This is a genomic window from Streptomyces sp. NPDC025793, assembly GCF_055558375.1.
Window position 1 is genome coordinate 1 of record NZ_JBVHMR010000043.1, and the last position, 52,015, is coordinate 52,015.

Genomic DNA, 52,015 nt, shown 5'->3' on the forward strand with positions numbered 1-52,015 from the left:
AGCCGGTGGCCGTTCATCTATGCGGGCACCATCCCGATGCCGGAGCAAACCCCCGGATCAGGTCGAACCCGTACACCACTTCCCTGGACGCAACCGGCCCCGGGCCGTATCTGCCGCAAGACGTGTGTCATCACAGCGCCCTCGCGTCGAGTGCTCGATGGGGGAGAACCCGAGGGGTACGGTGCCAACGCCGGGCACTGCGGCACACCCGCTCGGAAGCCACCACCGGCCGCGCCTGCAGGGGCCTGCCGTCGAACGCCTCACAGGCGCTGTCACACATCTGTCGCCAACTACGCCGACTCCCCCGGACCGCGATGCCCTGACCTGCTATTACGCACACGCCCTGGACTGACGTGGACGCCCGAAGACGGTCTATACAACCTGTGCCAGGTGGTACCGAGGTCAGCTCTGACCGCCAGTCAGCTCCGCACTCGCCACACAGCCGGACCCGAACCGGATCAAGCCCATTCAGTACACGCACACCCCTGGCAGACACCGCATGTTCCAGGCCCTTGGCCGAATACATCGCGCAGTGGGCGCCGTCACGGTGCACGAGCCTCGCAACCCTCCTGGGGCGGCGGCCGTCAGGACGCGACGGGGCCTTGCAACGGGACTGCGAGTGCTTTCAGAGCCTGTTCCAGGCCATGCAGATGGGCCAACGCCAGTTCGCCACCGGAAGGATGCGGTGCTGCAACCGCCGCATGACCCTCGCTTGGCGTGGCACCGGGCGTGACGAGTGCCTCCACTGCTGCCTCCACCCGCCAGCACGCTGCCGCAAGCCTCGCGTCGTGGGAAGCATCCGGATCCGCCGCGACCGATGCCAGGCCACGCACCTCCCGGGCACACCGGTCCAGCAGCTCGATCACCTGACGGGCCCGCGCTTTACGCGCCCGCAGCGGAGTGAACGGGTGCACCAGCGGCGCCAGCGACAGCCTCACCCTGCCCAACAGCAGCTCCAGTTCAGCGACATACCGGGCCGGATCCGCAGCCGGAGAGCCGGCCAGGCGGGCCGCAGCCTCAGAAGTGCACGCATGGACACAGTGCAGCGCTCGCTGGATCCACGCGTCAGTGGTGGCGTGCGTGGTCACCGGCAGTACCAACAACACCGAGAGCCCCGCGCCGAGCGCCCCCACCCCCGTCTCCATCACACGCAGAGCAAGCAGCCCCGGATTCAGCACCCCCAACAGGCCGTACAACAGCCCGGCCATCACCGTCACCGCCAGCATCATCCACGTATACGACACCGCCGCCGTGTAGAAAATGCCGAACACGCAGACCGCGACAAGCGCCGCGGTGGGAGCACCAGCCCCGTCCAGCGGCACAGCGATCACCAGGCCAATGGCGATACCGATCACCGTGCCCAGAACCCTGCGAAAGCCCCGCACCAGGGTCTCGCCCCGCGAGGTGGTGTTCACGAAAATCCACCACACCGCACCCACAGCCCAATACCAGCGCTCGTGCGACACCAGCTGCCCCACCAACAGAGCGAAAGCGCCGCCCGCCACCCCTTGGACCGCGTGGCGCGTGGTCACCCGGGCAAAACCTGAACCGCCCGGCCCCAGCACCACAACAGCGGGCGGCGACAGCCGCCGCTCGTAACACCACAGGCCAAAGCGCACCGCCGAGGACGCCAGCAGGGCAAGGGCCACCGCCGCGTAAAGCTCCGGCAACTGGCGCGGCACCGCGTGCAGGAACTGCGCCGCGAAAAACATCATGAACGCGAAAGTCCCCAGAGCGTGGCCCCGCGGCCCCCACCGGCGGGCATACATCCCCGCGCCGAGGACGGCAACAAAGGCCACGTCCCGCACCCACGGGAAATCGTGCAACACCGCCGCGAGAGCCAGCACCGGGAAGCCCGCCACCGGCAGCAGAGCCGTCGTGAACGCCTGCCCCCGCACCGACCCGTCGGCCACCGTGAACAAGGCGAGCAGCGCGGCAAGCCCACCAGCGATCGCCGCCGGCAGCGACTGCGTCGCCAGATCCGACACCGTCACCGCCAGACCGACACCCAGGACACCCCGCGCAGCACTGCGCAACCTCAGCCGCCCCGGATCCGGCGCGACGAACACCCGCTTCAACACGACATCTCCCTGACACCCAAAACGATCAACCCACAGAACTGACACACAGTCAGGAAACTCGGCAAAGAGTCAGCGTCAGTCCACCCGCAGACTGCCGAAGATGCCCACACCCACTGGTCACCCGAGCGAGGCCGGTCCCGGCCGGCGCGAACGGGGCCGAGGGTGCGGCGGTCGGGGACAGCCGGCGCTCGTAGCACCACAGCCCGAAGCACACCACGGCCGCGCTCAGCACGGACAGCAGGACGGCGGCGTACAGCTCGGGCAGCTGCTCCGGGGTGGCGTGCACGAACTGGGCCACGAAGAAGGTCATGAGGGCGAACACGCCGAGGCTGTGGCCGCGCGACCCCCAACGGCTCGCGTACACCCCGGCGCCGACGACGGCCAGGAAGGCGAGGTCGCGCGCGACGGGGAACGCGTGCAGCTCGGCCGTGGCGGCGAGCACCGGCACACCCACGACGGGCAGCAGCGCGGTGGTGACCGCCTGCTCCCGCACGGTCGCGTCGGCCACGGTGAACAGCGCGAGCAGCGCGGCGAGGCCGCCGGTGACCGCGCCGACGAGGGAGTGTCCGGCGGCGAAGCAGACGACGACCGCCAGCCCGATGCCGAGGACGGCCCGCGCGGCGAAGCGCAACCGCGCCCGGCCCGGGTCCGGCGCCACGAACATCCTCTTCGGCACTGCTGCCCTCCCCATGGAACTCCGGCACAGAAAAGGCGCCGCGGGATCCGCAGCGCCATCGACGTCTCCATGAGAGCATCATTCGGCTCACTGGCTCAAGTGATCGCCGAATCGCTGGTCCATTGGCACAGCTCGGACGGCGCGACGGCGTCCATGGAAAAGCCAACGGACCAGGTCGGACGGTCTGCGTCCCGGCGGCATTCCTGAGCCATTGGTACAGTCACCGGTCATGGCCGTGGACGAACTCGACACCCGCATCCTGCGACTGCTTCTGGAGCAGCCGCGCACCAGCGTGCGCGAGTACGCCCGCGTTCTCGGCGTCGCCCGCGGCACGCTCCAGGCCCGGCTGGACCGCATGGAACGCGACGGCGTGATCACCGGCACGGGCCCGTCCCTCTCCCCCGCCGCGCTGGGCCATCCGGTGCTGGCGTTCGTGCACATCGAGGTCACCCAGGGCCATCTGGACGACGTGGGGGACGCGCTGGCCGCCGTACCGGAGATCGTGGAGGCGTTCTCCATCACCGGCGGCGGAGATCTGCTCGCGCGCGTGGTGGGCCGGGACAACGCCCATCTGGAGGACGTCATCCAGAAGCTGATCAGCCTCCCGGGCGTGGTGCGCACCCGCACCGAGGTGGCGCTGCGCGAGCGCGTCCCGTACCGGCTGCTGCCCCTGGTGGAGTCGGTCGGCCGGGCGTCCCGCACCTGAGGCGGGGCCCGCCGATCGGCGCGGCCCGTGGGAGCCCGGCGCGGGACGGTACGACATGACGTGCGTCGGGCACGACCGCCGGCGAGTCCCCGTCGTGCGCACGCGGCCATGACTGCATAGCGTGATCGCATGACCACAGACCAGGCCGGACCGGTGCAGGTCGTCGGTGACCGGCGGTGGAAGGCGCTCGCCGTCTGTCTGACCGCGGCCTTCATGACGCTGCTGGACACCTCGATCGTGAACGTGGCCCTGCCCTCGGTGGAACGCGGGCTGCACGCCGACGAGGCCGACCTGTCCTGGGTGATGTCCGGCTACGCGCTCGCCTACGGCCTCTGCCTCGTCCCGGCGGGCCGGCTCGGGGACATGCGCGGGCGGCGGCAGACCTTCCTGACCGGGCTCGCCCTGTTCACGCTGGCGTCGGCGGCGTGCGGACTGTCGTCCGGTGCCGTCTGGCTGGTGCTGTTCCGGCTGCTCCAGGGAGCGTCGGCGGCGCTGATCGCGCCGCAGACCTCGGCGCTGATCCAGCAGATGTTCCAGGGCCCGGAGCGGGCGCGCGCGTTCGGCATGATGGGCAGCACCATCGGGATCTCCACCGCGGTCGGACCGCTCGCGGGCGGCCTGCTGATCCAGGCGTCCGGCGGCCCCGAGGGCTGGCGCTGGGTCTTCTACGTCAACCTGCCCATCGGCGTGGCCGTCTTCTGCGCGGCCCTGCGACTGCTGCCTCGCTCCCCCGGTTCGGCGGGCAGGCGCGAGTGCTTCGACCTGCCGGGCGTCCTGCTGCTCGGTGCGGGCGTGCTCGCCCTCATGCTGCCCCTCGTGCAGAACCAGCAGTGGCACGGACGGTCGAAGTGGGCACTGCTCCCGGCCGGAGCCGGCCTGCTGGCCGCGTTCTGGGCATGGGAGCGGCACCAGGGGCGGCGCGGCCGGGCGCCGCTGATCAACCTCGGGCTGTTCCGGCTGCGCTCCTTCACGCTCGGCGCACTGCTGAGCCTCGTGTACTTCGGCGGCTTCACGACCCTGTTCTTCGTCTACACGCTGTTCCTCCAGAACAGCATGGGGTACGGCGCTCTCGCGGCGGGACTGTCGTCCATGCCGTTCGCGCTGGGCGCCGCGGCGGGCTCCGCGCTCGGGGGCCGACTGGTGCTGCGGTTCGGGCGCCGGACGGTCATCGGCGGCCTGAGCACGGTGGCGGTGGGGATGGTCGGCGTCGTCACGGCCGTGCAGTTCGTGCCGGGGCGGGCCGTGGCCTGGGGGGCCGCCCTGCCGCTTCTCGTCGCCGGACTCGGCTCGGGCCTGACCATCTCCCCGAACACCACCCTCACCCTCTCCCGCGTCCCGGTGGGGCGGGGCGGGGCCGCGGGCGGGGTCCTCCAGACCGCCCAGCGCATCGGCTCGGCCGCCGGCATCGCGGTCGTGGGCTCGGTGTACTTCGCCCATCTGGCCCGCCGCGGCAGCCCCGCGGCCGCGCTCCAACTGGGCCTGGTCACGTCCATCGGCATCATTCTGCTGGCCCTCGTCCTGGCCTGCGCCGACCAGCGCGAGCGACGCTCTCATCCGGAGGAGGACAAGAGACCGGAGGCCGCCAGGCAGGGGGCGTAGCCGGAGTCGTGCCCCTGGCTGCGGGACGGGGCGGCCCGCGGGACGAGGCGGCGCGCATGGCGCCGCTCCCGCCACCGCCGGCCTCACGACCTGCGCCGCGGCTTCCCCCGCTTCGGCGTCGGCTTGCCCCCCGCCGTGCGGGCCCGGGGCGTGCGGCCCGCGGACTTCGCCTGGGGCTTCTGGCGGGTGCCCGCGCCCTCGGAGCGCCTGGGCTTCTGTTCGGCCGGCGGTTGGGTGCGGCCGCGGGTGCTGTTGACCGTGCGGCCGCGGACGATGCCGATGAAGTCCTCCACCAGGTCGGTGGTGGCCTCCTCCGGCCAGGACAGGGCGACGCCGGACTGTGGGGCGTCGGTGACGGGGCGGTAGGTGAGGTCCTTGCGGTGGTAGAGGCGGGCCAGGGACTGCGGGACGACCAGGAGCCCGACGTTCGCGGCGACCAGCTCGATCGCGTCCGGTGTCGTCGCGGGCCGCTCGAAGGCCGGCTCGCCGGGCGGACCGTCCCAGTCGAAGACGTCGTCCAGGGGGTGGAAGAGCACCTCGTCGGCGAGGTCCGCGAGGGTCACCGCGTCCGCGGCCGTGATCACGTGGTCCTTGGGGACGACGACCACCGTGGTCTCGGTGTAAAGGGGGATCGCGCTGAAGTACGTACGGTCGACGGGGAGCCGAACGAGGCCCGCGTCGGCCTCGGCGGCGCGCAGCACTCCGGGTGCCTCGGCGGCCGACACCTGAACGAGGGTGAGCGGGGTGTCCGGCCGGCGTTCGTTCCAGGTCTTCACCCATTTGGCGGGCGTCACTCCGGGGACGTACGCGAGCCGGAACGACGGTGATTCCTCCGAGCCTGTCACCAGGCCAGGTTACCGGCCGTCGGATGCCGGGCCGTCACCGGCGGCCCGCCCCGCCGCGCACGGCCGTGGTCGGCGGCCGGGCACACGGCCGATACCCTTGACCTCATGAGTTCGCAGCAGAGCACCCAGACGATGAACCCCGCGACCGCGGCGAAGAAGCTGGGTGTGTACCTCCCCGCCACCCCCGCCTCGTTCCAGGAGGGCGTCGTGACGCGCGCCGAGCTGAACGAGCTCCAGGCGAACCCGCCGGAGTGGCTGAGCGAGCTGCGCCGCACCGGCCCCCACCCGCGTCCGGTGGTCGCCGCGAAGCTCGGCGTCTCCATCGCCGGTCTCGCGCGCGGCGGGGTGACCGAGGCGCTGACCACCGAGCAGATCGAGGCGCTCAAGCAGGAACGGCCCGAGTGGCTGGAGAAGGAGCGCGCCACACAGGCCGAGGTCCGCAAGGAAGCCTCGCGGATCAAGCAGAGGAACGCCGAGCGCGCGGAGCAGGCACGCCCCTGACGCACCGAGCGTCCCCGCAACGCCTGGAGCTTGCCCGACGCCCCCATCGCCGAGTCGTACGGCGGTGGGGGCGTCGTCGTGCTGCCGGCGCGCCGTCGACGTGCTCGCCGTCGCGGCGGTGATGCCCGGGACAGCCGCGCGCGGCTCCGGCTCAGGCAGCACCACGAACTGCGGCTGCCCCGCTGGTGAGAGGCCCCGCGCCGGTCCTCCCCAGGGCCCGCGGGCGTTGTCAGTGGTGTGCCCTACAGTTCCCGTCACTTGATCAGTGCGGGTGCGGGAGGCACGTATGGGGTGGGTGTCGGCCGGCGACTACGAAGTCGCCCTCGACGGTGGGAAGGTGGTGTGCCGCAACGCCTCGGGGCGGCTGCTGAAGTCGGTGCCCCCGAAGATCGCGGACGATCCGGCCGTCGTGGGTCTGAAGCAGCTGACGGAGTGGCTGGAGCGGCACGAGCGGCAGTGCCTGGCCGATACCGAGCGGTGGATGGTGCGTTCGCTGCCGGTCCCGCTCGACGTCCTCACGCGCGTGTGGCCGGACCCCGCCTGGCAGGCCGCGCTGCGCGACCTCGTCGTCACCGGCGCCGACGGACAGGTCGCCGGCTTCCTGCGGGACGCCGATCCCGAGCGCGGCCTCGGCCTCGTCGACCTCGACGGCGACACCGTCCGCATCTCCCCCGCCCTCGTCCGCGTCCCGCACCCCGTCCTGCTCGACGACCTGGAGGAGCTGCGGGAGTTCGCCGTCGAACTGGGCGTGGAGCAGCGCGCGCAGCAGCTCTTCCGCGAGGTCTGGCACCGCCCGGCCGCGCTCGACGCGGAGGCGACCCAGGTCGAGGAATACGCCGGCGGTTCGTTCAAGGAGCTGCGCTTCCTGCACGGCAGGGCCGGCCAGCTCGGCTACCGGGTGCGCGGCGGGTACGCGGTGTGCCCGGTCCTGGAGGACGGCCGCAGCACCGAGGCCCGCGTCTGGATCGGCGACTACGACGGCTGGTCGGAGACCGAGACCGGCCCGCTGGCCTGGTCGGATTCCACCGGGAGGGTCCTGAGGCTCGGTCAGGTCGGGCCGGTGGCCTGGTCGGAGGGCATGCGCATGGCGGCAGCGCTCTACGCGGGGCGGGACATCGAGGACGAGGAGCGGGCGGCATGACGTACGGCGGCGACAAGCGGAACGACGGGCACGACGGGGCCGCCGTCTCGGCGCTGCTGGATGCCGGCGCCGTCCTGCCGCCGGGCAGCACCGCGCGCGAGGACGCCGACGCTCTCACGGTCCGCACCTACACGCACGCCGCCCTGGACGGCCGCCCGGTCGTCCGGCTGGTGCCGGGCACGCTCGGCGAGGCCGAGGACCTGGCACTGGAGTTCCTGGGCCTGGCCCGCGAGCCGGAGACTCCCGAGGTCGGGCAGGTGCGCCGGGAGACGCTGGGCTTCCCGGCCTGGGCGCTGGTCCACGACCCGGCCAACGGCCATCACGCGCTCGCCCTGGTGAAGGACGTCGAGCGGCTCGCGCGGCAGGCCAAGTCCAAGCCGGGAGGCGCCAAGGACGGCTTCGAGGCACTCGGTGAGCGCCTGGGCCGGGCCGTGCCGCACTTCCTGCCGACGTTCTACGAACAGGCCGCGCGGGTCTTCCTGGAGCACGAGAACACCACGTACGCGGCCGCGTTCTTCGGCAAGGCCCGCGAGGCCGAGCGGGTGCACGCGCTCGCGGTGGACGAGGAGCGCCAGCGGGCCGTCTTCCTGGAGTTCGCGTTCGCCGGGGCGCTGACCGTGAAGGCGCTCAAGGAGCATGTGCGGGACCTGACCGCCCGGCTCGACCCGGCGGCGGCCTGGACGCAGTTCCGGCAGCTCACGGTGGAGCGCTGCGCGGCCGGGATGCCGCCGTACGCCTCGCTGCCGCAGGACGCGCGCGGGCTGATCAGGGCGGCGGGCCTGGACCGGGTCACCGAGGAGTGCGCGCTGGTCGCCGACCTGATCGCCTCGCCCGCCGCCGTTCGCCCGCCGAAGTCCTTCTGGACCGCCTACCGCCAGGTGCTGCCCGTCCTCGCCGAGCGCCGCCCGGAGGTCCGGCTGCGGCTCCTGGAGATCATGCCGGCCGGTCTCGGCCGGGACGCCGAGGACGACGCGTTCTGGCTGACGCTGCTGGCGGAGACCGGGACCGAGCGGCTGCTGACCGATGGGCCGGCGGCCCGGGAGCACGGCGCCGATCCGGCGGACTGGCTGAGCCGCTGGGCGGCCTTCCGCAAGCACGGCGGATCGTACGCGCGGCGCTGCCCGGCCACGCTGGCACTGGTCGAGCGCATGGCTCCGCTGCTGCGGGCCGCGGGCCGCCCGGTGGACCTGTGCACCGGACGCTGGCACGCGGGCGCCGACCTCGATCTGCTGGACCTGTGCGCGGCCGAGCGGATCCCGCTGACGCTGCCGGGCGCCGACGTACCGGTGTATCTGCCGGTGCCCGAATGGCTGTTGGACACCCGGGAGGGCCGGCGTGACCTGGCGGCGGTCGCGGCGGACCCGCGGCTGCGGCGCCTGCTGCACCGGACCATGGGCCGGGTCGGCAGCCATCAGCGCTCCGGCGAGCTGCTGAAGTCCGTCGCGGGTCATCCGGTGCTCTCCGATGTGCTGCGGGAATGGCTGGAGGAGGCCGCCGACGACGTCACGCGCGCGGTGGGCCTGCCGGGCGCCCGCGCGGCGCTCGACCGGCTGCGTCCGTTCCGGGTGATCGCCGCCGAGGTCGCCCCGGACGCGGTGGCCCGGGTCGCCGGGCACGAGGTCGCGCCGCTGCTCGGCCGGACCCTGCGCGCCGGCGTCCTGGACGAACTGGGCTGGCCCGCCCTCGACGAGGCGCTGGCGCTGCTCGACGACGAGATCGGCGAGGTCGGCAAAGCCGGCCAGGGCGGCCAGGGCGGCCAGGGCGGCCAGGGGCGCAAGAAGAAGCGGAACGACAGCGACGACGAACTGGCCGTCCACGAGGCCTGGCCCGCGCTGATCCTGAGCCGCGGCCGCAAGGCGGTCGTCGTCGGACCGGAGCGCGTACTGCTCGCACACGACCTGCGCGTGCCGCACGAACCGGACCGCCGGCAGCGCCCCCGATTCCGGTTCGTGGACGGCGAACTGCTCGTGATGTGGCGGAGCGAGAACAAGCAGCACGGCTACTGGTCGGCCCGGCCCGCCGAGGTGTTCGAGCTGGGCGGCGAGCCGTTGCCGACCTGGTGGTCCGGCCAGGAGACGGCGATCGCGTCGGTCCCGCTGGCTGGCGGGGGCCGTGCCACCGGAGGCCGCACGCTGCACGCCGGGGACACGGACCTGCCCCCGTGCCGTGCCGTCATCGGCGACGGCACCACCCTGTGGCGCCAGGGCCGGCAGGGCCGCCGGACGGTCTGGCTGGAGTACGACCCGGCCACCGGCACGCACGGCCGCGCCTCCCTGCCCGCGCTGCTGCGCTCGGGCATCCGCGAGGACGCCGAGCTGCTGCCCGAGCTGTGCGAGGTCCTGCCGCTGCAACCCGGCCTGGAACACAGCCCGTTCGGCACCGACGGCACGGTGCTCGGACGCTGGGTGCGCACCGAGGGCGCCGGTGCCGAGGAGCGCCGGACGGCCGGGACGCCGGACGGGCGGACCGTGTCGCTCGCGATGGGCGACGCAGGCGCGGCGGGCGTTCCCCTCGGCGCGCTGCGGCTGCCCTGCGACGCCGAGCCCGTGGTGGCTCATCTGAGCCGCCACCACGCGCGCCCGGGCGGGCAACTCGGGCTCTACGCACGCGAGGACACGTCCTGCGACGGCCTGCTGGGCCGCGTGACGCCGAACGCCGGCGGCGGTGAGTACGCCGCCGGGACCCGCTTCGTACCTCCGCTGCCGTTCTGGCACTCGCTGCGCCCGCGTGACGAACAGGGCTCGGCCGCGCTGCGCGCACTGGGCGACGAGCGGGTCGCCGAGGCACTCGGGAAGACCACCGAGACGCTGACGCTGCGCCAGAAAGCGCTGGCGAAGGCCGGGAACGACGAGACCGCCAGGGCCGCCGTGCCGACCGCCGACCTCATCGTGCTGAAGGCCGTGGAGCACTTCTTCCCGGAGATCACCGACGAGCGGCTGCGCATCGGTGTCGCCGGGCTCGTCAGGTCGGCGTTGCGCATCACCGACTCCGCCCTCTCCTTCGCGAGCCCCCCGAAGGAGCCGCCACGGCAGCCGCGCAGCCGGACCGAGGGCATGTTCGCCGACTACAGCCCCGCGCACGGCGACGACCGCACGCTGTCCGACGCCCTGTCCGGTGTCGTCGGCCTGCACGGCTGGTGGCCCGGGGAGCGGTACACCGTGCTGCGGCAGATCCGCGCGGTCAACCACGTGCTGTCCGGCAGGCCCGCCGACGGCCGGCAACTGCCCGGCCCGGAGCGGCTCGACGCCCTCACCGACGGCTGGACGAGCGAGGAGCACACCGTCCCGGCGATCGGCCTCACGTGGCCGCCCGTCCTGGGCGCCGTGCGGGCGATGCTGTACCGGGCCGCCTCGCCCGTCCTCTCCGACGCGCACCGGGAGGCACTGCTGCTGCTCGGCGAGGCCCTCGGCGAGGGACCGCTCGCGTCGGCCGACGGCACACTGCGGCAGGTCGTACTGGGCGAACCACTGGAGGAGAAGCAGCAACAGCGCGACGGGCAGGTGCTGCGCCGCGCCGGGCGCACGGTGGTGATCCTCGGTACGCACCGGATCGACCGGCAGCACGACCGGATCCAGTGGCTGGCGCTGGACCACGATCCGGCCGGCGCGTTCGGCGCGGTCGCTCACTTCACGCTGGACGCGGAGACGCGGTACACCCCGACGGTCTCCGCCGAGGACCTCGCCGCCGTCATCGGCCTGGTCCGGGCGAAGGGCGCCGCTCCCTGGCAGCCGGGGGCGCCCGAGGCGCTGACCGCGGCGACCGGCGGCGGGCTGGGGCCCCTCCAGGCCACCGTGCTGCTCGCCGGAGTGCCGCAGGAGGCGCCCGCCGGGAGCCTCGCCGCCGTCGGACTGAAGCCGAAGCAGCTGGAGTTCGGAGCCGCCCTGCTGCAAGGCCTCGGCATGGAGCCGCGGTTGACGCTCATGGGGGCGCTGCTGCCGGCCGACCCGGTCGCCCTGTGGACGGCGGGACCGGACCTCGACTGCGCCGGGCGGATGTGGACCGAGCGGTTCGACTCGCTGGTCCGGCTGCCCGAGGACCTCTGCGCCGAGCTGTCCGGAATGGGGGCCGGCGGCGCCGAGGACGTGCTCAACCCTTCCCGCACACCGTGGCTGAGCCGTACGACGGTGATGCGGTGGGACAAGGACGGCCGGCTCACCCCGGCGGACCCGCAGGCGCTGCCCGGCGGACACACCCTGGCGGGGGCGGTCGGCGCACTCGCCGCGCTGGCCTACGTCCTGCCGTACGGCCATCCGCTGCGCGCTCTCCTGCCGGAGGGGCTCGCCGCGGTGCGGCGCCGGATGTCCGACCCGGAGCTGATGCTCGGTCTGGGCGTGGAGTCGACGGAGAAGGGCGGCCCCACCGCGGTGGAGCTGCGCAAGGCCTACGGACTGCCCGCGGCCGGCGGAGCCGACGCACACGGCACGACCCGGATCGGCGAGGCGCTCGCCCTGCGCCCCTGGTACCACGACGTCGAGACGGTCCTGGTCCGCCCGGCCGGGCTCACCGGCCCCGACGACGCCGTGTTCGGGCTGCTGGAGGGCCTGGTGGGGCCGCACCGGGGACACGGCCTGCGCATGCTGCGCACGCTGCTCGGCGAGGAGCTGGGCCGCGCGGTCGCGACCGGTACCGAGGGCCTGACGGGACACGCCCAGGACCCGGCCGTCAGCGTGCCGGACCTGGTCGCCGAGGTCGCCGACGCCCACTGCCTGAGCCAGGACGCGGCCGCGCTCTACCTCCAGCTGCTCGCCCTGCCCGATCCGACGGACCGCAACTGCGCCCGCTGGACCGGCTGGAGGCCCGCACGGCTGAAGAAGGCCCGCACCGAGCTGGCCGGCACGGACCTGGTCGTCACGGCCAAGCGGCCGCGCGCCGGGCGGACGTTGTTCCTGCCGTGCGGCTGGCGCGACCTGAAGTCGCCCGCACTGCCGGTGGAGACCTGGAAGGAGTGCCTGTATCCGGTCCCCGCCCGGCAGCGTGCGATACCGCTGCTTCCGGTGCCAGAGCTGTTCCGGCGCGCCTGGGACCGCGTCCGCGCGGGCGACGCCCCGGCGTACGAGGAACTGACCACCCGGGCGACCCGGCGGGGGCGGCGCCGATGACGTCCCGCCTGCCCTGGTCAGGAGGCTCGCCCCGGCCCCTGCTCCGCGCCCTCTCACCGACCGCTGTCCGCACCGCACCGAAGGACTCCCGCCAGTGACCGCCGCCCTCGCGCCCGACGCGACCCGTCAGATCGTCCCGCCCGAGGACCGGTACGCCACCGAACTGGCCTTCCTCGCCGCCCACGACGCCGGTCCCAGGCCGCCTGCCTGGCGGCTCACGCCCCGGGCCGTCGTCACGTTCGTCATGGGCAGCGCCGGGCAGGCGCTGCGCCTGCCCGACGACGTGACGGCGCCGGAGGGCGTGCCGCGCCGACTGGTGATCTCCGGCAAGTTCGTGGGTGACCGCGCGCTGGTCGAGCGGTGCGTGGTCACGCTCGCCGGTGAACGGGGCCTGCTCCTGGTCGGCGAGCCCGGCACGGCCAAGTCGATGCTGTCGGAGCTGCTGTCGGCCGCCGTGTGCGGCACCAGCGGGCTGGTCGTGCAGGGCACGGCCGGCACCACGGAGGACCAGCTCAAGTACGGCTGGAACTACGCCCTGTTGCTCGCCCAGGGCCCCACCCGGCAGGCGCTCGTCCCGTCGCCGGTGCTGACGGCGATGACGCGGGGCGCGATCGCCCGGGTCGAGGAGGTCACGCGCTGTCTGCCCGAAGTGCAGGACTCCCTGGTGTCGCTGCTGTCGGAGCGGCGCATCGCCGTCCCCGAACTGGCGGGCGGCGAGGACGCGTTGGCACACGCGGCACCCGGGTTCAACCTCATCGCCACCGCCAACCTGCGGGACAAGGGCGTCTCTGAGATGTCGGCCGCGCTCAAGCGACGCTTCAACTTCGAGACGGTGGGCCCGATCCCGGACCTCGACGCCGAGACGGCGCTCGTGCGCGGCCAGGCCCGGGCGGCGGTGGAGCAGGCGGGCGCGGCCTTCCAGGTGGACGACGCCGTCCTGGAGGCCCTGGTCACCGTCTTCCGTGATCTGCGGGAGGGCAGGTCGGCGGAGGGGTGGGAGGTCGAGCGGCCGTCCACGGTGATGAGCACGGCGGAGGCGGTGGCCGTGGCGGGTGCGCTGGGACTGGCCGCGGCGTACTTCCCCGGCGACCGGGACGTGCTCGGGCTGCTGCCCGGCCATCTCCTGGGTGTCGTGCGCAAGGACGACCCGGCGGACGCGGCGCGGCTGCGCGGCTACTGGGACGGAGCGGTCCGGCGCCGGGCCGAACAGGGGTCGGCCACCTGGCGCACGCTGTGGGATCTGCGCACGGTGCTGGAGGGCTGAGGATCGTGACGCACCCGTCAGCCGCCCAGGCGACAGGCCAGAGCAGGACCCAGGTCGAGGGCAACGCCGGGGCTCGCGGCAGCACTCGCGCGCCCGACGCGGCCGTCGCCGCGCTGACCGGGCCGTCGGCGCCGTATCTCATCGGGGTACGGCATCACGCGCCGTCCCTGGCCGCCGCCGTACCCGCGCTGCTGGACGCCGCCGGGCCGGACGTGCTGTTGGTCGAGCTCCCCGCCGAGTTGCAGGAATGGCTGCCGTGGCTCGCCCACGACGAGACCCGGGCGCCGGTCGCGCTGGCCGCGGCACCCGGTGGCGGCGGCGCGGCCGGGGGCCCGGCCTTCTACCCCTTCGCCGACTTCTCACCGGAACTGGCCGCCGTGCGCTGGGCCGCGCGCAACGAGGTGCCGGTGATCGCCTGCGACCTGCCGCTCGCGGACCGGGCGTGGACGGGGGCGCCGTACGCCGCGGCCCGGCCGACGGACGGAAGCGACGGCGACGGCGACGGCGACGGCGACGGCGGTGACCGTGACACTGGTCGCGTACCCGGAGTCGTCGCCGCGCTCCGTGCCCGGCTCACCGGCCGTCCCGGGGACGATCTGTGGGACCGGCTGGTCGAGGCGGCCGCGCCCGGTTCGCCGCCGGAGGCGCTGCGGCGGGCCGCGCTGCTGACGGGGTGGGCGCTGCGGGAGGAGGCGCTGGCCTCGGGCGGGGTGCCGGAACTGGATCTGCGGCGGGAGCGCTGGATGCGCTCGTGTCTCGCGGCGGCCACGGCGAACGGGGAGCGTGCCGCGGTCCTCGTCGGCGCCTTCCACGCCCCGGCGCTCCTCGGACCGGCCGAGGACGACGCCGGCGAGAACGACGCCGGTGAGCCGGCCGCGCCACGGCAGCCTGCCGCCCCGGCCTGGACGACCTCCCTCGTCCCGTACAGCTACGCCCTGCTGGACGAGCGCTCCGGTTACCCCGCCGGAATCCGTGACCCGGAGTGGCAGCACAGGGTGCTGGACGCGGCCGGTGACCCCGCGGCCCTGGAGGAGGCGCTGATCCGGGCCGCCGTAGGGGTGTGTGCCGAGTTGCGGGCGCTGGGTCATCCGTCCGGGCCGGCCGACGCACGGGAGATCACGCGGCTGGCCGGTGACCTGGCCCGGCTGCGGGGGCTGCCCGCGGCGGGCCGGGGCGAACTGGTCGAGGCCGTGCAGACGGTGCTGGCGCAGGGCGAGCCCTACGGGCGGGGGCGGGCCGTCGCCCGGGCGATGGAGCGGGTGCTGGTGGGTACGCGCACCGGGCGCCCGGCCCCACGGGCGCCGCGCAGCGGACTGGCCCCGGCGGTCGAGGCGGACGTGGCCGAGCTGGGCCTGCCGGGCCCGGCGGACGCACCGTCCGCCGGCGTCTGGGACCTGCGCCTGGACCCGCTCCGCTCGGACCTGGACCGCCGCCGTGAACTCCTGCTGCGGCGCCTGACGGTGTGCGGGGTTCCGTACGGCGAGCCCAGGGCGGTGACCGGCACGGGCGGCGCCGACGCGCTCACCTCGCGCTGGGAGGTCCGCTGGACTCCGGCCACGGCGGCCATGCTGGCGGCGGCCGGGGTGCGCGGGGTCACCCTGACGCAGGCGACCGAGGGGGTGCTGCGGGAGCGGCGGCGTACGGAGCGGGACGAGGGCGGCCCGACGGCGGCGCAGACCCTGGCGGGGCTGGAGCAGGCGGCGGAATGCGGCCTGTCCGGGCTCGCCGACGAGCGCCTGGCGGACACCGCCGAGGTGCTGCCGGGCTCCGGCACGCTGCCCGAACTCCTCGCCGGACTGGCCCTCGTGGACCGACTGCGGGCCGGGCACAGCGCCGGACTCGGCCATGACGAGGAGCGTACGGCGCGGGCGGCGGCCGTAGCCGAGCTGCTGACGGCCGCCGCGGTGCGCCAGGTCGACGGGCTCACGGGCTCGGAGGACCCTGCCGACGCGCACGCCCTGGTGGAACTCGCCCACCGCGCCGATGTGCTGGGCGGCATCCGGCTCACCGATGCGCTCGCCCGGCTGGCGGCCGGCGGCTCCCCGCTGATGCGGGGCGCCGCCGGGGCCGTCCGCGTGCTGCTGGGGCAGGAGGAGGCCAGGGCCCTCGGGGACCGGGTCGCGTCCTGGGTGGACGGGGCCGTCGACACCGCGTCGCGTACAGCGCTCACCGCGCGGCTGGCCGGTCTGCTGAGCGCGGCCGGGCCGCTGCTGGAGTCGGCGCCGCCCGCGCTGGAACCGCTGCTGAACCGGGTGTCGGAGCTGTCCGACCGGGACTTCCTCGACCGGCTCCCGGCGTTGCGCGGCGGCTTCGACACGCTCAGCCCGACGGCCCGCGAGCGGCTGCTGGCCGCGGTGGGGCGGCGCCTCGGCGGCGACCGGCCGGACGACACCGGGGCCGTGGACCCGGCGACCCTCGCCATCTGGACCCGTGCGGATCTGACGGCCCGCGAGACGCTCGCCGCGCTCGGGCTCCTGCCGTCGGAGCGGCCCACCGGGGCGGGCGCCGGCGAGGAATCGCGGGACGAAGCGCACCGGGACGAGTCCGGCACGCCCACGTCCGACAGGCCCACGACCAACACGCTCACGTCCCACGCGCCGACGCCCAACTCGCCCACGTCCGGTGAGGATCGCCCCATGCTCGCCCCGGCCGATGCCGGGCACAGGCTCCCTCCCGCCGACCGGTGGCGGCTCGCCCTGGGCCGTCGGAGCGGCCAACTAAGCGCATCCGCACGGCCGTTGGCGACCGCGCTGGACGAATTGTACGGCCGTGGGCGCGGTGAGGGCAGTCGCGGAGAGCTCTCCGGACACGGGAGCCGCGGCGGGCGTGAGGCGGCGTTTCCCGGAGTGCGGGAGTGGTCCGAGGAACTGGGGGCGCTGTTCGGCCCGGGGATCCGGGAGGAGGTGCTGGCGGCGGCCGCCGGAACCGGCCGCCAGGACGTGTTCGCGGAGCTGGACCCGGATCGGGTGCGGCCCTCCGTGGATCTGCTGCGGTCGGTGCTGCGGCACGCCGGTGGTCTGCCCGAGTCCCGGATCGCGGCGCTGCGTCCGCTGGTCCGCCGGCTGGTCGACGCGCTGACCCGGGAGCTGGCGACCCGGCTGCGCCCCGCCCTGCACGGCACCGCCCTGGCCCGCCCCAGCCGGCGCCCCGGCGGCGGCCTCGACCTGCCCCGCACCCTGCGGGCCAACCTCGCCACCGCCCGCCGTATGCCGGACGGCACGGTGCGGGTCATACCCGAGCGGCCCGTCTTCCGCAGCCGTGCGAAGCGGGCGGCCGACTGGCGGCTGATCCTGGTCACCGACGTGTCGGGCTCCATGGAGGCGTCCACGATCTGGGCGGCGCTCACGGCCTCGGTACTGGCCGGGGTGCCCACCCTGTCCACGCACTTCCTGGCCTTCTCCACCGAGGTGATCGATCTGACCGACCACGTCGCCGACCCGCTCTCCCTCCTCCTGGAGGTCAGCGTCGGCGGCGGCACCCACATCGCGGCCGGGCTGCGGCACGCGCGCGAGCTGGTCAGTGTGCCGTCGCGCACGCTCGTCGTGGTGGTCAGCGACTTCGAGGAGGGCTACCCGGTCGGCGGGCTGCTCGCCGAGGTCCGCGCCCTGGTCGGGGCCGGCTGCCACGTACTGGGCTGCGCGAGCCTCGACGACGCGGGCCGGCCTCGCTACTCCACCGGCGTGGCCGGGCAGTTGGTCGCCGCGGGCATGCCGGTGGCCGCACTCAGTCCGCTCGAACTCGCTCGCTGGATAGGAGAGAAGATCGCATGAGCCGGGAACTGCCGCCGGTCGCACCGTCCGTGACCGCCGCTCTCGTCGCGGCCCTCTCACCCCGGCTGCGCAGGCGCCTGGACACGGGCATCGCCAAGCTCGCGGACCGCCCTGTCGAGCGCGACGGCGCCGTCGTGCGCATCGCCCTCGACGACGCCACCGACCTCGAACTGCACGCCCCGGACGGCACGGTGAGGAGCACGGACGCCGTCCGCTGCGGTTGTCTGCTGGCGCCGGAGTGCCTGCACCGCGCCGCGATCGCCTCGGCGGCCCCCGTCGCGGACGACACCGACTCCGAGGAGATCGAGGGGAGTTCGGAGGAGGAGCCCGCCGCGCAGCAGCCGCCCGCCCGGCCGGAGACGGCCACGGCCGGGCAGCGCGCCGCCGCCCGCGCGCTCCACTCCGCCGCGGCCGACGTACTGGAGGCCGGTACGGACGGTGCGGGCGCGGTGCTCCAGGCCGGGCTGCTGCGCGCCGCGCACACGGCGCGCCTCGCCGGTCTGCACCGGGCCGCCGCCTCGGCCGTGTCGGTGGTCACCGCGCTGCGCGCCGCCCGCGCGGCCGATCCGGCCTACCGGCTGGACGATCTCGTCGCACGACTGCGTGACGTGCTGACGGTGGCCCACCGCGTCCCGGCCGCCGAGGGCACCGAACTGACCGGGCTGCGCGGCACCGCACGGCAGCCGTACCGCCCGGACGGCTCGCTGCGGCTGTACGGCCTGTTCTCCGAGCCGGTGGTCACCGCGAGCGGCTATGCGGGTGCCGTCACCTGGACCGCGGACGCCACGGGTCGGCTGTACCAGGTGTCCGACGTCGCTCCGGGCGGCGCCGGGCGCGCGGTGGGCGCGGCCGACCGGGCGGTCCGGATCGGTGACACGGCCCTGAGCCACCGGGAGCTGTCCCGAGCGGGTCTGGCGGTGTCGGGGGCCACCGTCTCGCCCAGCGGTCGGCTCGGCGCGGGCGCGGGGGTACGGGCGGTGGCGGCGGCCGGTGCCGGCTGGCGCGAGGAGCCGCTGGACCGGCTCTGGAAGGTGCCCGTGGCCGAACAGATCGAGCGGGCGCTGAGCGGCGGCCAGGATCTGCTGTTCCTGGAGGTCACCCTGGCCGGTACGGCGGCGGAGGCGGCGGGCGAGTGTCTGCTCGCCGAGTGCGGTGGCGTCGCGCTGCGGCTGACCCGGGCCCATGACGACCCGGCGCTGCCCTGCCGGGACAACCTGCGGCTGCTGGCCGCGGCCCGGGGCAGCGGACTCCGGGTCGTCGCCCGGCTCGCACCGGCCGCGCATCCCCGGGCCCAGCTCCTGGCGGCCGAGCATCCGGCGGTGGCCGACGAGCGTGTCGACCTCGGCTTCGACCGGCTCCAGCGCGCGGACCTGCCGGCCGTTCCCGCGTCCCCCGCGCCGGCCGCGTCCCCGGCGCCGGAAGAGGCCCCGGTCCATCTGCTGCGCCGCCGGGTGCAGCAGGCGGTGTCGGGCGGGCGGCGGGTGTTGTCCTTCCCCGGTGACACGGCGGGTGACGTCCGTCGGCTGGGCCGGTCCGGGCTCGCGACGGCGGGCGACCTGCTGGAGGCGCTGCACGGGGCGGCGGCGGAGCGGTCCCGTGACGTGTTCGGCCGCCTCCTGCCGACCGACCCGGACCGCTTCGCCCGCGCGTGGCTGGCGGCGGCCCACTACACCGACGAACTGGACCGGGCCCTGTGCGCCGCCGCCTGGACCTGAGTCCGGGCGGCCGGAGGCGGGCAGCACCGCCCGGTCGGCCGGAGCCGTGTCGCCCTGCGCGGCGAGGCCCTGTCGCTCGCTTGCGCTACTGGCGCTGCCGCTCGCCCCACCCCTCCCCGGCCGTGGCCCGCCCGGGCCTCGCGGGCATGGGGCACGTCGGCCGTGAGCCGGCCCGGATGACGCACGCGGCGTTCGGCACGGAGATCCTCTACCGGAACCGTTCGCACCGCCCCGGGCGGGGCGCCCTGCCTCCTCCTGGCCGTACACCACGGCGAGGACCCGCCGTACACCGTCCACGCCTAGGATCCAGCTCACCGGATCACGCCGGAATTCCAGGCACAGGAACAGAAACAGGAACAGGGGACGGCTCCATGGTGACAGCGCGCCGGTTTCCGCTCGGCTCCGCGACCACGCTCACGGACCTGACGGACGACCCCCATCCCCGGCTGGCCCTGCTGCGCGCCCACGAACCGGTGTCGTGGCTCCCCGTGTTGGGCGGCTGGTTGGTGACCCGGCGTGATCTCGCACTGCGCGTGATGCGCGACGCGGCGGCCTTCACGGTGGACGATCCCCGTTTCTCCACCGCCCAGGTGGTCGGTCCGAGCATGCTCTCCGTGGAGGGCGCCGAGCACAAGCGGCACCGCGCCCCCTTCGCCGACCCGTTCCGCGCGCAGGACGTGCACGACCGGTTCACCGGCTTCGTGGAACAGGAAGCCGCCCGGCTCGTGGGAGGTATCCGGCCGCAGGGCAGCGCCGAGCTGCGCCGGGAGGTGGCCGGACCACTGGCCGTCGCCGTCGTCGCCGAGTCGCTGGGCCTGGTCGGAGCGGCCGCGGAGGAGGTACTGACCTGGTACGACGCCATCGTGAGCGCGGTCTCCGACCTCACCGCCGGGCGGCCGGCGAACCCCGCCGGGGCGGCGGCCTTCGACCAGCTGCGAGAAAGCGTCGAGGCGACGGTCGCGGCAGGAGGCGACACGTCGCCCCTGGTCGCGGCGGCCCGGAGCAAGCGCCTGAAGCTGCCGGAGGTGGTCGCCAACGCCGCGGTGCTGATGTTCGGCGGTATCGAGACCACCGAGGGCATGATCGCCAACGCCGTACTGCACCTGCTGGCGCACCCCGGTCAACTCGCCCTCGTGCGTGCCGATCCGGACCTGGTCGACGCGGCGATCGAGGAATCGCTCCGCCTGGAACCCGCCGCGGCGAACGTGGACCGCTACGCGACCGCCGACGTGACGATCGGCGGGGCCGACGTGCGGCGCGGTGATCTGGTGGTCGTCTCGCTCGCCGGCGCGAACCGCGACCCCGAGATCTTCCAGGACCCCGACGTCTTCGACCTGCGACGGGACAACTGCCGTCTCCAGCTGGCCTTCGCGCACGGCCCGCACTTCTGCCTGGGCGCCCACCTCGCCCACCTGGAAACCCGCGCCTGCCTCCTCGCACTCCTCGACCGTCTTCCAGGCCTGCGGCTCGACCCGGCCTCACCCACCGCGCCCACAGGCCTGGTCTTCCGCAAGCCCCCGGCCCTGCGCGTCCGCTGGGACGTGCCGGTGCGGCGCTGACCCGACGCCGGCCTGTCTAGGCGCCACGACGGACCCGGGCGGCCTGGCGGGCCTCGGCGATCCGGCGGGCCTCGGCGGACCGGCGCGACGTGCCGTCGCCGCCGGGCCGCCCCGGTCGGGTGCCCATCCCGCGGAACGGGGCACCGCCGCGCTTCGGACGCTCCGCGACCGGCCCGCTGCCGCCGACGGGGACACCGGAGGGAGCCTGGGCGCCGGTGATGCGGCTCAGCTCGGCCTCGCCGGAGCGGACCTGCGTGATCCGCGGCCTGATGCCCGCGTCGGACAGGAGACGGGCCACGTCCCGGCGCTGGCCCTGGAGGACCAGAGTGACCACGCTTCCGGACGCGCCGGCCCGGGCGGTTCGGCCGGCGCGGTGCAGGTAGTCCTTGTGGTCGTGGGGCGGGTCGACGTTGACGACGAGATCGAGGTCGTCGATGTGAATGCCCCGCGCCGCGACGTTGGTGGCCACCAGCGCCGTGACGTCGCCGGTCTTGAACTGCGCAAGTGTGCGGGTGCGTTGGGGCTGCGACTTGCCGCCGTGCAGGGCCGCGGCCTTCACGCCGCTGCTCAGCAGGTGCTTGGTGAACTGGTCGGCAGCGTGCTTGGTGTCCAGGAACATGATCACTCGCCCGTCGCGGGCGGCGATCTCGGTGGCGGTGGCGTACTTGTCGGCACCGTGCACCTGCAGCACGTGGTGCTCCATCGTGGTGACCGCGCCCGCCGACGGGTCGACCGAATGCACGACCGGGTCATGGAGGTAACGCCGGACCAGGAGGTCGATGTTGCGGTCCAGCGTCGCCGAGAACAGCATGCGCTGACCGTCGGGACGTACCTGGTCCAGCAGTGCGGTGACCTGCGGCATGAACCCCATGTCCGCCATCTGGTCGGCCTCGTCCAGGACGGTGACGTTCACCCGGTCCAGGCGGCAGTCCCTGCGCTCGACGAGATCCGTGAGGCGGCCGGGAGTCGCGACGACCACCTCGGCCCCGGCGCGCAGTGCGCCGGCTTGCCTGCCGATCGACATGCCGCCGACGACGGTGGCCAGTCGCAGCTTCAGCAGTCGGGCGTACGGGGTGAGCACATCGGTGACCTGCTGGGCCAACTCGCGTGTGGGGACGAGGATCAGGGCCAGTGGCCTCTTCGCCTCGGCGCGCTGTCCCCTCGTGCGGACGAGGAGCGCCAGGCCGAAGGCGAGCGTCTTGCCCGATCCGGTCCGCCCGCGCCCCAGGACGTCGCGCCCCGCGAGGGAGTTCGGCAACGTGGCCGCCTGGATCGGGAACGGCTCGTGCACGCCGAGATCGGTGAGCATCCCCAACAGCTCGGCAGGCATGTCCAGTTCACCGAAGTTCGCGACCGCGGGCAGGGCCGGGGTGACGGTGACCGGCGGGGCGAACTCCCCCTGGGGTGCGACGGGACGGCGGCCGGTAGAGCGGTCATTCGGGCCAGCTGAGCGGCTCATGGAGAACCTTCCTCGACGGGGCACGCATCGAGGAATTCACGACAGGAATGAGCCGGATGAATTGCAAGAACGAGCCGGATGTGAGACGGAAAGAATTTCACCGGAATGCAAAAAAGATATCTGGGACCCCGCCGCAGGACGGGGCCCCAGATATCTCGTGCGCTTCGGCGTCAGGCGGGGGTGATGTTCTCCGCCTGCGGGCCCTTCTGGCCCTGCGTGACGTCGAAGTTCACCTTCTGGCCCTCGTGGAGCTCACGGTAGCCCTGGCTGGCGATGTTCGAGTAGTGCGCGAAGACGTCCGGGCCGCCCCCGTCCTGCTCGATGAAGCCGAAGCCCTTTTCCGAGTTGAACCACTTCACGGTGCCGGTAGCCATGTCACATCTCCTTGGGGGCAGTGCCCGCGGGTCCACACCGTGTGAACCCCTGCGTTGCCATATTGAACCCCGTCCGGACAAGCACCGGATAAACAGAAATGCCCGGCGGCATACGGCCGCCGAGGCACTTGAAGTTTCGGGAACTACAACTGCAACTACCGGTAAGTTTAGCAGAGTACGCGGATCTGTACTACTTTCTTTCACCGCGGAAGGTGAACCTTCAGATTGTGTCACGCTTCGGCGCCTGGAAGCCGCCGATCCTCTGTTCGAGCAGTTCGGCCAGCCGCAGCGGGGTACGGTCCTCGAACATCGGCCCGATGAGTTGCACCCCCACCGGCAGACCCTCGGGGGACCGCCCCGCGGGTACGGCGGTGGCGGGCAGGCCGGGCATGGTGGCCACACCGGCCCAGACGAGCTGGTCGAAGTACGGGTGCGCGACGCCGTCGATGTCGATCCGGCGTTCCCTCGGATCGGGGTTGTGGTCGTGCGGGAACGCGGGAGTGGGCGTGATGGGACACACCACGGCGTCGAACTCGGCGAAGAGCTGCCGCCACCCGTGGCGGTGAAGCTGGCGACGGTTGTCGGCCTCGATCCAGTCGAGGTGGCGGAACACCATGCCGCGCAGCCGCGCCGCATCGAGACTGCGGTCGTCCGCGCTCAGCGCGGCGGCGCGGGTCCGCAGCTCCTCGTACGCCTCGACGGGGAAACGCGCGACAGCGCTCGAAAACATCAACTGCGTGTAGAGCTCCGCGGCTTCGGCCGGATCGGGCAGCAGCGGACTGTGCCGTTCGACGCGGGCGCCGCCGTCGACAAGCGCGTCGGCCACCCGGTTCACGCCCGCCCGCACAGCGGACCCGGTCGGAATGAACGGATGCTCGTCGAGGACCAGGACCCGGAAGTCGCCGAGCCGCTCGTGGCGCGCGGGCGGCAGCGTCACGGCGTGCGCCACACCGAGCGTCAGCGGGTCCGGTCCCGCCATGACGTCGAGCAGGAGCATGAGGTCGCGGGCACTGCGCGCCATCGGGCCGACGACGGCGAGGTCGAGATCGACCGGCAGGGCCGGCGCGGACGGCGGGACCATACCGCGGTTCGCCGCCAGCCCCAGGGTCGGCTTGTGCGCGTAGACACCGCAGAAATGCGCGGGGGTGCGCAATGAACCGGCCAGGTCGGAGCCGATGGACAGCGCGCCGAATCCGGACGCCAGTGCCGCCGCCGATCCCCCGGAGGAACCACCCGACGTGCGACCGTGGTCCCACGGGTTGTTGGTGGTGCCGTAGATCTCGTTGAAGCTCTGTATGTCTTGCAGCCCCAAGGGCACATTGGTCTTGCCGAGCACCACCGCGCCCGCGGCCTTGAGCCGCGACACCTGCACCGCGTCCTCGGCCGGCATGTGGTTCCGGTGTTGCGGTATGCCCCAGGTGGTGGGCAGTCCGGCGATGTTGTAGGACTCTTTGACCGTCACCGGAATACCGAGCAGCGGCCGGTCCTCACCGCGGGCGCGCGCCTGGTCGGCGTCGCGCGCGGCAGCCCTCGCACGGTCGAAGTCCGGCACACAGATCGCGTTGACCGCCTTGTCGTCCCGCTCGATACGGGCGATCGCCTCGTCGGTCAGTTCCACCGAGGTCACTTCACCGGCACGCAAAGCAGTCGCGAGACTTTCGGCCGTCTGAAAGTTCCACTCCATGAACCAGACCGTACCGGCCCCTGGAGCAGGCCATGAAATGCCGTTTCGCACAACGGGTTTGATGTCTGCGGACCTCAACCGCAGTCGAGCTGGCCCGCGTTGTGCTTGGCGTCGAGTACCCGGCGCACACCGGCATCGACCTTGGCCCGGAAGGAGGCGTCCTGTGCCATCCGGGCCTGGATGCCCTGTGCCATCGCGGGTATGGTGCTCGGCCGCACCGTGAGGATCATGTCCCCGCCCGCCGCGATGAAGTTCACGGCCCGCTGGGCAGAGGTGAAGGACCGTACCGCGACCGCGTTGCCGAGGTCGTCCGAGATGACCACGCCCTTGAAGCCGAGCCGGCCGCGCAGCAGGTGCTCGATGACCGTCGGCGAGAAGGCCGCCAGGTGGTTGGGGTCGATCTTGGTGTAGGTGGCCGACGAGATCATCACGAAGGGCGATCCGGCCTGGATCCCGGCGCGGAACGGCGTGAGGCTGGAACTGTCGGCGGTCGTCACCGAGTCCACGACGTTGGCGGTGGTGTCGGTGTTGCCGATCACCTGGCCCAGTCCGGGAAAGTGCTTGAGCGTGGTCATCACGCCCGACTGCGCGAAGCCGGCGGCGAAGGCGCCGCTGTGCGAGGTCACGACGTCCGCGGTGTGGCCGTACTCCCGCTGGAAAGAACCGATGGGTATGTTGCGGGCGCCCAGCGCGGCCGGGACGACATCGGCGACCGGTGCCAGGTTCAGGTTGACCCCGGCGGCCTTGAGCTCGTTGGCCCATGTGGCGGCCCGGGTACGCAGCGTCGCGGTCGGCCAGCTGCCCTGGGTCAGGCCGCTGGGCATGGCCGAGAAGCCGGGGCCGTTGAGAACCTGCACCCGGCCGCCCTCCTGGTCGGTCGAGACCAGCAGGCCGACCCGCCGGCCGGCGACCTGGTCCGCCTGGCCTCGGAATCCGTCGACGAGCTTTCTGGTCGCCGTCGTACCGGCGCTGCTGCGGCCCGTCAGCATGACCGACCCCACGTGGTTGTCGCGCAGGATGCGCAGCTGGGCCTGGTCGGGCCGGGACGCGGAGATGCCTCCCATGAGCAGCTGTCCGACCCGCTGCGCAGTGGTCATGCCTGACAGGTATCGGTCGGTACACGTGGCGGCGGGCGCCGACGAAGTGGCGCTCGCGGTGGCCGGGGCGGCATCGGCGCCGGTACGGCTCGGCAGTGCGCTGGAGGCACCCGGGGTCGGTGTGCCATGGCTGACGGCGGGGGATCCGGGGGAGTCGGGTGTCGCCCCTGGCGCGACCGATCCGCCACAGCCTGTGACGGCGAGCACGAGGGTGACCAGCGGGACCCTGGTGCGCAGGGCTGAGCAGCGGCGGTTCCTGGGCTGCTGCCGGACGCGTATGGTCATGCTTCTTCCTCCGGCCTGGACGAGCCGGGGTCACCGCGCCGCGTAGCCACTTCCGTCACGGCGAGCCCGGCTTGCTGCGTCCATCACACCGTACGTTATTGGGCATTTGTCCGCCCCTTGGCCAGACAGTGCGGGCTCCGCGGCGGATCGGCGCGGCAAGGCGGCAGCGCGCCGACAGCCCCGGCGCCCGCCTCGGCATTCCAGGTGGTCAGCATGGTTCGATCACCCCGTCGGCGCGGTGCCGCGGCCTGCGACCCGACCGATGTCGTCGGTCAGGCTCTCGACGACGCACGAGCCCGCGAAGGGCTTCCGCCGTCGGCGGAGTTGACCGCTGGCGAATCCCGTTCAGGGTATCCCGGCTAAAGTGACCCCGCAGATCCCGTGAAGCGAGGGGTTCCATTGGGGGGAGCGAACGGGCGGCGGCCCACGGTGGTCGTACTCACCGCCCTACAGGTGGAGTACGAGGCGGTGCGCCGGCACCTGGAGGACGTTCACGAGGTCGCGCTGCCACAGGGCACCCTCGTCGACGTCGGCAGGGTACCCGGCCTCGACTGGGAAGTCGCGCTGGCCGAGACGGGCCCCACCAACACCCGAGCCGCGCTCGTCACACAGCCCACGATCGAGTACTTCGACGCCGAGGCCGTGTTCTTCGTCGGCGTAGCCGGTGCCCTCAAAGACGATGTGCACCTCGGTGACGTGGTCGTCGCCAGGAAGGTCTACGGCTATCACGGCGGCCGTGAGAGCGTGGACGGGTTCCACGCTCGGCCCGACGCCTGGGAACCGGCATACGACATCGACCAGTTGGTGCGCTCCGCCCGCCGCAACGAGCCATGGGCCTTCCTCTCCCCGAATACGCCGTCCGCCGCGACGCCCAGGGTCCACTTCGAGCCGATCGCCTCGGGAGACGTACTGATCGGCAGCCGTGACTCCGAGACGGCCCGCCGGATCCGCAGCCACTACAACGACGCCGTGGCCGTCGACATGGAGAGCCAGGGCGTCACCCACGCGGCCCGGATGCATCGCGCGGTGCGGGCGCTCTCCGTCCGCGGCATCAGCGACTTCGCCGGTCCCGGCAAGGCCGCGTCCGACGCCGCAGGCTCCCAGGAGACAGCATCACGGCACGCCGCCGCCTTCGCGCTGCGGGTGCTGCGCGACCTGCGCCCCGCCGGACGGCCGGCCCAACGGCGGCCACAGGGGCCCGCGGTCGTCGTGGTGGCCGGACCCGACCGCGACTCCGGCCCCACCGCATGGGACAGTCGGCCCACCGTCGAGGTCGAGGGACAGCAATACCTGCTGTACGAAGGTCCCGGAGACCTCCTCGACGAGTCGCAGGACGGCGACGTGGTACGGCGCCAGGCAGTGGCGCGTGTGGTGTCGGACCGGGATTCCCGCGGTTCCTACGCCTGGCTGCGGCAGGTCGAGTGGGCACGGCCAGGTCCCGGCCCGGGCCGCGTCGACCCCCTGGCCGCGCTCGAAAAGGAAGCCGGGCTGTGCCGTGCCTTCCGCGGCCCCGCCGTCGTACAGCTGGCGCGTCGTGGGAACACCACCACCCTGGCTCTGGCCTGGCCGGCCGACCCGAAGCTCGGCCGCCCCGTCAGGACCCTGGACGAACTGCTGCCAGCTCCGTCCTCGCCGGCGGACCCGCTGCGGCTGTGGTCGATCGTGCGGGGCATCGCCGAAGTAGCCCAAGTCCTGGAGCGGCTCGCCGCCGAAAATCTCTCGCACCGGGCGCTGCGGCCGACCGCGATCGTCATGAACCGGCCGCACATGGTGCTGCGCGACTTCGGCCTCGCCGCCGTGGGGCCCCGCCCGGGCGAAAACCCCGGGCCCTATCAGGCACCCGAGCAGCGGTACGGCTCCGGTCTCCGGCCCGGACCGGCCACCGATGTCTACCAGTTGGGTGCACTCCTGCATCAAGCGCTGGCCGGCCGCATCCCCGATCCCGGGTACCCCGGGCTGACGCCCGCCAACGCCCCGGCCTCCGTTCCGGACAGCCTCGTCCACGTGGTCGGCAGTGCACTGCGGCAGGACCCGGGCGCGCGTCCCGGCGTGCGCGCACTCCGCCTCGCCCTGCTCGCCGCCGCCCGCGAGCTGTCGTCCTTCTCGCCGACCCAGCGCTGAGGAGCGCCGATGTCCGTCACCACCGTCGCTCTGCGCGCTCCGCTGGTGCTCGTCCCGGGGCACGGTCTGGACGAACAGCTCCGCACCAAGGCCGAATCCAGCGCTGGGTTGCCGCCCGCCGTGTCGCAGATCATCCACGATCTGAACCAGCTCGAACGCGGCGCCGCGGTGAGTGTCAGCCCGGGCACGGGCAAGTACAAGCCGTCCCTGCTCGTTCACACGCGCACGTACCGGCTGCGTCTTGAGGTGACGAACCGCGGTACCGGCTACTTCGTCAAGCACATCGACCCGCTGCGCCTCGCCGACCACGCGCGCCTTGCCCGATCCTGTCTCCTGGTACGCCCCCCTGCCTGGCGGATGGTGTTCGAGCTGCCGGCGGTGCCCGAGGGCTCGGACGCCCAGTGGCACGACCTCGAAGAGGCCTGGCGCAGGCTTGGCCGCGCACGGTCGGAGCAGCAGGAGAGCTCCTCCGTCAGCGAAGCCCATGCGAAGTTCCTCGACACGGTGGACCGGTTGATCGACATGACCGAGGAGATCACCACCCGGGAAGAGCGCGCGGCCGCCCCGTTCCCGTATCAACGCCTGACGGCTACCGGCGGCAGGCGGAGCAGCGCTCCGCAGTCAGTGTATGAATTCCAGCTCCTCGACCCGGAATTGCCGCCGGCCGGCGCCTTCGTCCGCATTCAGGGTGATACGGAGACCCGCGGCAGAGTGAGCCGTGCCGCGGGACGTTCCGTCACCGTCCGCTTCGACCGGCCCGTCTCGTGGGAAAGGCTCCCCGCTCGCGGAGCACTGGAACTCATACCGAGCAACGTGGTCTTCAACAAGCAGCGGCAGGCCGTGGCGAGCCTGCGCGCGGGGGACACAAGGAATCCGGGTCTGCTCCCGGCCATGGTCGAACACCACGTGGGCGCCATCCCGGCCACCACCGCACGACCGCACGAGGAGCTCGACCCCGAACAGCTCGACGCCTTCCGCAAGGCGCTGACCACCGAGGACCTGCTGGTGGTGCTCGGCCCGCCCGGTACCGGCAAGACCCGGACCATCACCGAGATCGCCCACACCACCGCGATCACGGCCGCCACCGACGGCGGCCGGGTCCTCGTCACCTCCCACACCAACCGCGCGGTGGACAACGTGCTGGCCCGGCTGCCACCGGATCTCGTCGTCATCCGCGTCGGGGACGAGAGCAAAGTCCACGCCGATGTGAAACCGCTGCTCCTGGAGGAGCAGTCGGAGAACCTCGCCGAGGGCATCCGACACACCATGGCCCTGCGCACCCAGGCCTACCGGGAGGCGGAGGCCGCCGCGCCGTGGACGGCGGAACTCGCCGACCGGCTCCACCGGGTCGACGACCTGGCCCAGCAGGTGAGCGCCGCGACCGTGCGTCTGCAAGGCGCGATCCAGGCCGCCGCGGCACCGGCCCGGGAGCGGCTGGCAGCACTCCGGCACGAGGAGGACGAACGGGAGTCGGCCTTGCAAGCGCTCGGTGAGCGCGCGTCGCGGCTCCGGACGAAGGCCCAGTCCGAACAACAGCGTGCCGACGCCTGGTTGACCGGTCGGCTGCACCGCTCCAGGGGCCGCCGCGCGGAAGAAGAGCTCACCGCGGTGCGGCACGAGATCCAGAGGTTCGAGGCCCTGGGCCCTGAGCTGCGCCGACAGGCTGAAGCGGCGAGCGCCGAGGTGGACCGCGTGGTCCGCGAGTCCCCTGCCGTCAGCTCGGGACTGGCCGCCCGCCAGGCGGTGGAGCATCGACTCGGCGAGAGCCTTCACTCCGCCTACGAGGCCGCCGACATGGCCGTACGGGCGCTCGGCACGGTCATGCCTGGCGTGTCCGCTCCCACTCCGCTCCTGGATCCGGCCGACGCGGCAGCCGCGCTGCACGCCCTGCACCGGCAATGGGAGGCGTGGCTGCCGCTCGTCTCCCGACGCCAGGAACTCAGCCGGCAGTGGCAGGCCGCCATCGGCCAGGACCCTGGCCAACTGGTGCCCGAGCTCGTCCGCTACGCCCAGGTGGTCGGCGCCACCTGTATCGGAGCCGCGTCCCGCCCTGAACTGTCCGGAGTCGACTTCGACTTGGGCATCGTCGACGAGGCGGGGCAGATCGGCGTCGCGGACGCACTGGTGCCGCTGACTCGGGTCCGCCGCGGTGTCCTGGTCGGTGACGACCGGCAGCTGCCGCCCTTCCACGACCGCGAGGTGGACGACTGGGCCCAGGGCGTCGGCGACCCCGGGCTGGTCCGGCTGATCTCGCAGAGCGCCTTGGAGCAGCTGCGTGCCGGACTGCCCGCCTCCCACGTCGTCCAGCTGACCCGGCAGCGCCGGATGCCCGCTGAGATCGCCGACTTCATCTCGGCCGCTTTCTACCGGGGAGAACTGCTCACCGAGAAGGAACACCGGCACACCGACCCCTTGTTCGCGAGCCCGATGGCCTTCGTCGACACTGCCTCGCTGCCCGTCGGCGTACGTCGCGAGTCGGGCGGGCATCGTGCCGAGGGCCGCGGCCGCAAGGGCGCCTCCAACGACTGCGAGGCACGTCTCCTGGCCCGCCTCGCCGCCTTTTACCACCGGCGGGGTTCCGAGTGGGTGGTGATCGTCCCCTACCTCGCGCAGCGCCTGGAGGTGGTCCGCCACCTCACCGCCCTGATCGGAGATTCCCAGCTCGCGGATGCCTCGGTCGGCAGCGTCGACTCCTACCAGGGCGGGGAGAGCGAGGTCGTGCTGTACGGCTTCACACGAAGCAACCCCGATGGCCGTGTCGGCTTCCTCAAGGAGCTGCGCCGCGCCAACGTCGCCTTCACCCGCGCCAAGAGCCAACTGGTGCTGACGGGTGACCTGAGCACCCTGCTGCGTGCGGACGACCCCGGCTTCCGCGCTCTCATCGACGACCTGCACCGGCATCTGCTCGACCGCGGCGACCTGCGGGACTACCAGGACGTCATGGCAGCGCTCGACAAAGCCGCCCCCGACCTGGACGAAGCCGCCGGCCTGGCCCCGAAGGGGGGCCGAGCGTGACGACCGCCCCCCGCCTCATGCCCTTCCCCGAAGAGCGGGTCCTGGAGGACGCCGCCTTCGGCCAGGGCATCGTGCCCACCCGGCTCTACGCCCTGCTCCTGCCCGTCTGGCAGGTGGAGATCCGCGCCGACATCACCGAGGGCGAGGACTTCTTCCTCATCGACCGCTTCCTGGAGCGCGGGCTGCGCCATGGCGCCTTGCACACGGTCGACGAACTCGCCGCGTTCTTCGCCCTGGACGGCGCCCTGGTCGCGCAGGCTGTGCGCTTCCTCACCGCGATCGGCCACCTGCGGGAGTCCGGGGGCCGTTTGTCCCTGACAGCACTGGGACAGCGCTCCGTGGACGACGACATCCGCTACGTGGTCACGCGCCAGGACCGCCGCAAGCTGTACTTCGAGGCCCTGAGCTGCGCCCCGCTGACCCGAACGCACTACGACCAAGAGGTCGTGACCCTGCTGTCCCCCGACGAACTCGCCGCCGTGACACGGGGCGACCGCTATCCGCGCTTCACCCCGATCCACGTGGCCTCCGGCTTCGACCGCTCAGCCCTGGAACGCCTCAAAGACCGCAAGGACCGGGCCCGGTTCAACCTGCCCGTCGCCCTGGACGCGGTGGAGAGCCTGGACGAGCGACTCGTCTTCCTGCCGGTCTATCTGGTGCGCGGCCGGGAAGGACTCCTGGTCTACGGCCAGGCCGGGGCAGGGGCCGAACACGACCCGGAGCTGAGCGCGCTCTGCGCCCGCACTCCGGAGCTGATCAGCGCTCTCGACAACGAGGAGCAGGGCGAGGAGTCGGACGAGCGCGTTCTGCGGGCAGCCCGGAACTGGCTCCGTGAGCAGCACCTCGACTCAGTCGCACCGGAACAGGACGCCGACGGCACCTGGTCGGTGTCGCTGCCCGCCACCGCCTTCGGCGACGACGGAATCCCGGTGTCCCGCATCGGCACCTACCGCATGGCGGGCAACCGCTTCTTCCGCGTGTGGTGCGCGGCCGAAACACCGCGGAAGCACGCTCTGCTGGACCGTCTGGACAAACGCCTCGGCTCTCGACGCCAGGCCACGCGGGCAGAGGCAGAGGAACTCGTCGCTCGCCTGGCCCGCCAGCTACGCCTGGCGGTCCCCGACCTGTCCCAGCTCCGCGCCGGCGCCGGGAGAACCGGCCTCAAAGGCTTGGAGGCCCAACTGGCCGAACTGGAGGACGAACAGGTGTGATCGGCGCCGGAGGGTCCTTCGCGGCGCCGTCCGCCTGGTGCTCGGCCTGCGGCCTTCCGCACTGAGCGACGCCGTCTCCATCCGACGGCTCCTGAGCACGCCAACTTCCCCAGTGCTGGGCCTCGTCACCCACTCGAAGGTGGCGATCGGGCTTAGGGGAGGCGCGCTACGTATGCGCTACGTCCTCTGTCCCAACGGGCCGGCGGACCGAAGGAGTTGTGCAAGGCAGAGTTCGCACTCGGCCTCGCCCTCGGCGTGGCCGCCACAGACTCCCCCTTCGCCGGTGCCGCCCAGTGGCCGCGTGACAACCCGGCCCCGCAGCTGTCAGCGGCAGGCCTGCCGGCCCGTTTCGGCTCACGATCCGGCACCGCCCCGCTGCCGCAGCGCATGCCCACCCCGCACGCAGTCGCCCGCGCCGCCCGCCGTCTCGTGCGACGCGTCACGGGAACCCTCGGGGAACCCTCGGGCGCCTGCTCACGGAGGTAGCGCTGAAGACGGACTCGAACCCACGGCCGACGGACTATGAGTCCATTGGGGATCTTGGCGGCCCTTGCCCGTCCACGCTCGTTCATGACGTTTTCGCAGGCCAGAAGGGGTAAGCCGTGTCGGCGCACCTTCGTCTTTGTCAGTCTGTTCCTGTCCTTGTGTCCCGACTGCGTCCCGACACCGCCTCGGATGGACAAGACGCCCGGCAGGTTTGGGCGCATCACCCAAGGTTGGGGAGCTGCGCCCAAACCCACGCGCAGCGGAGTTCTTTTCCAACGCACAAAGGCTCCACCCCAGAAGTGGGGGCGGAGCCTCTCGGACCACTGTCGATGGCCAAGACCTCTACGCAGAGCGCAGAGCATAGCTGCGGAAAGGGCCGCTGGGCGGTGCTCCTGACCAACAAGCTCTGCTACACCCGGGACCGCGGATCTCTGGCCGAAGTCCGCAACGTCTTCCGCGACCTTGCCTTCAGATGAGGTAGCCGGGGACGCCGGCGCGGACGACCTCGATGCGCGGATTCGGCGCCAATAGGGTGGAGCTTCACTCACCGCCCATCGCGAGATAACGTGCGCTTTGCCGGACTTGGTGTTTGCTGGCCTCGCGCACAGCGGTGACGAAAGGCAGCCCGGTGGCAGAGACTGGCGGTTTCCCCTCGCGGGGCGTGTGGCGGCGGCCCGCGTTGCGGTGGGTGGACGTGGTGGTCGGTGCGGCACTGATGGCGCTGCTGTACGGGCTGCTGCGGCTGGCGCCCTCACTGAACGCGCCGTTCCTGCCGAGCACCGCGCCGTCCAGGGTGTCGACGGATCCGTCGAACCTGCCGTACTACGCGGTGCGTTCGCTGGTGCGGATGTTCGCCGCCCTGGTGGTCTCGGTCCTCTTCACCTTCGTCTACGCCACCGCCGCGGCCCGGCTCAAGCGGGCGGAGAAGGTGCTGCTGCCCGTCCTGGACATCCTGCAGTCGGTACCGGTGCTGGGCTTCCTGTCCGTCACGGTTACGGCCTTCATCAACCTCTTCCCCGGCTCCGAGCTGGGCCTGGAGTGCGCTTCGATCTTCGCGATCTTCACGGCGATGGCGTGGAACATGACGTTCGCCTTCTACTACTCCCTGATGTCCCAGCCCCGGGAGCTGGACGAGGCGGCGCGGGTGCTGCGGCTGACGAAGTGGGAGCGGTTCTGGCAGCTGGACGTGCCGGGCGGGATGATCCCGCTGGTGTGGAACGGGATGATGAGCTTCGGCGGCGCCTGGTTCTTCCTGGCGGCCTCCGAGTCCATCAGCGTTCTCAACCACACCTACGCGCTGCCCGGCATAGGGTCGTACGCCGCTGCCGCCATCGCGCAGGGCGACCTGGGCAAGGTCGGCATCGCCATCGCGGTGATGGTGGTGATGGTGATCGGGGTGAACGTGCTGTTCTGGCGGCCCATGGTCGCCTGGACGGACCGCTTCCGGGTGGAGGAGTCCGAGGCCGCCGAGCGCCCGCGCTCACTGGTGCTGGACTTCCTTCGCCGCTCGCAGGTGCCGCACCTGATCGGCCGCCCTCTGAAGCCGGCGGGCCGGTGGCTGGACCGGGCGACGCGCCCGTTCGGCCTGGCGGAGCACCCCATCGGCGTCTCGCCGGTCCGGGAGCGCACGGGAGACGTGTTCTTCGCCGGGGTGATCAGCGTGCTGGTCGTCTACGGGGCGTGGAAGGCGTTCGGCTACGTGAACTCCACGGTCGGCCTGAGCGCGTTCGGACACGCCCTCGCGCTGGGCGCGGCGACCTTCGGCCGGGTCGTGGTCCTGACGGCCGTGGCCACGGTGGTGTGGGTGCCGGTCGGGGTGTGGATCGGCATGAACCCGAAGGTCACCCGCTTCGCTCAGCCGGTGGTGCAGGTGCTGGCGAGTTTTCCGGCGAACTTCCTGTTCCCGTTCGCCACCGCGGCGTTCGTGCTCCTCGGCATCTCGCTGAACGTGGGCGCAATCCTGCTGATGGCGCTGGGCGCGCAGTGGTACATCCTGTTCAACGTCATCGCCGGAGCCTCGGCCATCCCCTCCGACCTGCGTGAGGCGATGACCAACTACAAGGTCGGCGGCTGGCTGAAGTGGCGTTACTTCATCCTGCCGGCGATCTTCCCGTCGTACGTGACCGGCGGAATCACCGCCGCGGGCGGCGCGTGGAACGCCTCGATCGTGGCCGAGGTCGTCGACTACGGCCACCATCACCTGACCGCGACCGGGCTCGGCGCCTACATCACCCAGGCCACCGCCACCGGCGACTTCCCGAAGATCCTGGTGGGCATCAGCGTGATGAGCCTGTACGTGGTGGCCGCCAACCGCCTGTTCTGGCGCCGCCTGTACCGCCTCTCCGAAACCCGCTTCGCCCTGTGACCCCAGCGTCCCCGTCCCCTCCGTCCCCGTACGCTCCCCGTCCCCGAGGCAGGACCCGTGACCAGCAGCGAAACCCTCACCCCAGCATCCCGTCCGGCCGGTGCGGTGATCGTGGAGACCGATTCGGTGACCAAGGCCTTCACGACGCCGGACGGGCGGGCGCTGCCGGTGCTCGACGACATCAGCTTCACCCTGGCCGAGGGCGAGATCGTCGCCCTGCTCGGCAAGTCCGGCTCCGGGAAGTCGACCCTGCTGCGCTGCGTGGCCGGGCTGATCGCCCCCTCCACCGGCACCGTCTCCTACCGCGGCACCCCGCTGACCGGCGCCAATCCCGGGGTGGCGATGGTCTTCCAGTCCTTCGCCCTGCTGCCGTGGCTGACCGTGCAGCAGAACGTCGAACTCGGCCTGAAGGCCCAGGGCGTCGCGGAGGACGAGCGCCGCGAGCGCGCGTTGAAGGCGATCGACCTGATCGGCCTCGACGGCTTCGAGTCCGCCTACCCCAAGGAACTGTCCGGCGGCATGCGCCAGCGCGTCGGCTTCGCCCGCGGCATCGTCGTGGAACCGGACGCGCTGCTGATGGACGAGCCCTTCTCCGCCCTGGACGTGCTCACCGCGGAAAACCTGCGCAACGAACTGGTCGGCCTGTGGGAGGGGCACGAGGCCCCGGTGAAGTCGATCCTGATCGTCACCCACAACATCGAGGAAGCGGTACTGCTCGCCGACCGCATCCTGGTGCTGTCCTCCAACCCCGGCCGCATCCAGGCCGAACTCCGGGTCGATCTTCCCCGGCCCCGCGACCGCAACAGCCCCCGCTTCGAGTCCATCGTCGACACCGTCTACGACATCCTCACCGGCCGCGAGGAAGCCGCCGCGGCAGCCGTCGAGGCCGCCCCTGCCGTGGCAGCCGCCCGTCCCGCGCCGACGCCGACCAACACCCCGCTGCCGGACGTCAGCGTCGGCGGGCTCGCCGGTCTGCTCGAAATCCTCGTCGCCCGCGGCGGCAGGGACGGCCTGGCGGAGATCTCCGACGAGCTCAGCTTCGAGATCGACGACCTGCTGCCCCTGGTCGACACCGCCGTCATGCTCCAGCTGGCCCAGGTCGACGGCGCCGACATCGCCATCACCGACGCCGGACGGGAGTTCGTCGCCGCCGACATCCTCACCAGCAAGCAGCTCTTCGCCCGCCACGTGGCCAAACACGCCCCGCTGGTCCGCGCGATCGTCCAGGCTCTGACCGCCACCGACGGCCACACCCTGCGCGAGGGCTTCTTCCTCGACCTCCTGCGCCGCGGCTTCTCCGCCGAGGACGCCCGCAGCCAGCTGGAGACCGCCGTCGACTGGGGCCGCTACGCCGAGCTGTACGACTACGACCGCGACGACGCCAGACTCACCCTGGAACCGGGCGCCCAGAAATACCTGTAAAGACCTACTGGCCCCCTGACACAGCCCCATCCTTTCCGTACCAATTGACTGATATACGCCTAGCGTGGAGGTGTGGATCGCGTCCTACGTCTCGCTCAGCTTCTCCGTCGGCCGGTGGTCGGGGGCGACGGCGAGGTGGTGGGGCGGCTCGCCGACGTCATCGTGCGGCTACGGGGACGGGATTATCCGCTGGTCACCGGGCTGGTCGCACGGGTGGGCGGGCGCGAGGTCTTCCTGCCCGCCGAACAGGTCGCCGACCTGGACGCCGAGAAGATCACGCTGGCGAGCCCGCGGGTGGACCTGCGCCACTTCGAGCGGCGCGAGGGCGAGGTGCTGCTGCGGGCGGACGTACTGGGCCACCGGGTCATCGACGTGGCCGATGTCGAACTGGTCCGGGCGTACGACATCGAGCTGGAACAGCGCCTGGACCAGTGGGTCCTGACCTGTCTGGACACGCGGAGGCCGCCGCACGCGTGGAGTCTCTTCAAGGATCGTGCCGCCCGGCCCGACTGGCGGGACTGGAAGTCCTTCGAGCCGTTGATCGGCCATGCCCGCTCCGCCCGGGTTCGCGGGCCCTTCGCCCGCCTCGGACGACTGAAGCCCGCGGACCTCGCTGATCTGCTGGAGGACGCGAGCCGAACCGAGTCGCACGAGATCCTGCAGACCGTCCACGCCGACCCCGAACTCGAGGCCGACGTGTTCGAAGAACTGGAGCCGGACTCACAGACGCGCCTGCTGGGCGAACGCAGCGACGTCGAGATCGCCCAGGTCCTCGCCCGGATGCGCGCCGACGATGCCGCGGACGCGATCAACGACCTGCCGCAGAGCCGGCGCCAGCCCGTCCTGGACGCGCTCCCCGCCGGGCAGCGCACCAAGGTGCTGACCCTGATGGGGTTCAACCCCTCCAGCGCCGGCGGGCTGATGGCGCTCGACGTCCTCGCCATGACGGGCACCAGCACCGTCGCGCAGGCGCTGCGGGCGGCAGGAGCGGCGCGCGCCCTGCAACCCCAGGCGCTGACCAGTGTGTATCTGGTCGGGGAGGGGCAGCGGCTGCTCGGCGTGGTCACCCTGGTGGAGCTGTTGCAGGCGGATCCTGCCGTGCGGCTGGACGAGGTGGCGGACCGTGATCCGGTCCGGGCCGGGCCGGACACCGATGTCGAGGACGTCGCCCTGCTCATGACCGACTACAACCTGCTCACCGTCCCGGTGGTCGACGACGAGGACCGCATTCTGGGCGTCATCACGGTCGACGACGTCCTGGAGACGGTCATTCCCGAGGACTGGCGCCGCCGCGAGCCGGCCCCCCACCCGGCCCGCCACTTGGAGGAACCCGGCCTCGCCCCGTCCCCGCACAACACGCCTCCCGCGTCATGAGCCCGGACGACCGGCGGCCCAACGGCAAGGACGACCGGCCCACCGGCACACCAGGCCGCCCCGAACCTCCGGCTCGATCCGGCCCGGAGCGTCCCGCGCCTGAGCGCCGTACCGAGCGCCCCACCGAACCGGCGACGCCTCCCCCGCCAGGGCAGCCTCGTCCAGCGGAGGGCAAGCGCGCCCCGGAAACACCGGAGCCGAGGGCCCGGCCCAAGCAGCCTCACGAGCGCCCAGCCGAAGCTCCCGCTCGGAAACCGTCCGCCCCTCCCGCCGCACCACCGTCCCGGCCGGCACGGCGCGGCGCCGTGCTCGACGAGGCCCATCTCGGCCAGATCGAGGGCGCCTTCGGCCGTGTCCCCCGCGAACGCGTCGAGGAGCGCCCCGGCGTCAAGGCCCGGCTGCTGACCCTGCTGGCCATCGTCGGCCCGGGCATCATCGTGATGGTCGGCGACAACGACGCGGGCGGCGTCGCCACGTACGCGCAGGCGGGCCAGAACTACGGCTACTCGCTCCTGTGGGTCCTGCTCCTGCTCATCCCGGTCCTGATCGTCAACCAGGAGATGGTCGTACGACTGGGCGCGGTCACCGGCGTCGGCCACGCACGCCTGATCACCGAGCGGTTCGGCCGGTTCTGGGGCTGGTTCAGCGTCGGCGACCTCTTCCTGCTCAACTTCCTCACCATCGTGACCGAGTTCATCGGCATCTCCCTGGCCGCGGAACACCTCGGAGCCTCGCGGTACGTCGTCGTCCCGGTGGCCGCCGTCCTGCTGATCGCCGTAACCGCCAGCGGTTCCTTCCGCCGCTGGGAGCGCGCGATGTTCGCCTTCATCGGCGCCAGCCTGCTGCTGATCCCCCTGACCTTCATGTCCCAGCCGCGATGGGGCCGGGCGGCACACGACTTCGTGGTGCCCGGCATCCAGGGCGGCGTCAGCGGCGAGGCCGTCCTGCTGGTGATCGCGATCGTCGGGACCACTGTCGCTCCGTGGCAGCTGTTCTTCCAGCAGTCCAACGTGATCGACAAGCGCATCACTCCCCGCTTCATCGGCTACGAGCGCGCCGATACGGTGATCGGCTCCCTCGTGGTCGTCGCGGGCGCCGCCGCGTTGGTGATGGTCGCCGACTTCGCGGCCCGGGGTACGGCCGCCCAAGGCCACTTCACCGACGCCGGCGGAGTCGCCGACGCCCTGGCCCGCCACGACACCGTGCTGGGCGTGCTGTTCGCAATCGTCCTGCTGGACGCCAGCATCATCGGAGCGGCCGCCGTCACCCTGGCCACCAGCTACGCCTTCGGCGACGTCTTCAACCTGCGCCACTCCCTGCACCGCAGCTTCGGCGAGGCCAAGCAGTTCTACGCCTCCTACAGCCTGCTGGTCCTTCTCGCGGCCGCCGTCGTCCTCATCCCGGGCGCGCCACTCGGCCTGATCACGGAGGCTGTACAGGCGCTGGCCGGGCTGCTGCTGCCTTCGGCGAGCGTGTTCCTGCTCCTGTTGTGCAACGACACCGAAGTGCTCGGCCCCTGGGTCAACCCGCGCTGGCTGAACATCCTCGCCACCGTCATCATCGCCGTCCTGCTGATGCTCTCCGGCACGCTGATGGCCACCACGCTCTTCCCGACGGTCAACGTCACCCGGCTCACGATCTGGCTGGCGATCACGCTGGGCACGGGTCTGATCGCCGCCGCTGCCGCGCTCCGCGCCGGCCGACGCCGCGCGCCCGCACGACCGGTGCCGGTGATGTCACAGGCCGAGAAACTCGCCTGGCGCATGCCGCCCCTGGCGCTCCTACGGCCGGTGCGCTGGTCCGCAGGCACCCGGCTGGGCATGACGGCCCTGCGTGGCTATCTGATCCTCAGCGCCCTACTGCTGCTCGTGAAGGCGATCCGGCTCGGCGGCTCCTGACCTCGCGTCCCGGCCTGTCAGTGACGCTGGCGGGCAGCCTCGGCCAGGAGACGGCTGACGTCGGCGGGAAGATCGAGGTGGCTTTCGATCCACTGGGCATCCTGACCGTGGGTGGCGAAGATCCACGCCGTGTACAGGTCGTTGAGAGCGGGCGCGTCCCTGCCGAGCAAATACGGGCGTACGGCCTCCATGGGGAAGCCGTCCAGCGTGCGGGCGGTGAACCACGACTCGTCGATCGTCCCCGACAGGTGATGCCGGGCCTGGCGGACGGCGTTGCGGTGACTGTGCCACAGGGCCGCCGCGACAACGAACGCGGCGGTGGCCGCGCCGATGAGCACCCCGCTGACGAGCGGCCGGTCCCGGGCCGGCGCGGTCGCCAGCGCGGTCACCTCCAGCACGACCAGCGTGAGCACGCCTAGCAAGGCGGCCCCTTCGCCCGTGCGCGGGTGAGGCATGGTCCTCATGACACGCTCTTCTCCCTTCCGAATCTCATGCTGCCCTGTCATCAGGCCGTTGTCCCGGGGCCGCAAGGCCCCGTTTCCGGGCTGCGTGGCGGGGGCGCTGCCCTGGGAGGTCAGGCCAGCGCCCGGGGCCGTTCCCGCTCGGAGTCCTCGTCGTCCATGTGCCAGTGCAGGTCGCTCACGCCCGGCTCCAGCGACAGACGGGAGATGACCTGCTCCAGCGCGGCGGCGACATCACCGCTGATCGTGACGGTCGCGCGCAGGCTGGCGGCCTCCCCCTCACGGCGGGCGCGCAGCCCCGTGGGGGCGAGCCCGGAGGCGGTCAGGGTCTGGAGCAACAGGGCGCGCAGGTGGGTCTCGGCCTTGCGCTCGCACACCAGGTGCACGGTGGCGCGGACGGTGGCGTCGGGGTCGGTGCCGGCGGCCGGGGCCCGGTCCAGCAGCCGGCCGGCGGGCCGCAGCACCAGGTGGACGGCCAAGACCGCCACCGTGCCGAGGACGGCCAGGTTCAGCTTGCCGGAGGCGGCCAGCACCCCGACGGCGGCCGAGCACCACAGGGTGGCGGCGGTGTTCAGGCCCCGCACCCCGGCGCCGTCCCGCAGGATCACCCCGCCACCCAGGAAACCGATCCCGGACACGACGTACGAGGCGACCCTGGTGGGGCTGCCCGCATCACCGACGGCCTCGCTGTACAGGACGAACAGGGTGGCGCCGGCGGCGACCAGAGCGTTGGTGCGCAGGCCGGCCATCCGGGCGCGCCACTGCCGCTCGACGCCGACCAGCGCGCCGCAGGCCACCCCGGTGGCGAGCCGGGTCAGGAAGTCGACGGTCGTCAGGGCGTGCACGAGGCACCTCCTTCATCTTCCGGTCACAGGATTCCGGGCTATGGGCTGCGGGTCTGGTGATGGTCAGGCGAGGGGTTCGAGGAACTCCAGGCGGTTGCCAACAGGGTCGGTGCTGTAGAAGCGGCGGTGGCCGGGCAGGTTGTCGTCCCAGGTCACCGGCACACCGTGGGCGGCGAGCCGCTCGGCGAACGCGTCGATGTCCCGTACCCGGAGCCCTGGGTGGGCCTTGGTCGCGGGCCGGAAGGGAGCCTCGATACCCAGGTGGAGCTGGACGGTTCCGTCGGCGGTCGCGAACCAGGCGCCGCCCCGCGCGGCCAGGACCGGCGGCTTGGGGATTTCGACCAGGCCCAGGGCGTCGACGTAGAAGGCCCGCAGACGGTCCTCGCTGGCGGGCGGTGCGGCGAGCTGAACGTGGTCGAGAGCGACGAGCACGACGTACGGCCTCCGGTGAGAGGGCTGGCGTTTCAGGTGACCGGGCTGTCCTGGGGTGCCGGGCGGCCACCCCAGGACGTCTGCTTCTTACGAGCGCCGCTCACTGGCTGAGCGCGACCTCGACGATCTTGATGACGACCAGGACCATCGCGATGAGCAGGTAGGTCCGCAGCGCGCCCATGCCGATCTTGCGGGCCGTGGACATGGCCGGCCGGGTCAGGGTTTCCAGCGGCGGCATCCGCCACTCGTCCTTGCCGGTCCGGTCGACCGGGTCCTCCTTCGTACCCGTACGGCGGCGGGTGAAGGCGTAGCCGGCGGCCAGCACCCCGACGACGCCGCACGCGGCCATGATGTCGAGGATCGCGCCGGAGGAGATGTCCGGGAACAGGACCGAGGCGGTCAGGATGATCGACAGGGCGACCAGGACCCCGACCACGGCCGAGGTGAACGCGTTGGTCTTCGGGCCGTTCACCCACGGGCCGAGCACGGCCTTGTCGTTGCACAGCAGCAGCAGGAACACCGACGCCGACGGCAGCAGGGCCCCGGCGAGGGTCTGTACGCCCTCGGTGAGCAGGCCCAGCGGGGAGCCGGGGATCAGCACGATGGCTGCGGCGGCCGCGACGAGTCCGGCGTAGACGGCGTAGAAGCCTTTCGCGCCGCCCACCCCGCGGTGCAGGGAGTGCTTCATGCCCAGCACGTCACCGATGGCGTAGGCGGTGGACAGCGAGACCGCGAACGCGCCGATGATCGAGGCGTCCAGCAGCGCGATGGCGAAAAGGACGCCCGCCAGCTTGCCGGCCTTGTGCTCCAGACCGGTCGCGACGCCGGCGGTGTCGGTGAACTGCCCGAACCCATGCGTGCCGGCGAACGCGGCGGCAGTGAAGCCCATCATCGCCGCTGCCCCGATGACCACGATCACGATGCCGATGACCAGGTCGGCCTTCTCGTACTTCATGAAGCGCGGGGTGATCCGCTTGTCGATCACGTACGACTGCTGGAAGAACAGCTGCCACGGCGCGACCGTCGTGCCGACGATGCCGATGATCAGCAGCATGACAGTGGACAGCTGGCCGGTGCCGCCGGGCATGTTCGGCACCACGAAGTCCCGCGCCATCTGACCGGTCGAGGGGTGGATCATGAAGTAGATCGGCACGAGCAGCAGCGAGGCCGCGCACAGCGTCATCGCCACCCGCTCGAACCGCTGGAAGGATCCGGTGAACGCCGACGCGATGATGACGCCCGCGGCCAGGACCACGGCGGCCACCTTCGGCAGGCCCAGGTATCCGGAGGCCAGGGTGATGCCGATGAACTCGGTCACCAGGGTGAGCGCGTTGAGCAGGAACAGGTCGATGACGCTGAACGCGCCCCAGAACTTGCCGAACCGCTCCAGGATGAGGCGGGCGTGCCCGACGCCGGTGACGGCGCCCAGGCGCAGCACCATCTCCTGGTTGACGTACAGGACGGGGACGAGCAGGAGCAGGGTCCACAGCAGGTGGGTGCCGTAGTTCTGGCCGGCCTGGCCGTAGGTGGCGAAGGCGCCGGCGTCGTTGTCGCCGACCATGACGATCAGTCCGGGGCCGACTATCGCCAGCAGCGTCTTGAGCTTGGCGGACAGGCCGGTGCGGGGTGCGGTGTCGTCGAGCTTGATGGTGCCGAGCGCGCCGCGGATGTCGCCGACGTGGGCGTCGTCGAGGACCGCGGTGCGCGGAGTGGTCTCGGTCACGGTGGTCATGACATACCTCCCGAATCCCCCCAAAAGGGGGAGGTAGGGGGCGCACGGAAGCCATCCCCCCTGCGCGAGCGCGCAGGACGGCGGCCCGTCACGGCGCAGGGCCGCACGGGATACGGGACGCGGAACGAATCCGCGCAGGGGAGATGGTTACCGCGTGCCGGAAGAATGCGAGGACAAGCGGGACTGGGGCCGACTATGGCCCGGACTACTGCTATTGCAGTCCATGTCTCTCGCCTCCTTCCGGCCGGGGACGCGACCTGTGCGCGTCAGCAACGACTCGGCAAGGAGCAACCCAGCCCGAACGGCCGGTCACCCCAACTCGTCAGAGCTTTGGCACTCCACGGCGTAATCCCCTCACTGGGGAAGCCACTTGGGGTCACCCCTTAGGCCGGGGAGACCTGTCCTGACCCTGGGCGTCTCTCGACGTCGTGGGGTCAGTGGCCTGTGTCCGTGAAGACGCCTCACCGAACGAGGTGCCCTTTCTAAACCTCGACGAGTGTATCCCTCTTCTTGCGCATGAACGCAAGTTCTTGGCGGAGTCTTGACCAGCAGCCGATCACGCATGTAATGGCGATCACAGCCCTCACGGACCGCACTCCGACACGGAGTAGCGATCGATACGGTGAGCCGTCCGCGGGTCGACGTCCATCCCGCCCGGCGCTCCCCGACGCATTGACGAAAGGCGCGACACATGCCCGAGCACAGCACTCCCGCCGAGGTGGTCTCCGTTCCGGTGGGCCGGGTGGCCGGCGGCCGGGCAGAGGTCCGGGACGACGACTGGGGCGGGGAGACGGCCGTCATCCGCCTGGACGCCACCCGCTTCGGCCTCGACGCAGTGGCCGGCCTGGACGACTTCTCCCATCTGGAGGTCGTCTACCACTTCGACCGGGTTCCGGTGGAGAAGATCGAGTCCGGCGCCCGCCATCCCCGCGGCAACACCGACTGGCCCCAGGTCGGCATCTTCGCCCAGCGCGGCAAGAACCGCCCCAACCGGCTCGGTGTGTCCCGCTGCCGGCTGATCAAGGTCGACGGACTCGATCTGCACGTCCAGGGCCTGGACGCGGTGGACGGCACTCCCGTCCTCGACATCAAGCCCTACATGGCCGAGTTCGGTCCCCAGGGCTCGGTCACCCAGCCCGAATGGGCCACCGCCCTCATGCGCGGCTACTACTGACCGGCATTTCCCCCATCGGTGGGCTGGAGGAATTCGAGGCGGTTGCCGACCGGGTCCTGGCTGTAGAAGCGGCGGTGGCGGGGAGGGTGTCGTCCCAGATCACCAGGGCGCCGAAGGCTTCGAGGCGAGCGGCGAGCGACTCGATGGCCTCGACCCGCAGACCGGGGTGGGCCCGCGCGGAGGCCCGGTACGGAGTCTCGATGCCCAAGTGGAGTTGCACGCGCTGGTCGTCGTCGCTGAACCAGCAGCCTCCGCGGGTCGCGAGGCGGGCCGGCCTGGGGACTTCGACGAGTCCGAGCGCATCGACGTAGAAGGCGCGCAGTAACTCCTCGCTGCCCAGCGGAGCGGCCAGCTGGATGTGGTCGACTGCGGTGATCATGCCGAACCTCCGGTCAGTGGTCGGTGACGTCAGTGACGGCTGTGCCAGGCCGCTTCGAGGTGCCGCCCGCCGTCCGGGCCGACCGCCAAGTGCCAATGGGCGTGCGGCCGCTGCCGGGCGACACCGGCCACCATCGGGCGAGCCGCGGTGTCGAGCGCGTGGAGGGCGGGCTGCTCCAGCGGGCTGTCGGCGATACGACGGACGATGCCGGCGAGGAGGGCACGCACGGACTGCCGGGCACCGTGCGCACGCGTGCCGGGGTGGCGCAGCGGGTGGTGAGCGAATACGGACATGAGCGGTCGTCTCCACTGGAGTGCGTTCAGGGCGTGCCCTGCCGGCCGTCAGGTGCGCATGGGCGAGACAGGGGTGCCGGGCAGCATGCCGGGCAGGGCATGGACGGTGTACGAGTCAGCGCGTCAGGGATGCGCCGCGACGTCAGCGATACGCCGTGCGGCAGCCGACGGAAGCCCGGTGAACCCGGCGAGCCAGTCCGGGCGATGACCCTGCTGGGCCAGGATGTGGGCCAGGTGGACGCGCGGCTCGTAGGTCCCGCATCGACCCCCCGCGCAGGCGAGGAGGTCGAGCAGGTACGTGCGTTCGACACCGTCGTCCAGGGTCAGCTGGACGCGCCGGCAGGTCTGGCCGGACGGGCAGGGAGTGGGAGTGAGGCATATGGGGAGGCCCATGGCGGTGTCCTCCTTCGTGGAAGTCGGGCGGTGGCCGGCACAGCGGTCAGGGCAGCCGGAATCGGCAGAGCGGCAGCAGATACGCCACGGCCTTCAACTGTCTTGCGTTTCAAGGACGTTGACTCGCAAGGCGCTCAGCGGAACGGGAGGGACCCCTTCGACGCCCTCGGTGACCGCCCGCCGGGCGACGGAACGAGTCTGGTCAGGAGCGCGGGAGGGAGTCCGGACATGGGGCCGGACTATGACCGGGACTGTGACTGCTGTCCATGTCCACCCCCTTCCGATCCGGGCGCGGGGCAAGACCCGCGCGGTCCACTGGCCGATCGCCCGGGTGCGGTCACCCCACGACACTCCGGCATGGATCACGACCAGGCTGACAACGCCATATTTGCACATCGACGCAACAAGGGCAACGCTCTCTCGGATCACCCAGCCGTGACCGTCGGCTTTCAGCCTGCCTTCACAGGCGACCGACCGGCACCGTTACGTCAAACTGCACAGCCCTCCGCCCCACCCACGCTCGACGATGAGCGGCGGGTGGTCAACGCCGCACCGATCCCTGTCGCTATTTGCACATCAATGCAATGACGCGGCACACTGCCTTCCGGCGCCCGCCTGCCCCTGCCGTACGCAAGGTCAGTGCGGCCCTCTTCATGACCGGAACGACCTGACCGAACGGAGGCTCCCGTGGACATCGACCCACCCAGTCCCGGCTGCCTCACGGGCAGTGTCTGATCACTTCCGTCTGCCCCACGGCCCCGCCGCCCCCACGAGCAGCCCGGCCGCGACGGAACGCTGCGACCGCGCACCCCGCGCCCCGCGCCCCGCAGCAGCCATCCCCACTCTCACCACCTGCTTTCTCGTCGCGCTCTTGCCCTGCCCGAGCGGCCCGCCCATGGCGTGTGACATGGATCCGTCGGCCTTGACACCGCCCAAGCGGCCCCCGGCGCCAGAGTGTGATCGGAGGTTCTGTGATGTCGTTCCGGACGAGCACACCCACGCCCACACCCGCCGCACGGTCGTCGTTCTCCGCACGGTTCGCCGGTCGCATGTCCCGCTTCTCCTGGGTGGACATCGTCGTCGCCGCCGCCGTGCTGGTGCTGCTGTACGTCACGCTCAGGGGCGGGAAGGGGACCACGGTCTCCTTCTCCACCAGCCGGTCCGCGCATGTAGACACCAGCGTCGGTGAGCTGCCCTACGACGCCGCCCGTTCCCTGCTGCGCATGTTCCTCGCGCTGGCCCTGTCCACCGTCTTCACCTTCGTCTACGCCTACACCGCCGCCAAGTCCCGCCGTCTGGAGCGCATCCTCATCCCGGCTCTGGACATCCTCCAGTCGGTCCCCGTCCTCGCCTTCCTGACCGTGGCGGTGACCGGGTTCGTGGCCCTGTTCCCCGGTTCGATGCTGGGCCTGGAGTGCGCGTCGGTCTTCGCGATCTTCACCTCGCAGGCGTGGAACATGACGTTCAGCTTCTACTACTCCCTCACCTCCCTGCCCCGCGAACTCGACGAGCTCTCACGGTCGTTCGGCTTCACCCGCTGGATGCGGTTCTGGAAGGTGGAACTGCCCTCCGGCATGATCGGCCTGGTCTGGAACGGCATGATGAGCTTCGGCGGCGGCTGGTTCTTCCTCGTCGCCTCCGAGGCCGTCACCCTCGGCGGCACCGACTACGCCCTGCCCGGCGTCGGATCGTATGCCGGAGCCGCGATCGCGGACGGCGACCTGAACAAGGTCGGCTGGGCCATCCTCACCATGGCGATCATGGTGATCGGCGTGAACTTCCTGTTCTGGCGGCCGCTCACCGCCTGGGCCGAGCGGTTCAAGAACGAGCAGTCCGAGGCCAGCGAGGTCCAGAAGTCTGTCGTCCTGGACTTCCTGCGCCGCTCCCACTGGCCCCGGCTGCTGGGCCGCGCCCTGCGCCCCGCCGGACAAGCCCTCAGTCGCGCAGGCCGCGTCTTCGGCGTCGACGACCGCCCCCTCGCGGTCGACCGCACCCGGCAGCGCACCGGCGACATCGCCTTCGCCCTGGTCGCCGGCGGCCTGATCCTGTGGGGCCTGATCGACCTCGGCCACTACCTCCACGACCGCACCGGCCTCGGCGTCTTCGGCGAACCGCTGCTGCTGGGCCTGGCCACCCTCGCCCGGGTCGTCGTGCTGGTCACCGCCGCGACCCTGGTCTGGGTACCGGTCGGCGTGAAGATCGGCTTCTCTCCGAGGCTGACCCGGATCGCCCAGCCGGTCGTCCAGGTCCTGGCGTCCTTCCCCGCCAACTTCCTCTTCCCGCTGGCGGTGTGGTTCTTCATCAGGACCGGGCTGACGATCAACATCGGCGGCATGTTCCTCATGGCGCTCGGCGCCCAGTGGTACATCCTCTTCAACACCATCGCCGGCGCCATGGCCATCCCGAGCGACCTGCGCGAGGCCATGGACGACCTGGGCGTCACCGGCTGGCAGCGATGGAAGCGACTGATCATCCCGGGCATCTTCCCGGCATACGTCACCGGTGGCATCACCGCCTCCGGCGGCGCCTGGAACGCCTCGATCGTCTCCGAGGTCGTCGGCTTCGGCGGCACCACCCTCACCGCGACCGGCCTGGGCGCCTACATCGCCCACGCCACCGAGGCCGGCAACTTCCCCAAGCTGATCGCGGGCGTGGCCGTGATGAGCCTGTACGTCGTCTCCCTCAACCGCTTCTTCTGGCGCCGCCTGTACCGGCTGGCCGAGTCGCGCTACTCCCTCTGAACTTCCGCCCCGAAGAACGCACTTGGAGCCAGTCATGGCGATGAACACCGTCACCACCCCCCAGGACATCCGTCCCGCCGACGGCGAGCTGCTGCTGGAGACCGTCGGCCTGACCAAGTCGTACGCCGGTGCCGACCGCGAACTGCCCGTCCTGTCCGGCATCGACCTCCAGGTCCGTGCCGGTGAGGTCGTCGCGCTGCTCGGCAAGTCCGGCTCGGGCAAGTCGACCCTGCTGCGCTGCCTGGCCGGCCTCGTCCCCGCCAGTTCCGGCACCGTCACCTACAAGGGCACCCCCCTCACCGGGGCCAACCCCGGTACGGCGATGGTGTTCCAGACCTTCGCGCTGCTGCCCTGGCTGACCGTCCAGCAGAACGTCGAACTGGGCCTGGAGGCCAAGGGAGTCGGCGCCGGCGAGCGCGCCGAGGCCGCCCGGCAGGCGATCGACCTCATCGGCCTGGACGGCTTCGAGTCGGCGTACCCGAAAGAGCTGTCGGGCGGGATGCGCCAGCGCGTGGGCTTCGCGCGGGCGCTGGTCGTGGAGCCGGACGTACTGATGATGGACGAGCCGTTCTCGGCCCTGGACGTGCTGACCGCCGAGAACCTGCGTGGCGAGCTGATGGAGTTGTGGGAGTCGGGCCAATTCCCGACCCGCGCGATCGTCCTGGTCACCCACAACATCGAGGAGGCGGTGCTGATGGCAGACCGGATCGTCGTCCTCGGCTCACGCCCCTACGGCCAGATCCGCGAGGTCTTCGAGGTCGGTCTCGACCGCCCCCGCGACCGCAACTCGGCCGCCTTCGAGGACCTGATCGACCGCGTCTACCGCACCATGACCGGACGCCAGAAGGAAGGCCGCACGCCAGGTCGCGTCGAGACCGTGGAGCTGGACAAGCGCACCCCCGCCAACACCCCCCTCCCGCAGGCCAGCGTCGACGGTCTGTCCGGCCTCGCGGAGATGGTCCTGCACCAGGACGGCCGCTGCGACCTGGCCGACCTCGCCGACGACCTGGGCCTCGCCGTCGATGACATGCTCCCGCAGGTGGATGCGCTCGAACTGCTGGGCTTCGCCCGGGTGACCGGCGACGACCTGCTGCTCACCGAGACCGGGACCGCGTTCGCGAGCGCCTACGTGCAGGAGTCGAAGAAGATCTTCGCCGAGGCGGTCATGCACGCCCCGCTGGTCACGTTGATCACCCGCAGTCTGCATCAGAACCCCTCCGGCAAACTGCGCGCCGGTTTCGTCCGCGACCTGCTTGCCCACCACTTCACCAGCGAACAGGTCACCGCCCAGCTGGAGACGGCCACGGACTGGGGCCGGTATGCGGAGCTGTACTCGTACGACGCCGAACCGCAGGAGTACCGGCTCGACGAGAACGAGAAGGAGAACGGGAACGGGAACGGGAACGGCAACGAAAATCGCGAGACGGCCGCCGCTCTCAGGCGGCCGTAGCGCCGCCGGTTGCCGAGCCGGGGCCGGCCGGGCCGACGGCTACCGGCCCAGCGCCGGTCGCACGCCCAGCGCCCCGCGCACCACGGCGGGCCGCTCCTGCTCTGCCGCCGCCGGAGCCTCACGTCCGACATCGCCGCCCGGCCCGGAGGCATCGTCGGCGTCCGCGTCGGCCACCAGCTGCACCTCCTCCAGCAACCCCCGTACACCCGCCGCCCGGTAGTAGATGCGCGTACCGTCCCGTCGCGTCGTCACCAGCCCGGCCGCGCGCAGCTTGGCCAGGTGCTGCGAGGTCGCGGCCACGTGCGCGCCCAGGATCCGGGCCAGCTCGCTGACCGGCAGTTCCCGGCCGTTCAGCGCCCACAGCAGCCGGTAGCGCGAGGGGTCGGCCACCGCCTTGAGCACCGCCACCGCCCGCTCCGCGGCCTCGGCGTCCCACACCTGTTCTTGCACATCCATGCAACTATGGTACCGGCGGTACGCGCGGTTCGGTTGTGCCTGTCCTGAGGATCTCGGAGGAGCGCCATGGCGGCCCACAGCAGCCCGTCCCGCCCGGTCCCCGTCGTCGACTGCGCCCTGTATGAGTACGGCCGCCGCCGACCGGGATCCCTGCCGCTCGAGGAGGCCATGGACGCCCGAGTCACCGACCAGATCACCGGCTTCGACGCCCTGACCGACTCCATACCTCCAAGCCCACCTCGCCCAGGTCGCCGTCACCCAGAACGACGACGCCCGCAAGATCACCGCCTGGGCCGCGATCATCGCCGTACCCACCATGGTGTGCGGCGTCTACGGCATGAACTTCGACCACATGCCGGAGCTGCGCTGGCGCTTCGGCTACCCCCTCGTCCTCGGCGTCATCGCAACCGCCTGCTTCCTCCTCCACCGCGGCTTCAAGCGCAACGGCTGGCTCTGACATCGACAGTCCCTGCGCCGCGGGGTCGACGCACGCCCGCCGTCCGGGGCATCACCCCCGGCGGGCCTCCGTATCCCTGTCCGGCGGAGATGACCCCGCACGCGGAACGTCTCCGGGCACCGATTCACGGCGCCTCACTTCGGCGGCCTCGACAATCACACGTGCCGCGTCAGCGGGGAGGCCCAGGTTCCTCTCCAACCACGCGGCACTCATTCCGCTGCCGTGGGAATGGGTGGCCAGAACCCACGCCGCATAAAGGCGGTCGGAGGACGGCGCGCCCGCGTCCTTGACGGCGGCGCGGACCGCGTCCTCGGGAAAGCCGTCCAGAGTGTGGTCGGTAAACCATGACGCGTCGACCGGCTCAGCACCCCGCACTCGCACACGTCTGAACGGTCGGAAGTGAGTCTGGCGCACCCTCGTGCCGACGATCAGGGCGACAAAGGCCACCGCCAGCACCACAGCGGCCACGCCGATGCGATCGGCAGCGGGGAGCCTCGTCCACACCGGCGGCAGGAAGGCCACCGTGCCGCCGCCGTGGCCAGGGCGAAGCAGGATCCACATCAGTGCCTCCGTCACCCCCATCCTCACTCCGCAGCCGAGAGCCGACGAGCGGGCCGAGCAGTCCCTTACGAGATCTGTACGGTTCCGTCATGCCCACGACCACGGGCCGGCCCACGAGCGCAGGCCCAGGGCACAGCCAGGGCACGCGAGTCTGGGTCGTCGACCGCGACCACGCCTTACTGGATACCCGAGCCAGGGGCGGCTCCTACCGGATGCCTTGCCCCATCAGTCGGCCGGTCGACCTGCATGTCATCGTCGTCCACTCCATCGTCAAGCTCGCCGGGTGAGGACTGCAAGCCCTCGTGATCAAGGAACCGAGCACTTACAACGGCTGACAGCTGTCGGACGACGCCGTCGCTTGCCAACCGTCGCCCCATACGGTCCGGATGAGGACGCCCATGCCCGCGAGCTCCCAACGTGCTGCCGGGTGGGCCCTGCGCTCCTGTGCCGTTTTCAGTACGGGCCGTTTCGCCGGCGCTCAGCTCGAGCGGCAACAACAGACCAGCGATCGCGACTCTGATTGCACAGCACCCCGCTGGCCGACCGCCACACACCGCACCGACCCCGCCGCCCACAGCCAGAGCAGCGTAGGCGAAGGTCCCTGGCAGCAACTTCCGATTACCTGCGTCCCATCAGCGTCCCAAATCAGGCGTCCACCCGCTCGCACAGCCCACCTGTAGCGGCTTGCCTCGGCAGCGGGCTGATACGTCCACGCAGGTCAGAGCGTTTCCAACCAACGCCGATCACAACGAGGTTGGACTCGCGAGCAGCGGATTCAGTCCGTTCACCCAAAGTCCTGAGTGGGCGTTAAGTCCGATCTTCCTCGGTTCGTGATCGCTCGATCGTGGTACTGACAGCCGTACGAGCCGTCGGGTGGGCATGTCCATGTTGAGA

36 protein-coding genes, 3 pseudogenes and 1 riboswitch are annotated in these 52,015 nt (G+C 71.9%); of the genes and pseudogenes, 23 read left to right on the forward strand and 16 right to left on the reverse strand.

The genetic code is table 11. The annotated features are described in order from the left end of the window. Positions 1-584 precede the first annotated feature (584 nt). Both ACZ4MF_RS40770 and ACZ4MF_RS40775 read right to left on the reverse strand, forming a co-directional pair. Complete coding sequence (locus ACZ4MF_RS40770; RefSeq protein ID WP_467498323.1) at positions 585-2,081, reverse strand: FUSC family protein; 1,497 nt, start codon at positions 2,079-2,081, stop codon at positions 585-587. Positions 2,082-2,193: 112 nt separating this feature from the next. Beyond that, positions 2,194-2,757, reverse strand: a pseudogene (locus tag ACZ4MF_RS40775) (FUSC family protein); the annotation flags it as partial. Between the two features lie 229 nt (positions 2,758-2,986). Here ACZ4MF_RS40775 and ACZ4MF_RS40780 point away from each other — a divergent pair. Together ACZ4MF_RS40780 and ACZ4MF_RS40785 are read left to right on the forward strand one after the other, a co-directional pair. Beyond that, positions 2,987-3,463 carry an Lrp/AsnC family transcriptional regulator gene (locus ACZ4MF_RS40780; RefSeq protein ID WP_356023421.1) on the forward strand — a complete coding sequence of 159 codons (477 nt, stop codon included), beginning with the start codon at positions 2,987-2,989 and terminating at the stop codon, positions 3,461-3,463. A 129-nt stretch (positions 3,464-3,592) separates the two neighbouring features. Beyond that, complete coding sequence (locus tag ACZ4MF_RS40785; protein WP_467498325.1) at positions 3,593-5,062, forward strand: MFS transporter; 1,470 nt, start codon at positions 3,593-3,595, stop codon at positions 5,060-5,062. A gap of 83 nt (positions 5,063-5,145) precedes the next feature. On the opposite strand, the gene ACZ4MF_RS40790 is transcribed toward ACZ4MF_RS40785, so the two are convergent. Beyond that, positions 5,146-5,907 (reverse strand): LysR family transcriptional regulator substrate-binding protein, encoded by a 762-nt coding sequence (locus ACZ4MF_RS40790; RefSeq protein ID WP_467498327.1) that lies wholly within the window; start codon positions 5,905-5,907, stop codon positions 5,146-5,148. 105 nt (positions 5,908-6,012) lie between these two features. Here ACZ4MF_RS40790 and ACZ4MF_RS40795 point away from each other — a divergent pair, with 105 nt between their 5' ends. The 8 genes from ACZ4MF_RS40795 to ACZ4MF_RS40830 all read left to right on the forward strand — a co-directional run bounded on the left by ACZ4MF_RS40795 (position 6,013) and on the right by ACZ4MF_RS40830 (position 20,956). Beyond that, positions 6,013-6,408 (forward strand): DUF5997 family protein, encoded by a 396-nt coding sequence (locus ACZ4MF_RS40795; RefSeq protein ID WP_467498329.1) that lies wholly within the window; start codon positions 6,013-6,015, stop codon positions 6,406-6,408. Positions 6,409-6,438: 30 nt separating this feature from the next. Beyond that, positions 6,439-6,597: a hypothetical protein gene (locus tag ACZ4MF_RS40800; RefSeq protein WP_467498331.1), complete on the forward strand. Its 159-nt coding sequence runs from the start codon at positions 6,439-6,441 to the stop codon at positions 6,595-6,597. A 97-nt stretch (positions 6,598-6,694) separates the two neighbouring features. Further along, positions 6,695-7,549 carry a DUF4132 domain-containing protein gene (locus ACZ4MF_RS40805; RefSeq protein ID WP_467498333.1) on the forward strand — a complete coding sequence of 285 codons (855 nt, stop codon included), beginning with the start codon at positions 6,695-6,697 and terminating at the stop codon, positions 7,547-7,549. Then, positions 7,546-12,648 (forward strand): hypothetical protein, encoded by a 5,103-nt coding sequence (locus ACZ4MF_RS40810; RefSeq protein ID WP_467498335.1) that lies wholly within the window; start codon positions 7,546-7,548, stop codon positions 12,646-12,648. Before ACZ4MF_RS40805 ends, ACZ4MF_RS40810 begins: the two co-directional genes overlap by 4 nt. A gap of 94 nt (positions 12,649-12,742) precedes the next feature. Beyond that, positions 12,743-13,912: an ATP-binding protein gene (locus ACZ4MF_RS40815; protein WP_467498337.1), complete on the forward strand. Its 1,170-nt coding sequence runs from the start codon at positions 12,743-12,745 to the stop codon at positions 13,910-13,912. A 113-nt stretch (positions 13,913-14,025) separates the two neighbouring features. Then, entirely contained in the window at positions 14,026-17,682 is a 3,657-nt protein-coding gene (locus ACZ4MF_RS40820) for a vWA domain-containing protein (RefSeq protein ID WP_467498389.1), read from the forward strand. Next, the gene (locus ACZ4MF_RS40825) at positions 17,679-19,397 is read left to right on the forward strand and encodes a hypothetical protein (protein ID WP_467498339.1); all 1,719 of its coding nucleotides are present in this window, start codon (positions 17,679-17,681) and stop codon (positions 19,395-19,397) included. Before ACZ4MF_RS40820 ends, ACZ4MF_RS40825 begins: the two co-directional genes overlap by 4 nt. A 371-nt stretch (positions 19,398-19,768) precedes the next feature. Next, the gene (locus ACZ4MF_RS40830) at positions 19,769-20,956 is read left to right on the forward strand and encodes a cytochrome P450 (protein ID WP_467498341.1); all 1,188 of its coding nucleotides are present in this window, start codon (positions 19,769-19,771) and stop codon (positions 20,954-20,956) included. 16 nt (positions 20,957-20,972) lie between these two features. Here ACZ4MF_RS40830 and ACZ4MF_RS40835 read toward each other — a convergent pair whose 3' ends face one another. The 4 genes from ACZ4MF_RS40835 to ACZ4MF_RS40850 all read right to left on the reverse strand — a co-directional run bounded on the left by ACZ4MF_RS40835 (position 20,973) and on the right by ACZ4MF_RS40850 (position 25,855). Further along, complete coding sequence (locus tag ACZ4MF_RS40835; RefSeq protein WP_467498343.1) at positions 20,973-22,415, reverse strand: DEAD/DEAH box helicase; 1,443 nt, start codon at positions 22,413-22,415, stop codon at positions 20,973-20,975. A 170-nt stretch (positions 22,416-22,585) separates the two neighbouring features. Further along, positions 22,586-22,789 (reverse strand): cold-shock protein, encoded by a 204-nt coding sequence (locus tag ACZ4MF_RS40840; RefSeq protein WP_356023399.1) that lies wholly within the window; start codon positions 22,787-22,789, stop codon positions 22,586-22,588. Between the two features lie 220 nt (positions 22,790-23,009). After that, entirely contained in the window at positions 23,010-24,473 is a 1,464-nt protein-coding gene (locus tag ACZ4MF_RS40845) for an amidase (protein WP_467498345.1), read from the reverse strand. Between the two features lie 74 nt (positions 24,474-24,547). Next, positions 24,548-25,855 carry a glycoside hydrolase family 3 N-terminal domain-containing protein gene (locus ACZ4MF_RS40850; protein WP_467498347.1) on the reverse strand — a complete coding sequence of 436 codons (1,308 nt, stop codon included), beginning with the start codon at positions 25,853-25,855 and terminating at the stop codon, positions 24,548-24,550. Between the two features lie 399 nt (positions 25,856-26,254). Here ACZ4MF_RS40850 and ACZ4MF_RS40855 point away from each other — a divergent pair, with 399 nt between their 5' ends. The 8 genes from ACZ4MF_RS40855 to ACZ4MF_RS40890 all read left to right on the forward strand — a co-directional run bounded on the left by ACZ4MF_RS40855 (position 26,255) and on the right by ACZ4MF_RS40890 (position 39,747). Next, the gene (locus tag ACZ4MF_RS40855; RefSeq protein WP_467498349.1) at positions 26,255-27,976 is read left to right on the forward strand and encodes a phosphorylase family protein; all 1,722 of its coding nucleotides are present in this window, start codon (positions 26,255-26,257) and stop codon (positions 27,974-27,976) included. A 9-nt stretch (positions 27,977-27,985) separates the two neighbouring features. Further along, positions 27,986-30,991 (forward strand): DEAD/DEAH box helicase, encoded by a 3,006-nt coding sequence (locus tag ACZ4MF_RS40860; protein WP_467498351.1) that lies wholly within the window; start codon positions 27,986-27,988, stop codon positions 30,989-30,991. After that, the gene (locus tag ACZ4MF_RS40865) at positions 30,988-32,202 is read left to right on the forward strand and encodes a hypothetical protein (RefSeq protein WP_467498353.1); all 1,215 of its coding nucleotides are present in this window, start codon (positions 30,988-30,990) and stop codon (positions 32,200-32,202) included. The genes ACZ4MF_RS40860 and ACZ4MF_RS40865 overlap by 4 nt, the downstream gene beginning before the upstream one ends. Before the next feature lie 216 nt (positions 32,203-32,418). Beyond that, positions 32,419-32,688 carry a hypothetical protein gene (locus ACZ4MF_RS40870; RefSeq protein ID WP_467498355.1) on the forward strand — a complete coding sequence of 90 codons (270 nt, stop codon included), beginning with the start codon at positions 32,419-32,421 and terminating at the stop codon, positions 32,686-32,688. A 628-nt stretch (positions 32,689-33,316) separates the two neighbouring features. Continuing rightward, entirely contained in the window at positions 33,317-35,053 is a 1,737-nt protein-coding gene (locus tag ACZ4MF_RS40875) for an ABC transporter permease (protein ID WP_467498357.1), read from the forward strand. A gap of 57 nt (positions 35,054-35,110) precedes the next feature. Continuing rightward, complete coding sequence (locus ACZ4MF_RS40880; RefSeq protein ID WP_467498359.1) at positions 35,111-36,475, forward strand: ABC transporter ATP-binding protein; 1,365 nt, start codon at positions 35,111-35,113, stop codon at positions 36,473-36,475. A gap of 72 nt (positions 36,476-36,547) precedes the next feature. Beyond that, positions 36,548-37,849 (forward strand): magnesium transporter MgtE N-terminal domain-containing protein, encoded by a 1,302-nt coding sequence (locus ACZ4MF_RS40885; RefSeq protein WP_467498361.1) that lies wholly within the window; start codon positions 36,548-36,550, stop codon positions 37,847-37,849. Between the two features lie 305 nt (positions 37,850-38,154). Further along, positions 38,155-39,747 carry an NRAMP family divalent metal transporter gene (locus ACZ4MF_RS40890; protein WP_467498363.1) on the forward strand — a complete coding sequence of 531 codons (1,593 nt, stop codon included), beginning with the start codon at positions 38,155-38,157 and terminating at the stop codon, positions 39,745-39,747. Positions 39,748-39,764: 17 nt separating this feature from the next. Here the strand turns inward: ACZ4MF_RS40890 and ACZ4MF_RS40895 are convergent, their stop codons facing one another. The 4 genes from ACZ4MF_RS40895 to ACZ4MF_RS40910 form a co-directional block, all read right to left on the reverse strand. Next, a complete protein-coding gene (locus ACZ4MF_RS40895) occupies positions 39,765-40,211 on the reverse strand; it encodes a hypothetical protein (protein ID WP_467498365.1) in 447 nt (148 codons plus the stop codon). 110 nt (positions 40,212-40,321) lie between these two features. Further along, positions 40,322-41,053 (reverse strand): MgtC/SapB family protein, encoded by a 732-nt coding sequence (locus tag ACZ4MF_RS40900; RefSeq protein WP_467498367.1) that lies wholly within the window; start codon positions 41,051-41,053, stop codon positions 40,322-40,324. Between the two features lie 63 nt (positions 41,054-41,116). Then, positions 41,117-41,485 (reverse strand): VOC family protein, encoded by a 369-nt coding sequence (locus ACZ4MF_RS40905; RefSeq protein WP_467498369.1) that lies wholly within the window; start codon positions 41,483-41,485, stop codon positions 41,117-41,119. Positions 41,486-41,585: 100 nt separating this feature from the next. Beyond that, positions 41,586-43,217 carry an NRAMP family divalent metal transporter gene (locus tag ACZ4MF_RS40910; protein WP_467498371.1) on the reverse strand — a complete coding sequence of 544 codons (1,632 nt, stop codon included), beginning with the start codon at positions 43,215-43,217 and terminating at the stop codon, positions 41,586-41,588. A 306-nt stretch (positions 43,218-43,523) separates the two neighbouring features. After that, a riboswitch (M-box (ykoK) riboswitch) is annotated at positions 43,524-43,697 on the reverse strand. Between the two features lie 211 nt (positions 43,698-43,908). On the opposite strand from ACZ4MF_RS40910, the gene ACZ4MF_RS40915 reads away from it, so the two are divergent. Continuing rightward, entirely contained in the window at positions 43,909-44,391 is a 483-nt protein-coding gene (locus ACZ4MF_RS40915) for an SAM-dependent methyltransferase (RefSeq protein ID WP_467498373.1), read from the forward strand. On the opposite strand, the pseudogene ACZ4MF_RS40920 reads toward ACZ4MF_RS40915, so the two are convergent. From ACZ4MF_RS40920 to ACZ4MF_RS40930, 3 genes and pseudogenes are all read right to left on the reverse strand, one after another. Further along, positions 44,385-44,770: pseudogene (locus ACZ4MF_RS40920) on the reverse strand (VOC family protein). The gene ACZ4MF_RS40915 and the pseudogene ACZ4MF_RS40920 sit on opposite strands and share 7 nt — an antisense overlap. 29 nt (positions 44,771-44,799) lie before the next feature. After that, complete coding sequence (locus tag ACZ4MF_RS40925; RefSeq protein WP_467498375.1) at positions 44,800-45,063, reverse strand: hypothetical protein; 264 nt, start codon at positions 45,061-45,063, stop codon at positions 44,800-44,802. 123 nt (positions 45,064-45,186) lie between these two features. After that, positions 45,187-45,456 carry a hypothetical protein gene (locus tag ACZ4MF_RS40930; protein WP_467498377.1) on the reverse strand — a complete coding sequence of 90 codons (270 nt, stop codon included), beginning with the start codon at positions 45,454-45,456 and terminating at the stop codon, positions 45,187-45,189. A gap of 1,049 nt (positions 45,457-46,505) precedes the next feature. Here ACZ4MF_RS40930 and ACZ4MF_RS40935 point away from each other — a divergent pair. Both ACZ4MF_RS40935 and ACZ4MF_RS40940 read left to right on the forward strand, forming a co-directional pair. Beyond that, a complete protein-coding gene (locus tag ACZ4MF_RS40935; RefSeq protein WP_467498379.1) occupies positions 46,506-48,197 on the forward strand; it encodes an ABC transporter permease in 1,692 nt (563 codons plus the stop codon). Between the two features lie 34 nt (positions 48,198-48,231). Further along, positions 48,232-49,647 (forward strand): ABC transporter ATP-binding protein, encoded by a 1,416-nt coding sequence (locus ACZ4MF_RS40940; RefSeq protein WP_467498381.1) that lies wholly within the window; start codon positions 48,232-48,234, stop codon positions 49,645-49,647. A gap of 39 nt (positions 49,648-49,686) precedes the next feature. On the opposite strand, the gene ACZ4MF_RS40945 is transcribed toward ACZ4MF_RS40940, so the two are convergent. After that, entirely contained in the window at positions 49,687-50,103 is a 417-nt protein-coding gene (locus ACZ4MF_RS40945) for an ArsR/SmtB family transcription factor (RefSeq protein ID WP_467498383.1), read from the reverse strand. Between the two features lie 174 nt (positions 50,104-50,277). On the opposite strand from ACZ4MF_RS40945, the pseudogene ACZ4MF_RS40950 reads away from it, so the two are divergent. Then, a pseudogene (locus ACZ4MF_RS40950) lies at positions 50,278-50,560 on the forward strand (CorA family divalent cation transporter); the annotation flags it as partial. A gap of 51 nt (positions 50,561-50,611) precedes the next feature. Here the strand turns inward: ACZ4MF_RS40950 and ACZ4MF_RS40955 are convergent. Then, the gene (locus tag ACZ4MF_RS40955) at positions 50,612-51,136 is read right to left on the reverse strand and encodes a hypothetical protein (RefSeq protein WP_467498385.1); all 525 of its coding nucleotides are present in this window, start codon (positions 51,134-51,136) and stop codon (positions 50,612-50,614) included. Between the two features lie 74 nt (positions 51,137-51,210). Here ACZ4MF_RS40955 and ACZ4MF_RS40960 point away from each other — a divergent pair, with 74 nt between their 5' ends. Continuing rightward, a complete protein-coding gene (locus tag ACZ4MF_RS40960) occupies positions 51,211-51,408 on the forward strand; it encodes a hypothetical protein (protein ID WP_467498387.1) in 198 nt (65 codons plus the stop codon). The last annotated feature ends 607 nt before the right edge of the window (positions 51,409-52,015 follow it).

Bases quoted from the DNA above. Each gene is read 5' to 3' on its own strand.
- ACZ4MF_RS40795 (WP_467498329.1), top strand. From the start codon at position 6,013: ATGAGTTCGCAGCAGAGCACCCAGACGATGAACCCCGCGACCGCGGCG.
- ACZ4MF_RS40915 (WP_467498373.1), top strand. From the start codon at position 43,909: ATGCCCGAGCACAGCACTCCCGCCGAGGTGGTCTCCGTTCCGGTGGGC.
- ACZ4MF_RS40935 (WP_467498379.1), top strand. From the start codon at position 46,506: ATGTCCCGCTTCTCCTGGGTGGACATCGTCGTCGCCGCCGCCGTGCTG.
- ACZ4MF_RS40960 (WP_467498387.1), top strand. From the start codon at position 51,211: ATGCCCACGACCACGGGCCGGCCCACGAGCGCAGGCCCAGGGCACAGC.
- ACZ4MF_RS40940 (WP_467498381.1), top strand. From the start codon at position 48,232: ATGGCGATGAACACCGTCACCACCCCCCAGGACATCCGTCCCGCCGAC.
- ACZ4MF_RS40925 (WP_467498375.1), bottom strand. From the start codon at position 45,063: ATGTCCGTATTCGCTCACCACCCGCTGCGCCACCCCGGCACGCGTGCG.
- ACZ4MF_RS40780 (WP_356023421.1), top strand. From the start codon at position 2,987: ATGGCCGTGGACGAACTCGACACCCGCATCCTGCGACTGCTTCTGGAG.
- ACZ4MF_RS40830 (WP_467498341.1), top strand. From the start codon at position 19,769: ATGGTGACAGCGCGCCGGTTTCCGCTCGGCTCCGCGACCACGCTCACG.
- ACZ4MF_RS40840 (WP_356023399.1), bottom strand. From the start codon at position 22,789: ATGGCTACCGGCACCGTGAAGTGGTTCAACTCGGAAAAGGGCTTCGGC.
- ACZ4MF_RS40945 (WP_467498383.1), bottom strand. From the start codon at position 50,103: ATGGATGTGCAAGAACAGGTGTGGGACGCCGAGGCCGCGGAGCGGGCG.
- ACZ4MF_RS40835 (WP_467498343.1), bottom strand. From the start codon at position 22,415: ATGAGCCGCTCAGCTGGCCCGAATGACCGCTCTACCGGCCGCCGTCCC.
- ACZ4MF_RS40825 (WP_467498339.1), top strand. From the start codon at position 17,679: ATGAGCCGGGAACTGCCGCCGGTCGCACCGTCCGTGACCGCCGCTCTC.
- ACZ4MF_RS40850 (WP_467498347.1), bottom strand. From the start codon at position 25,855: ATGACCATACGCGTCCGGCAGCAGCCCAGGAACCGCCGCTGCTCAGCC.
- ACZ4MF_RS40910 (WP_467498371.1), bottom strand. From the start codon at position 43,217: ATGACCACCGTGACCGAGACCACTCCGCGCACCGCGGTCCTCGACGAC.
- ACZ4MF_RS40930 (WP_467498377.1), bottom strand. From the start codon at position 45,456: ATGGGCCTCCCCATATGCCTCACTCCCACTCCCTGCCCGTCCGGCCAG.
- ACZ4MF_RS40810 (WP_467498335.1), top strand. From the start codon at position 7,546: ATGACGTACGGCGGCGACAAGCGGAACGACGGGCACGACGGGGCCGCC.
- ACZ4MF_RS40805 (WP_467498333.1), top strand. From the start codon at position 6,695: ATGGGGTGGGTGTCGGCCGGCGACTACGAAGTCGCCCTCGACGGTGGG.
- ACZ4MF_RS40895 (WP_467498365.1), bottom strand. From the start codon at position 40,211: ATGAGGACCATGCCTCACCCGCGCACGGGCGAAGGGGCCGCCTTGCTA.
- ACZ4MF_RS40785 (WP_467498325.1), top strand. From the start codon at position 3,593: ATGACCACAGACCAGGCCGGACCGGTGCAGGTCGTCGGTGACCGGCGG.
- ACZ4MF_RS40860 (WP_467498351.1), top strand. From the start codon at position 27,986: ATGTCCGTCACCACCGTCGCTCTGCGCGCTCCGCTGGTGCTCGTCCCG.
- ACZ4MF_RS40845 (WP_467498345.1), bottom strand. From the start codon at position 24,473: ATGGAGTGGAACTTTCAGACGGCCGAAAGTCTCGCGACTGCTTTGCGT.